This window comes from Microbacterium sp. Leaf159, from assembly GCF_001423615.1.
In the GTDB taxonomy this organism is placed as follows: domain Bacteria; phylum Actinomycetota; class Actinomycetes; order Actinomycetales; family Microbacteriaceae; genus Microbacterium.
Map to the genome: position 1 here is coordinate 527,385 of NZ_LMOU01000001.1, position 45,921 is coordinate 573,305.

47 protein-coding genes and 1 tRNA gene (1 of these 48 cut by a window edge) are annotated in these 45,921 nt (G+C 67.5%); 24 read left to right on the top strand and 24 right to left on the bottom strand.

Going from position 1 to position 45,921, the window contains the following annotated elements; all coding sequences use genetic code 11:
- From polA to ASF80_RS02590, 7 genes are all read left to right on the top strand, one after another.
- A protein-coding gene (gene polA / locus ASF80_RS02560; RefSeq protein ID WP_056307730.1) for a DNA polymerase I crosses the window boundary here: on the top strand, positions 1-986 show its end. The gene continues 1,648 nt to the left of window position 1, outside the view; 986 of the gene's 2,634 nt are visible here — the last part of the coding sequence; its start codon lies off the left edge, out of view; it ends in the stop codon at positions 984-986.
- A gap of 58 nt (positions 987-1,044) precedes the next feature.
- Positions 1,045-2,721 (top strand): DUF885 domain-containing protein, encoded by a 1,677-nt coding sequence (locus ASF80_RS02565; protein WP_056307732.1) that lies wholly within the window; start codon positions 1,045-1,047, stop codon positions 2,719-2,721.
- Between the two features lie 53 nt (positions 2,722-2,774).
- Positions 2,775-3,809, top strand: a complete 1,035-nt coding sequence (locus tag ASF80_RS02570) for an LLM class flavin-dependent oxidoreductase (protein ID WP_056307734.1) — start codon at positions 2,775-2,777, stop codon at positions 3,807-3,809.
- Positions 3,810-3,852: 43 nt separating this feature from the next.
- Positions 3,853-5,205 (top strand): MFS transporter, encoded by a 1,353-nt coding sequence (locus ASF80_RS02575; protein ID WP_056307736.1) that lies wholly within the window; start codon positions 3,853-3,855, stop codon positions 5,203-5,205.
- A gap of 47 nt (positions 5,206-5,252) precedes the next feature.
- Positions 5,253-6,002 (top strand): SGNH/GDSL hydrolase family protein, encoded by a 750-nt coding sequence (locus ASF80_RS02580; protein WP_056311664.1) that lies wholly within the window; start codon positions 5,253-5,255, stop codon positions 6,000-6,002.
- A gap of 11 nt (positions 6,003-6,013) precedes the next feature.
- On the top strand, positions 6,014-6,754 hold the full coding sequence (locus tag ASF80_RS02585; protein WP_056311667.1) for a formylglycine-generating enzyme family protein: 741 nt from the start codon (positions 6,014-6,016) through the stop codon (positions 6,752-6,754).
- Positions 6,755-6,846: 92 nt separating this feature from the next.
- Entirely contained in the window at positions 6,847-7,659 is an 813-nt protein-coding gene (locus ASF80_RS02590; protein WP_056307739.1) for an arginase family protein, read from the top strand.
- Between the two features lie 12 nt (positions 7,660-7,671).
- Here the strand turns inward: ASF80_RS02590 and ASF80_RS02595 are convergent, their stop codons facing one another.
- Positions 7,672-8,097, bottom strand: coding sequence for a GNAT family N-acetyltransferase (locus ASF80_RS02595; protein ID WP_056311669.1), 426 nt, complete (start codon positions 8,095-8,097; stop codon positions 7,672-7,674).
- A 20-nt stretch (positions 8,098-8,117) separates the two neighbouring features.
- A complete protein-coding gene (locus ASF80_RS02600; RefSeq protein WP_056307740.1) occupies positions 8,118-9,443 on the bottom strand; it encodes an MFS transporter in 1,326 nt (441 codons plus the stop codon).
- 95 nt (positions 9,444-9,538) lie between these two features.
- Between ASF80_RS02600 and ASF80_RS02605 the strand changes: the two genes are divergently transcribed.
- The 7 genes from ASF80_RS02605 to ASF80_RS02635 all read left to right on the top strand — a co-directional run bounded on the left by ASF80_RS02605 (position 9,539) and on the right by ASF80_RS02635 (position 14,877).
- Positions 9,539-9,907, top strand: coding sequence for a VOC family protein (locus ASF80_RS02605; RefSeq protein WP_056307742.1), 369 nt, complete (start codon positions 9,539-9,541; stop codon positions 9,905-9,907).
- Positions 9,908-9,922: 15 nt separating this feature from the next.
- Complete coding sequence (locus ASF80_RS02610; RefSeq protein WP_200934734.1) at positions 9,923-10,468, top strand: GNAT family N-acetyltransferase; 546 nt, start codon at positions 9,923-9,925, stop codon at positions 10,466-10,468.
- Positions 10,469-10,495: 27 nt separating this feature from the next.
- The gene (locus ASF80_RS02615) at positions 10,496-10,828 is read left to right on the top strand and encodes an ArsR/SmtB family transcription factor (RefSeq protein ID WP_056307746.1); all 333 of its coding nucleotides are present in this window, start codon (positions 10,496-10,498) and stop codon (positions 10,826-10,828) included.
- Positions 10,825-11,313 (top strand): SRPBCC domain-containing protein, encoded by a 489-nt coding sequence (locus tag ASF80_RS02620; protein WP_056307748.1) that lies wholly within the window; start codon positions 10,825-10,827, stop codon positions 11,311-11,313. The genes ASF80_RS02615 and ASF80_RS02620 overlap by 4 nt, the downstream gene beginning before the upstream one ends.
- On the top strand, positions 11,310-12,443 hold the full coding sequence (locus ASF80_RS18850) for a GNAT family N-acetyltransferase (RefSeq protein ID WP_157520967.1): 1,134 nt from the start codon (positions 11,310-11,312) through the stop codon (positions 12,441-12,443). The genes ASF80_RS02620 and ASF80_RS18850 overlap by 4 nt, the downstream gene beginning before the upstream one ends.
- Positions 12,444-12,563: 120 nt before the next feature.
- On the top strand, positions 12,564-13,409 hold the full coding sequence (locus ASF80_RS02630; RefSeq protein WP_056307750.1) for a class I SAM-dependent methyltransferase: 846 nt from the start codon (positions 12,564-12,566) through the stop codon (positions 13,407-13,409).
- Positions 13,410-13,455: 46 nt separating this feature from the next.
- Positions 13,456-14,877, top strand: a complete 1,422-nt coding sequence (locus ASF80_RS02635) for a serine hydrolase domain-containing protein (RefSeq protein WP_200934735.1) — start codon at positions 13,456-13,458, stop codon at positions 14,875-14,877.
- Between the two features lie 12 nt (positions 14,878-14,889).
- On the opposite strand, the gene ASF80_RS02640 is transcribed toward ASF80_RS02635, so the two are convergent.
- From ASF80_RS02640 to ASF80_RS02650, 3 genes are read right to left on the bottom strand one after another with little or no spacing between them, the layout of a single operon-like run.
- Positions 14,890-17,238 carry an ATP-binding cassette domain-containing protein gene (locus tag ASF80_RS02640; protein WP_056307752.1) on the bottom strand — a complete coding sequence of 783 codons (2,349 nt, stop codon included), beginning with the start codon at positions 17,236-17,238 and terminating at the stop codon, positions 14,890-14,892.
- A gap of 26 nt (positions 17,239-17,264) precedes the next feature.
- Positions 17,265-17,675, bottom strand: coding sequence for a VOC family protein (locus tag ASF80_RS02645; RefSeq protein ID WP_056307754.1), 411 nt, complete (start codon positions 17,673-17,675; stop codon positions 17,265-17,267).
- Positions 17,676-17,679: 4 nt separating this feature from the next.
- Positions 17,680-18,162, bottom strand: a complete 483-nt coding sequence (locus tag ASF80_RS02650) for a helix-turn-helix transcriptional regulator (protein ID WP_082488158.1) — start codon at positions 18,160-18,162, stop codon at positions 17,680-17,682.
- Between the two features lie 97 nt (positions 18,163-18,259).
- Between ASF80_RS02650 and ASF80_RS02655 the strand changes: the two genes are divergently transcribed.
- A complete protein-coding gene (locus tag ASF80_RS02655) occupies positions 18,260-18,859 on the top strand; it encodes an HdeD family acid-resistance protein (protein ID WP_056307756.1) in 600 nt (199 codons plus the stop codon).
- An 84-nt stretch (positions 18,860-18,943) separates the two neighbouring features.
- Here the strand turns inward: ASF80_RS02655 and ASF80_RS02660 are convergent, their stop codons facing one another.
- Positions 18,944-19,708 carry an SDR family oxidoreductase gene (locus tag ASF80_RS02660; RefSeq protein WP_056307758.1) on the bottom strand — a complete coding sequence of 255 codons (765 nt, stop codon included), beginning with the start codon at positions 19,706-19,708 and terminating at the stop codon, positions 18,944-18,946.
- Positions 19,709-19,828: 120 nt separating this feature from the next.
- Between ASF80_RS02660 and ASF80_RS02665 the strand changes: the two genes are divergently transcribed.
- From ASF80_RS02665 to ASF80_RS02680, 4 genes are all read left to right on the top strand, one after another.
- The gene (locus ASF80_RS02665) at positions 19,829-20,302 is read left to right on the top strand and encodes an NfeD family protein (RefSeq protein ID WP_056307760.1); all 474 of its coding nucleotides are present in this window, start codon (positions 19,829-19,831) and stop codon (positions 20,300-20,302) included.
- Between the two features lie 13 nt (positions 20,303-20,315).
- Complete coding sequence (locus ASF80_RS02670; RefSeq protein ID WP_056307762.1) at positions 20,316-21,242, top strand: SPFH domain-containing protein; 927 nt, start codon at positions 20,316-20,318, stop codon at positions 21,240-21,242.
- A complete protein-coding gene (locus ASF80_RS02675) occupies positions 21,239-22,012 on the top strand; it encodes a glycerophosphodiester phosphodiesterase family protein (RefSeq protein WP_056307764.1) in 774 nt (257 codons plus the stop codon). Before ASF80_RS02670 ends, ASF80_RS02675 begins: the two co-directional genes overlap by 4 nt.
- A 125-nt stretch (positions 22,013-22,137) precedes the next feature.
- The gene (locus ASF80_RS02680) at positions 22,138-22,521 is read left to right on the top strand and encodes an RNA polymerase-binding protein RbpA (protein ID WP_056307766.1); all 384 of its coding nucleotides are present in this window, start codon (positions 22,138-22,140) and stop codon (positions 22,519-22,521) included.
- Here the strand turns inward: ASF80_RS02680 and lnt are convergent.
- From lnt to ASF80_RS02725, 9 genes are read right to left on the bottom strand one after another with little or no spacing between them, the layout of a single operon-like run.
- On the bottom strand, positions 22,518-24,041 hold the full coding sequence (gene lnt, locus ASF80_RS02685; protein WP_056307768.1) for an apolipoprotein N-acyltransferase: 1,524 nt from the start codon (positions 24,039-24,041) through the stop codon (positions 22,518-22,520). The genes ASF80_RS02680 and lnt overlap by 4 nt on opposite strands.
- Before the next feature lie 11 nt (positions 24,042-24,052).
- Positions 24,053-26,530: a DEAD/DEAH box helicase gene (locus tag ASF80_RS02690; protein WP_056307770.1), complete on the bottom strand. Its 2,478-nt coding sequence runs from the start codon at positions 26,528-26,530 to the stop codon at positions 24,053-24,055.
- A complete protein-coding gene (gene tatC, locus ASF80_RS02695) occupies positions 26,527-27,285 on the bottom strand; it encodes a twin-arginine translocase subunit TatC (protein ID WP_056307773.1) in 759 nt (252 codons plus the stop codon). Before tatC ends, ASF80_RS02690 begins: the two co-directional genes overlap by 4 nt.
- Positions 27,286-27,339: 54 nt before the next feature.
- A complete protein-coding gene (gene tatA, locus ASF80_RS02700) occupies positions 27,340-27,597 on the bottom strand; it encodes a Sec-independent protein translocase subunit TatA (protein ID WP_056307774.1) in 258 nt (85 codons plus the stop codon).
- Between the two features lie 26 nt (positions 27,598-27,623).
- Positions 27,624-28,613 carry a helix-turn-helix transcriptional regulator gene (locus tag ASF80_RS02705; RefSeq protein ID WP_056307776.1) on the bottom strand — a complete coding sequence of 330 codons (990 nt, stop codon included), beginning with the start codon at positions 28,611-28,613 and terminating at the stop codon, positions 27,624-27,626.
- Positions 28,610-29,605: a helix-turn-helix transcriptional regulator gene (locus ASF80_RS02710; RefSeq protein WP_056307779.1), complete on the bottom strand. Its 996-nt coding sequence runs from the start codon at positions 29,603-29,605 to the stop codon at positions 28,610-28,612. Before ASF80_RS02710 ends, ASF80_RS02705 begins: the two co-directional genes overlap by 4 nt.
- Positions 29,605-30,519: a hypothetical protein gene (locus ASF80_RS02715; protein WP_056307781.1), complete on the bottom strand. Its 915-nt coding sequence runs from the start codon at positions 30,517-30,519 to the stop codon at positions 29,605-29,607. The genes ASF80_RS02710 and ASF80_RS02715 overlap by 1 nt, the downstream gene beginning before the upstream one ends.
- 10 nt (positions 30,520-30,529) lie before the next feature.
- A complete protein-coding gene (locus ASF80_RS02720) occupies positions 30,530-31,549 on the bottom strand; it encodes a tRNA (adenine-N1)-methyltransferase (protein WP_056307784.1) in 1,020 nt (339 codons plus the stop codon).
- Entirely contained in the window at positions 31,546-32,229 is a 684-nt protein-coding gene (locus tag ASF80_RS02725; RefSeq protein WP_268776007.1) for an HAD family hydrolase, read from the bottom strand. Before ASF80_RS02725 ends, ASF80_RS02720 begins: the two co-directional genes overlap by 4 nt.
- 91 nt (positions 32,230-32,320) lie before the next feature.
- On the opposite strand from ASF80_RS02725, the gene ASF80_RS02730 reads away from it, so the two are divergent.
- Positions 32,321-33,169 carry a PAC2 family protein gene (locus tag ASF80_RS02730; protein WP_056311678.1) on the top strand — a complete coding sequence of 283 codons (849 nt, stop codon included), beginning with the start codon at positions 32,321-32,323 and terminating at the stop codon, positions 33,167-33,169.
- Between the two features lie 22 nt (positions 33,170-33,191).
- Here ASF80_RS02730 and ASF80_RS02735 read toward each other — a convergent pair whose 3' ends face one another.
- Complete coding sequence (locus ASF80_RS02735) at positions 33,192-34,016, bottom strand: undecaprenyl-diphosphate phosphatase (RefSeq protein ID WP_056307788.1); 825 nt, start codon at positions 34,014-34,016, stop codon at positions 33,192-33,194.
- Positions 34,017-34,061: 45 nt separating this feature from the next.
- Positions 34,062-35,357, bottom strand: coding sequence for a M20/M25/M40 family metallo-hydrolase (locus ASF80_RS02740; RefSeq protein ID WP_056307790.1), 1,296 nt, complete (start codon positions 35,355-35,357; stop codon positions 34,062-34,064).
- 112 nt (positions 35,358-35,469) lie between these two features.
- Here ASF80_RS02740 and ASF80_RS02745 point away from each other — a divergent pair.
- Positions 35,470-35,552: transfer RNA gene (locus ASF80_RS02745), tRNA-Leu, on the top strand.
- Between the two features lie 134 nt (positions 35,553-35,686).
- Here ASF80_RS02745 and ASF80_RS02750 read toward each other — a convergent pair.
- Positions 35,687-36,799: a VIT1/CCC1 transporter family protein gene (locus ASF80_RS02750; RefSeq protein ID WP_056307792.1), complete on the bottom strand. Its 1,113-nt coding sequence runs from the start codon at positions 36,797-36,799 to the stop codon at positions 35,687-35,689.
- Positions 36,800-37,004: 205 nt separating this feature from the next.
- Positions 37,005-38,747 carry a DEAD/DEAH box helicase gene (locus tag ASF80_RS02755; RefSeq protein WP_082488159.1) on the bottom strand — a complete coding sequence of 581 codons (1,743 nt, stop codon included), beginning with the start codon at positions 38,745-38,747 and terminating at the stop codon, positions 37,005-37,007.
- 148 nt (positions 38,748-38,895) lie between these two features.
- Between ASF80_RS02755 and ASF80_RS02760 the strand changes: the two genes are divergently transcribed.
- The gene (locus ASF80_RS02760; protein ID WP_056311681.1) at positions 38,896-39,723 is read left to right on the top strand and encodes an SGNH/GDSL hydrolase family protein; all 828 of its coding nucleotides are present in this window, start codon (positions 38,896-38,898) and stop codon (positions 39,721-39,723) included.
- A gap of 16 nt (positions 39,724-39,739) precedes the next feature.
- On the opposite strand, the gene ASF80_RS02765 is transcribed toward ASF80_RS02760, so the two are convergent.
- Positions 39,740-40,543, bottom strand: a complete 804-nt coding sequence (locus ASF80_RS02765) for a TrmH family RNA methyltransferase (protein WP_056311684.1) — start codon at positions 40,541-40,543, stop codon at positions 39,740-39,742.
- 95 nt (positions 40,544-40,638) lie between these two features.
- Here ASF80_RS02765 and ASF80_RS02770 point away from each other — a divergent pair, with 95 nt between their 5' ends.
- Together ASF80_RS02770 and ASF80_RS02775 are read left to right on the top strand one after the other, a co-directional pair.
- Complete coding sequence (locus ASF80_RS02770; protein WP_056307797.1) at positions 40,639-41,478, top strand: Sir2 family NAD-dependent protein deacetylase; 840 nt, start codon at positions 40,639-40,641, stop codon at positions 41,476-41,478.
- A complete protein-coding gene (locus tag ASF80_RS02775) occupies positions 41,475-42,062 on the top strand; it encodes a histidine phosphatase family protein (RefSeq protein ID WP_056307800.1) in 588 nt (195 codons plus the stop codon). Before ASF80_RS02770 ends, ASF80_RS02775 begins: the two co-directional genes overlap by 4 nt.
- A gap of 36 nt (positions 42,063-42,098) precedes the next feature.
- On the opposite strand, the gene ASF80_RS02780 is transcribed toward ASF80_RS02775, so the two are convergent.
- The 4 genes from ASF80_RS02780 to ASF80_RS02795 form a co-directional block, all read right to left on the bottom strand.
- Complete coding sequence (locus ASF80_RS02780; RefSeq protein ID WP_056307802.1) at positions 42,099-42,905, bottom strand: HpcH/HpaI aldolase/citrate lyase family protein; 807 nt, start codon at positions 42,903-42,905, stop codon at positions 42,099-42,101.
- The gene (locus ASF80_RS02785) at positions 42,902-43,390 is read right to left on the bottom strand and encodes a MaoC family dehydratase (protein ID WP_056307804.1); all 489 of its coding nucleotides are present in this window, start codon (positions 43,388-43,390) and stop codon (positions 42,902-42,904) included. Before ASF80_RS02785 ends, ASF80_RS02780 begins: the two co-directional genes overlap by 4 nt.
- 41 nt (positions 43,391-43,431) lie before the next feature.
- Complete coding sequence (locus tag ASF80_RS02790; RefSeq protein ID WP_056307805.1) at positions 43,432-44,580, bottom strand: acyl-CoA dehydrogenase family protein; 1,149 nt, start codon at positions 44,578-44,580, stop codon at positions 43,432-43,434.
- Positions 44,580-45,921 (bottom strand): biotin/lipoyl-containing protein (locus ASF80_RS02795; protein WP_235559864.1); only part of this gene is annotated, 1,342 nt, incomplete at its 5' end. The genes ASF80_RS02795 and ASF80_RS02790, both read right to left, overlap by 1 nt.

Sequence of the window (45,921 nt, forward strand, 5' to 3'; positions counted from 1 at the left end):
CGAAGACGGGGTACTCGACGGATGCCGCGGTGCTCGCCGACCTGCAGGAGTCGCACCCGCATCCGTTCCTCGGTCTCCTCCTCCAGCACCGCGAGGCCACGAAACTGCGGCAGATCATCGAGTCGCTCGACACGGCGATCGGCACCGACGACCGAGTGCACACCACCTATGTGCAGACGGGCAGCCAGACCGGCCGGCTTTCGAGCACCGACCCGAACCTGCAGAACATCCCTGTGCGCACCGAGGAATCGCGCCGCATCCGCAGTGCGTTCCAGGTCGGGGAAGGCTACGAGTCGCTGCTCACCGCGGACTACTCGCAGATCGAGATGCGCATCATGGCGCACCTCTCCGGCGACGAGGGCCTGATCGAAGCGTTCAACAGCGGCGAGGACCTGCACCGCTTCGTCGGCGCGCGCGTGTTCGGAGTCGAACCCGGCGATGTGACCGCGGCAATGCGAACCAAAGTCAAGGCAATGTCCTACGGCCTCGTCTACGGTCTCTCGGCGTTCGGTCTGTCGAAGCAGCTCCGCATCGAGCAGTCCGAGGCGAAGCAGTTGATGGTCGAGTACTTCGCCCGATTCGGGGCGGTGCGCGACTATCTCCGTGCGTCCGTGATGAAGGCCAAGGAGGTCGGCTACACCGAGACGATCTTCGGACGCCGCCGTCCGTTCCCTGATCTCGCGAGCCCAAACCGCGTGCTGCGTGAGAACGCGGAACGGGCGGCGCTGAATGCACCGATCCAGGGAAGCGCCGCGGACATCATGAAGATCGCGCTCCTGCACATCCACGAGGATCTGCGCACCGAGGGCCTCACGTCGCGCGCTCTTCTGCAGATCCACGACGAACTCGTCGTCGAGGTGGCCCCGGGGGAGTGGGAGGCGACCGAGCGGATCGTCCGTACCCGTATGGGCGATGCGGCCGATCTCACGGTGCCCCTCGACGTGCAGGTCGGGCGCGGGCACGACTGGAACGAGGCCGCTCACTGACCGCCGTCGCACCCCAGACCGATATCCTGCGCCGATGGTGCGGGGCTACGCTGGAGGGATGACCTCATCTCCTCGCACCCCGTCTGCCATCGACAAAGTCGCCGATGAGTGGGTCGACACCATCGCGGTGCTCGCTCCGACGCTCGGCACCTACATCGGTCGAGACGAGGTCAATGATCGGTTCGGCGACCTCAGCCCCGCCGGTCACGAGGAGATCGCGTCAGCCACCCGCTCGACGCTCGCAAAACTCGCCGCGCTCGAACCGTCGGACGCGATCGACGAGGTGACCAAGACCGACCTCTCGGCGGAGCTCAGCCTCGATCTCGAGCTGCACGACGCGAAGTGGCACCTGCGCGACCTCAATGTGATCGCTTCGGCGGCGCAGGACGTGCGCTCGGCGTTCGACCTCATGCCCACCGCGACCGCAGACGACTGGTCGGTCATCGCCACTCGACTCGCTGCAGTGCCAGATGCGCTCCGCGGCTACACCGAGACGCTGAGGGCGGGTATCGCCTCCGGCGTCACGCCCGCGCGTCGTCAGGTCGTCGAGGTCGCCACCCAGATCGACCGTTACACGGCCGACGACGGATTCTTCGCCGCGTTCGTCGCGGACGCCGCTCCGCAGGAGGGCAACCTCCCGGCATCCCTCGCCCGCACCTTGGCGGACAACTCCGCGGCGGCCCGCGTCGCCTACGACGAGCTGCGGAGCTTCCTCGCTGAGGAGCTGGCTCCCGCCGCGACCGAAGTAGACGCCGTGGGCCGAGAGCTCTACGCCCTGAACTCACGTCGGTTCCTCGGCGCGACGATCGATCTCGACGAGACCTACGAGTGGGGTCGCGAGGAGCTCGCGCGAATGGTCGCCGAGCAGACGGCGATCGCGAACGAGATCCTTCCCGGATCGTCCGTCGAAGAGGCCGTCGCCCACCTCGAGGCAGACCCCGCCCGCAAGCTCGTGGGTACCGAGGCGCTGCAGCGGTGGATGCAGGAGACGAGCGACCGAGCGGTCGCCGAGCTCGGTGCGACGCACTTCGACATCCCCGAGGCCATCCGCACGCTCGAGTGCATGATCGCCCCGACCCAAGAAGGTGGCATCTACTACACGGGGCCGACGGATGACTTCTCGCGCCCCGGCCGCATGTGGTGGTCCGTCCCGGAGGGTGTCACCGAGTTCGACACATGGCGCGAGCTGACGACCGTGTACCACGAGGGCGTTCCGGGACATCACCTGCAGATCGCGCAGGCGGTCTACAACCGGACTGAACTGAACTCGTGGCGGCGCCTGCTCGCCGGTACGTCCGGTCACGCCGAGGGCTGGGCCCTCTACGCCGAGCGTCTCATGCAGCAGCTCGGCTACCTCGACGATCCTGCCGATCGGCTCGGCATGCTCGACGGGCAACGGATGCGCGCGGCACGCGTCGTACTCGACATCGGCGTACACCTCGGCAAGCCTCGTCTCGAGGGTGACGGGATCTGGGACGCCGACTATGCGCTCGATTTCATGCGCAAGAACGTGAACATGTCCGACCAGTTCGTGCAGTTCGAGGTCAACCGCTACCTGGGCTGGCCCGGGCAGGCCCCCTCATACAAGGTCGGTCAGCGCATCTGGGAGCAGGTCCGCGATGCCTACCAGGCCGAGCGCGGCGCGGACTTCGATGTCAAGGAGTTCCACAAGCGGGCTCTCGACATGGGCGGGGTCGGGCTCGACACGCTTCGGACGGCCCTTCTCGCCCGGTGAGGGAATGTGTCCGGCCCGAGCCGTGTTCATTCAGTTGAATAGAAAGGGCTGACATGAGCATCGAGTTCGGGCTGGACACCTTCGGCGACATCACGAGGGGCGCCGACGGCGAGCTCCTCACAGGAGCGCAGACGATCCGCAACATCGTCGAGCAGGCGGAGATGGCTGACAGCGTCGGCGTCGACTTCTTCGGAGTGGGGGAGCACCACCGCACCGAGTTCGCCGTCTCGGCTCCCGAGATGGTTCTGGCCACCATCGCCGGACGCACGAAGGACATCCGTCTCGGCACCGCGGTGACCGTGCTGTCCTCGGACGACCCGGTGCGAGTGTTCGAGCGCTTCTCGACTCTCGACGCGCTCTCGAACGGACGGGCAGAGGTCGTCCTCGGCCGTGGATCCTTCATCGAGTCCTTCCCTCTGTTCGGCTACGACCTGCGCGACTACGACGCGCTGTTCGAGCAGAAGCTCGAGCTGTTCGTCGAGCTGCTCAAGGAGGAGCCGGTGACGTGGTCGGGAACCATGCGCGCGTCGCTCGAGAATGCGAACGTCTTCCCCAAGAGCGAGAACGGCCTGCGCACCTGGGTCGGCGTCGGCGGCAGCCCGGAGTCCGTCGTGCGCGTCGCCAGGCACGGGCTCGGCCTCATGCTCGCGATCATCGGAGGGCCCGCGGGGCGGTTCCGGCAGTTCGTCGACCTCTACCATCGGTCGGTGGCCTCGTTCGGCACGACGTCGCATCCGATCGCCGTGCACTCGCCGGGGCACATCGCCGACACCGATGACGAGGCGTGGGAAGCCGCGTACTCCGGTTTCGAGGCGATGAACAACACCATCGGACGCGAGCGCGGGTGGCCTCCCTACAGCCGTGCACGGTTCCAGAACGACATCGGGCCCGCGGGCGCACTGTACGTCGGCTCGCCCGATCGTGTCGCCGCGAAGATCGCCGACACCGTCACGACACTGGGACTCGGCCGTTTCGACATGAAGTACGCCACGGGCACTCTGTCGCACGAAGCGATGATGCGCAGCGTCGAGCTCTACGGTTCCGAGGTCATCCCGCGCGTGCGCCGGTTGCTCGCAGACCGCGACTGACGTCCGGGCTCGGCAGCCCGGTCCACGCCCCTACGATGTAGGAATGGCCAACACCGAGCTGCCGAGCCGGGCATCGATCGCCGGTCGTCTCGACGACCTTCCGTTCACGCGTCGCCATCTGCGGCTCCTCACCGGCTCGGGCGTCGGCTGGGCGCTCGATGCGATGGATGTCGGCCTCATCTCCTTCATCCTCGCCGCACTGACCCAGCAGTGGGGCCTCACGAAGACGGACGCCGGGTGGATCGCATCCGTCGGATTCATCGGTATGGCGCTCGGCGCGACCCTCGGAGGCCTCCTCGCCGACAGACTGGGACGACGCCAGGTCTTCGCGCTCACGCTCCTGATCTACGGGATCGCCACGGGCGCGAGCGCTCTCGTCGGCGGACTGGCCGCTCTCCTCGTGCTGCGATTCCTCGTCGGGCTCGGGCTCGGCGCCGAGCTTCCCGTGGCCTCGACATATGTGAGTGAATTCGCTCCCGCGCGGATCCGCGGGCGCCTCATCGTGATCCTCGAGGCTTTCTGGGCCCTGGGGTGGACAGCAGCTGCGCTCATCGGCTTCTTCGTCATCCCCGCGTCCGACGACGGATGGCGCTGGGCCTTCGCGCTCGGCGCGATCCCCGCCGTCTACGCGCTGATCGTCCGCTGGGGGCTCCCCGAGTCGCCGCGGTGGCTCGCGTCCCGCGGGCGCATCGCCGAGGCCGACCGAATCGTCTCGACGTTCGAGGCCGATGCCGGCGTCGAACCGGGGCCCGCCATCAGACGAGAGCCGGTCTCGCGTGCGATCGCCATCACCACCAGGGCGCGCCTCACGACGCTCTGGAATGCAGAGTTCCGCGTGCGCACGGTGTGCCTCTGGATCGTCTGGCTGTGCGTGAACTTCGCCTACTACGGCGCGTTCATCTGGATCCCCAGCATCCTCGTCGACGCGGGGTTCGATCTCGTCCGCTCCTTCGGGTTCACGCTGATCATCACGCTCGCGCAACTGCCCGGTTACGCCGTAGCCGCCTGGTTGATCGAAGTCTGGGGTCGCCGCACGACCCTGTCGGTGTTCCTCATCGGCTCCGCCGTCTCTGCCGTCTTCTTCGGCACATCGACCACCGAGGCCGCGATCATCGCCTCCGGCATGGCGCTCTCGTTCTTCAATCTCGGGGCGTGGGGCGCCCTCTACGCCGTCACTCCCGAGATCTACCCGACGTCGCTCCGAGGCACGGGCGCAGGCTGGGCGGCCGGCGTGGGGCGTATCGCTTCGATCGTCGCTCCGCTCGCCGTCCCCGTCATCCTCGTGGCTGGGGGAGCGCCCGTGCTGTTCGTGGTGTTCGGGGCATGTTTCGTCGCCGCGGCGGCCGCCGCGTGGGGCCTGGTCGATCGTGGGGGAGTCGCACTCGACGACCGCTGATGAAGCCGCATGTCCGCGAGCGGGAATAGGCTGTCGTGGTGACAGACGTGCGCTATGTGGCCATCGGCGATTCCTTCACCGAGGGAGTGGGTGATGTGCTGCCGGACGGCCGAGAGCGAGGCTGGGCCGACCTGGTCGCCCAGGGGTGGGCGGATGCTGCGGGGCACTCGATCGGCTACGCGAACCTCGCGATCCGCGGCAAGCTGGCGTGGCCCATCGTCGAGCAGCAGCTCGAACCGGCACTGGCGCTCCGGCCCACGCATCTCTCCTTCAACGGCGGTGGCAACGACATGCTCCGTCCGCGGACCGACCTCGAGCACATCGCCGATGCGTTCAGCCGAGTGCTCCGACGGTGCGATGAAGAGGGCGTGACGCTGATTCTGCTGTCGGGTGCGAACCCGAGCGGTCAGCTGCCGATGGGCTCGCTCGTGCAGCGCCGCGGCGACCAGCTCTCGGACGCCGTGCTGCGCAGGGTCGAGGGGCGTGATGACGTGGTGCGGGCGCTCAACTGGCCCGACCGGGAGCTCGCCGGCGCGAAGTACTGGTCGGAGGACCGGCTGCACATGAACGCGGCCGGCCATCATCGGGTCGCGGCTCGCGTTCTGCACGGCCTGGGCTTCGAGCCGCCGGCGACGTGGTGGTCGCCGACGTCGCTCACCGCGGGCGGACCCGCGGGCATCGCCTACTACCGGGAGTTCGTAGGCCCGTGGGTGAAGCGCCGCGTCACGCGCACGTCGTCCGGTGACGGCCGTGCCGCGAAGTACCCGGAGTGGGTCGAGAGAGCGCCTCAGGCGTGACCGACATCGAGATGCGCCGCATCAGCGGAGGCGCGGTGACGCTGCACGACGCGCGTCGCAAGGTCGAGCGCACGGTGGATGTCGAGGATTTCGAGATCGGCGTGTTCCCGATCACCGAGGAGCAGCTCGCCGAGGTGCTGCCGATCCCCTCGAGGCACCCCCGCCGACCGGCCGCAGATCTGAGCTGGCTCCGCGCGGTGCATTTCTGCAACGCAGCATCGGAGTGGGAAGGGCTCGATCCGGTATATCGGTTCGACGGAGAAGACGTCACCTGGGATGTCACGGGTGACGGCTACCGACTGCCGACCGAGGCCGAATGGGAGTACGCCTGCAGAGCCGGTTCGACCGGGCCGCACTATGCTCCGCTGGCAGACGCCGCGTGGACGAGCGCAGACGGAGTCTCGACCCCTCAGGACGTCGGGGGCAGACTGCCCAACCTCCACGGGCTGTTCGACACGCTCGGCAACGTGTGGGAGTGGTGCTGGGACCTGCTGGATCCCGCCCGGTACGACGACTACCGCGTGTTCCGCGGTGGCGGCTTCGCAGACGACTCATGGAGCGTGCGGGCATCCGTACGACGCGGGGGAGCCCCGCGCATGCACCACGAGGATGTCGGACTCCGCGTGGCCCGCGGCGCCTTCGACACGCCTGGAGAGGCGCAGGGCTGGTCGGACCGCGCAGATCGTGAACGGGCCGCGTTCGACGGCCCTGTGCCGTTCGGCTGGACGCCGCTGCGACGTCCTGGGCGCTGAATCGGCAGCGGAGAGCTGAGCGGGCCACTGCCTCGACGCGCGCGCGTCGACTCGTTTTGCCCGATGCTCGGTGCGAGTGAAAAGCTGAGATCATGATGTCCCGCTTCGCTCTCATCGTCTCCCAGGGCCGCGTGGCCGACCGCACGGACGGCGCCCTCATCGGAGCCCGTCTCGTCGGCTCGGCACTCGGGGATCTCCTCGACGTGGAGCCGAGGATCGTCGGAGCGCCGTCCCCGGCGGTCACAGACGACTGGTCGGTCGCTCTACCCCAGGCCGCGAGCACGCTGCATGGCCTGCGCGACGCCGTGCGGGACGCGATCGACGCGGGATCGATTCCTCTGCTCGCGACCAATACGTGCGCGGCGAGCCTCGGCACGCTCCCGACCGTCGCCGAACGGCATCCGGACGCCGTCTTGCTGTGGATCGATGCGCACGGCGACTTCAACACCCCGGCGACGACCGACTCCGGCTACCTCGGCGGCATGGTGGTCGCCGCGGCATGCGGGCTGTGGGAGAGCGGGCATGGCGCAGGACTCGACCCCGCACAGGTCATCGTCGTCGGAGGACGCGACATCGACACGGCAGAGGGCAAGCTGCTCGCCGACGCCGGCGTCACGGTGCTCGCCCCGGCGGAGAGCACGCCCGAACGGGTGATGGAACTCGTCGCCGGCCGCCCCGTCTGGATCCACGTGGATTGGGACGTTCTCGAGCCCGGTTACATCCCGGCCGCCTACCGCGTCTCCGAGGGACTGCTGCCGCACCGGATCGCGGCGATCTTCGCCGCCCTGCCCGCCGACTCCGTGAGGGGAGTCGAGCTCGCCGAGTTCGAAGCCGGCGATGCCGAGGTCCCGGAGCGCGTGAGCATCGAGCTCATCCTCGAGACCTTCCAGCACCTCGCGCGTTGACGCCGCGCAGCCTCAGTCGCGCGGCATCTGCTTGATCATGTAGCGGTTCGGCCCGGGAGACTCGGCGAACCCGTACTGCGCATACAGGCCGTCTGCGGTGCTCGTGGCGAGCACGATCCGCTTCACCGTCGACGACTCCTGCAGGTCCTGGATGACGCCTTCGACGATCATCCGCCCGATCCCGTTGCCTCGAGCGGATTCGTCGACGAACACGTCGCACAGCCACGCGAACGTCACCCCGTCGGTGACGACGCGGGCGTAAGCCACCTGTCGGTCGTCGGAATCGCGCACCGAGTAGTTCCTCGACGCGTCGATCGCTGCGTCCTGGGTCTCTCTGGGGCGGCCCTGAGCCCAGTAGGACTCGACACTGAGCCAGTGGTGCACGAGGTCGCGGTCGATGAGAGACGGGTCGGCGGAGAACGTGAAAGCTGCGGGCATGCGCTTCATCCTAGGAGCTGTCAGCGTCGCTTCTCGGGATCCAGACCCATCCGGATGCGGGTGCGCTTGCGCTCGATCACGATGAACACGACCCCGAGGATCCAGAGCGGGATCGGCATCAGGAACGCGATGCGGAACGCCTCGAACGAATAGGTCTCGGGCGTTCCGGCGCCCTGGATGTCGAGGGCGAGGCCGATCAGCCAGATCGCGATGAGCGCGGCGATGAAGCCTCCGGCGTTGGTCACCCCGGTCGCCGTGCTCAGACGGTGCGAGGGGTTGTGCGTGCGGGCATGGTCGAAGGCGATCATGCTCGCGGGGCCACCCGTGGCGAGGGCCACCGCGAGCACGTACAGAAGCCAGATCGGCGCAGGTTCCGGCATGGCGATGACGGCGACCCACGCGACCATCTGCACGCCGACCGCCGGGAGCACGAGCGCTACCGAGCGCTGGTTGGGAAGCCGTCTCGAGAGGTCGCCGATGATCGGACCGAGCGCCATGCCCGCGACCACGTAGACCGAGATGATCCCGGCCGCGTGGGCGGTGTCCAGCCCCTGCGCCGCGGTGAGGAACGGCATTCCCCACAGCAGGATGAAGGCGGTGCCGGCGAATGGCGTCGTGAAGTGAGACCAGAAGGCGAGTCGCGTACCGGGGTGGGCCCATGCCGCACGGATGCCGACACCCGTGTCGATCGCCGAGGTGACGACCCTGATCACGCCCGTGTCGGTGTCGACAGAGACGTCAGCGCCGCGCTCGACCGGGTGATTGCGGATGAGGAGCGCGACGAGGATCGTGAAGAGCACGCCGAGTCCTGCGATGCTGCCGAACGTGATCGTCCAGGTGGTCGCGTGGAGGAGAGCGGCCAGCGGAACGAGCGCGATGAGCTGTCCCCCCTGTCCGATGATGCCGGTGAACTGCACCATGATCGGGCCGCGCTGCGCGGGGAACCAGGTGGCGACGAGACGCAGCACCGCGGGGAAGATCGCCGCATCGCCCGCCCCGAGGAGGATGCGCGCGAACACCGCTATCCCGATGCTGGGGGAGAGCGCCATGGTGAGCTGGCCTGCTGCCATGAGCAGCATGCCGACCGTCATGATGGGGCGCGATCCGAACCGGTCGAGGAGGATCCCGATCGGGATCTGCATGCCTCCGTACACCGCGAGCTGCACCACGGCGAACAGCGCGAGCGTGGAGGCATCGGCCTGGAACCGGTCGGCCGCTTCGACTCCGACGGCGCCCAGCGATGTGCGGTTGGTGATCGCGAGAACGTAGGCGGCTACGCCCACGCCCCAGATGAGCCAGGCCCTCCACCCCGGGTCGGTGACGGGGGAGCGGGGAACCTGTTGCACCCTTCCACGCTACTCCTCGTGTGCGACACCGCCGGTCGCGCGCAGCACCGCGGCGCCTCCTTCCGCATGTCGGATGCTGTCGCTACCGTGGCCGCATGACACCTGAACCCGTGCACCACTCCATCAACTACGTCGAGCTCGTCGTGAACGACCTCGAGACCGCGAAGCGCTTCTACGGCGACACCTTCGGATGGGTCTTCGTCGACTACGGTCCCGCCTACGCGGGCATCGCCTCGCCGACCGGCGACGGGTCAGAAGTGGGCGGCCTTCTGCTGTCCGATCAGGCGCGTCCCGCGGGCGGTCCGCTCGTGCTCCTGTACTCCGATGACCTCGATGCCACGCACGCCGCGATAGCGGAAGCCGGTGGCGCGGTGACGCAGGGGCCGTACGACTTCCCGGGCGGTCGACGACTGCATTTCGTGGACCCGAGCGGCAATGAGCTGGGAGTCTGGGCAGCCCAGTGAGGGCAGAATAGCGGTGTGACCTCACTGCATCCGCACTCGTCGCCTGACGAACCCCGGCTGTCGTTCCATGTCCGGGAATCGCGGTGGGACGAAGCCGATACGGCTGCGGTGAGTGCGCTCGTCCGCACCTACCTTCTGCAGACCGAAGCGGAGAAGCACGAGCACGGTCGGGCCGAGTCTCCTGTGTCGATCGCGGCGCTGCCGCCACGATACGAGCGTGAGGTGGCGGACCCGCGCGATTCCTACGCCGACTGCACGACGATGGTCGCCATGATCGAGCGGCAGCCTGTCGGGGTCGTGATCATCCGGATCGACGGGGGAGATGCCGAGATCAAGCGCCTGTGGACGGATCCGGACTTTCGCGGGCGCGGACTCGGATCCGCATTGCTGGATGCGGCGCTGGCGCTGACCTCCGGGCGCGTTCGCCTGTCCGTCTGGGACTGGCGGGCTCCGGCGATCCGGCTGTACGAATCCCGCGGGTTCGAACGGGTCGCATCGTGGGATGACCGCGAGGGACTCGTCTGCATGATGAGACCGGACCATACTGTGCCCTTGCGCTAACTTTCTGCGTACGCAATACTTATCCTCATGGCTAACCATCACGGGGTGAACGAGGTCTTCCTCGCTCTCGCCGACCCGACGCGGCGCGAGGTCATCCGAGCGCTCGGGCGTGGCCCCGCGAGCGTGGGGGAGCTCGCCCAGCCTTTCGCGATCACGCTTCCGTCGTTCATGAAGCACATCCGTGCACTGGAGGGCAGTGGGCTCATCCGCACTTCGAAGAGCGGACGAGTGCGCACCTGCGTGCTCGACCACGACCGCCTCGCCGTCGTCGCGGACTGGCTCGACGAGCAGCGTCGGGTCTGGGATCAGCGGACGGACCGCCTCGAATCCCTGGTGACCGATCCGAAGGAGACCCGATGACCAGCACAGCCCCCGACCCGCGGCTCGACCTGACTCTGGAGAGGACGATCCGGGCGTCACCGTCGGCGGTGTGGCGCGCGTGGACCGACCCGGAGCTTCTCGCCCAGTGGTGGATTCCCGCACCCATGCAGGCGCGCGTCGATCGCCTCGACGTACGGCCCGGCGGTGGTTTCGTGACCAGCATGCGGGAGGGAGCGGGGGAGTACGCCCCGCACACGGATGGCGTCTTCCTCGTCGTGGAGCCCGAGCGGCGACTGGTCTTCACCAACGTCGTCGACAGCTGCTGGCGGCCGGCGACGCCCGAACCCGTCTCGATGACGGCGGAGATCACTCTCGACGAGCACCCCGAGGGCACGACGTATCGCGCGATCGTCCGCCATGGAGATCCCGCTGCGCGGAACCTGCACGAGGATCTCGGCTTCTTCGAGGGCTGGGGATCGGTGACGTCAGCTCTGGCCGACCTCGCCGAATCCGGGGCGATATGAACTCGACCGGTTCGACTCCCGCACGGGGAGCGCTGGGGGAAACGACCCTGCGGACGGATCGGCTGACTCTCCGCCCGCAGGTGGTGGCGGACGCCGAGGTGTTCCACCGGCTGTGGACCGAACGCGACGACCGGGTGCCGCCGGACCGCAGACTCGACACGACTGGCCACCCGACGGTCTCAGACATTGCGGCTCACATCGCCGAGGAGCGAGACCGGCGCTCCGACCTGCTGTCCGTCCAAGACGCGACGACCGGCGAGGTGTATGGATACTGCGGGCTCATCTTCGCAGGCAAAGGATCAGCGGACGAGCCGGAGATCGCCTTCGAGCTTCTGAGCAAGGTCCATAATCACGGCTACGCGACGGAAGCCGCCCGAGCCGTCCTCGCGTGGTCCGACGCGGAGGGATATGACCGCCTCTGGGCGAGCGTATGGGACTGGAATGTCGCCTCGCGCCGTGTTCTCGAGAAGCTCGGTTTTGAGGATTCAGGCGACGATCTTCCGACCGGCGAACATGGACGGACGATCCTGACAGTGAGGGCGCCGAGACCGAAGCCAGCGCCCGTCGCCGAGCATGTCATCACCGTCGAACACGGAGCGCTGTCGGAGTCTCAGACAGCTGCGCTACGCGACCTCTTCGACTCCGAGTACCGAGAGACGCACGGCGAGTGGGACCCTGACCGTCCGTACGGTTATTCTCCTGCGGACGTGCACACGATGATCTTCCACGGGGACGTGGCCGTTGCCCACGTCGGTTTTCAGCGACGCGTCATACGGGTCGGGGAGCTCACGGTCGCAGTCGCCGGAACCGGGGGAGTCCTGGTCCATTCGGACTGGCGCTCCCGCGGGGCCGGACGTCGGGTGATGACCCACGCCCAGCAGGCGATGCGCGACGACGATCGTGTGGAATTCGGCTATCTCGGCTGCCGAGAGGAGGTCGTGTCGTTCTACCAGCGGACAGGCTGGTCACGCGTGAACGCTGTGGAGCGTCATGTGTCGATGATCGATGCGAGGGCCACTGTGACATCTGCCAGCGGGCCTATTCTCGTCTTCGCCGCCGGCGCGAACCCGGATGCTCGAGCAGGGCAGTGGCCGCATGGAGACATCGATCTGAATGGCACCCCCTGGTGATCCTCACGCGCGACCGTCGTGCAGGCGCTTCGGGGCAGTGTTTCCCACTTGAGCTGACATAATGTGCATTATCGGCATTACTACGACGACAGTGATCGGGGCTGTCGATAGGCTCGATCCGTGAACGGAAGCAACGTCGAGATCAACTGGGAAGCTGCACGCACCGCGAATCTGCAGAACTGGGATGACCGCGTGCCACTGCATGAGGCCGCCTACGGACTGGATGCGTTCGATGACCCGAACCATCTCAGCGACGTCGTCAGCGACGATCTGCCGGTGCTCGACCGTTTCGCAACCGGTGGAAGCCTGTCAGGACTCGATCTGTGCCACCTGCAGTGCCACATCGGCACGGACACCATCTCGCTGGCGCGCGCCGGCGCTCGTGTGACAGGCGTGGATTTCTCAGAGCCTGCGCTGCGGGCGGCAGCGGCTCTCGCCGAGCGAACCGGAGTCGCAGCGACGTGGGTGCACACCGATGTCCTCGATGCCAGGAACGCGGTGTCGGGCGACTTCGACGTCGTGTACACGAGCATCGGCACGATCTGCTGGCTGAAGGATCTCGATCGCTGGGCGGCTCAGATCGTTGCCCTGCTGCGTCCTGGCGGGACGTTCTTCATCAGGGACGGTCACCCCGCCCTGCTCGCCCTCGACGAAGACGCCGAGGGATTCGCCACGAGATACTCGTATTTCGGAGATGGTCGTGCACAGCAGTGGGACGACGAATCGACGTACGCCGGAGACGGAACGGTCGCACATTCCCGGACCTACGAGTGGCCGCATCCGCTCTCCGAGATCCTCGGTGCGCTTCTGCGTGCCGGGCTTCGCCTGGTCCATTTCGACGAGGGGCGTACACTCCCCTGGCGGTTCAGCCCTCGAATGGTCGAGGTCCCACGCGGCTATGCCTGGCCCGAGGCCGAGCGCAACCTCATCCCCTGCACCTTCACGATCGTCGCGCGCAAGGACTGACTCAAGCGGGCCTGCCATATCGGTGTCGGGTCCGTACTATTACCGGGTGTCTCTGCCCCGTACCTCCCCCGCATCCCTCGACGTCTCGTCCTCGGCGGTCGACGGGTTCCTGGATCGTCTCGGCCTTGAGGGGATCGAGTGCCATTCACTCATGATCGTTCGGCGCGGCCACGTCATCGCAGAAGGCTGGTGGACTCCCTGCGCCGCTGACGACCCGCACCTGCTGTACTCGCTGACGAAGTCCTTCACCGCGATGGGAGTCGGTCTCGTCGTGGACGACGGACTCTTGAGCCTCGATGATCGAGTCGTCGACGTACTGCCGGATCATGTTCCCGACGATATGCCGGCGGGAGCAGGCCTTCTCACCGTGGAGCATCTGCTGACGATGACCGCCGGCCATGCCGAAGACACCCTTGACGGCGCATGGAAGCTCGAGCCGAGCGATCTCGTGCGCGGCTTCCTTCGGATGCCGCTCGCGGCCGCGCCCGGTACGCAGCACACCTACGACAACGCGACGACCTTCGTGCTGGCCCGCATGATCGAGCGCGTCTCGGGGCAGACGCTACCCCGCCTGCTGGACGAGCGACTGTTCGCACCGATGGGTATCACGGATGTCGAGTGGGATCGCGTCGGCAGCGGCGCCGTGTTCGGGTTCCACGGGCTGCATCTCACCACCGAAGCAGTAGCCGCCTTCGGTGAACTGATGCTGCGTGGCGGCGAATGGCAGGGGCGTCAGCTGCTGTCTCGCGAGTGGATGGCTTCGGCGACGCACAAGCAAATAGACAGCCGTCACTTCTCACCAGGAGCCTCGGCTACGGATTTCCATTCCGGCTACGGATATCAGATCTGGATATCCGCTCACGGCTTTCACGGCAACGGAGCGTACGGCCAGCAGTGCGTCGTCGTGCCTGAACTCGAGCTGGTCGTCGTCCTCACCGCAGCGCACACAGAGATACGTCACGCGCAGGATGCGCTCGACGCGATCTGGGAATCGCTGTTGCCCGGGATCGACGCGCCGGGAGACCTCGACGGCGATGTCGCACTCATGCGCAGGCTCCGACACCTTGCCCTTCCGATGGTCCACGGCAACCAGGGATCCACCTCGACCGACACCCAGGCGATCGTGGATGATTCGTACCCCGACTCCGCGCTCCCGAGCGACACGCCGGTGGTCCTTCATCCTCAACCGGGCGGTTGGCTCCTCAGAATCGGCGCGCGCCTCGAGGTGCCGGTCGGCTTCGGTCGCTGGGAACGGAGCGCTCCGCTCGGACGTGCGATCGCAGCAGCCGGCGCATGGCAGGGACCCGTATTCGTGGCAGAGGTCCACCTCCTGAACACGCCACACCGCGTTCATCTGAACGTCCGAGATGCGACGGCGACGCTGACGTGGGCGACCGTTCCTCTGACCGGCACGGACCTGGTCACGCATGCGACATCCCCGCTGATGACCCGCCCCGACGTCGCCTGAGCAGGCTCCGCGCTACGCTCCGACGTACGCGGCGAGGTGCTCCCCCGTCACCGTCGACTTCGCCGCCACGAGATCGGCAGGGCTTCCTTCGAAGACGACCCGCCCGCCGTCGTGCCCGGCTCCCGGCCCGATGTCGATGATCCAGTCGGCGTGGGCCATCACCGCCTGGTGGTGCTCGATGACGATCACGGTCTTACCCGATTCCACGAGCCGATCGAGCAGCCCCAGGATGTTCTGCACGTCGGCGAGGTGGAGCCCTGTGGTGGGTTCGTCGAGCACGTACGTGTCGCCCTTCTCCCCCATCTGGATGGCGAGCTTGATGCGCTGGCGCTCACCACCGGAGAGTGTCGACAGCGGCTGTCCGAGCGAGAGGTAGCCGAGCCCGACATCTTCCAGGCGCCCAAGAATCGCAGCTGCCGCCGGGAGCTTCGCATCACCCTCGGAGAAGAAGACTCGCGCCTCGGAGACCGGTAGATCCAGCACCTGGGTGATGTCCTTGCCTGCGAGCTTGTACTCGAGCACAGCCGCCTGGAAGCGCTTGCCGCCGCAGTCCTCGCAGGGCGTCTCGATGGTGTCCATGAATCCGAGCTCGGTGATGATGACGCCCGCACCCTTGCATGTCGGGCAGGCGCCTTCGGAGTTCGCGCTGAACAGTGCCGGCTTGACCCCGTTGGCCTTCGCGAACGCCTTGCGGATGGGCTCGAGCAGACCGGTGTAGGTGGCCGGGTTGCTACGGCGCGATCCCTTGATCGCGCCCTGGTCGATCGCGACGACGCCCTCCCGCTTCGACACCGAACCATGGATGAGCGAGCTCTTGCCCGAACCCGCGACTCCCGTGACGACCGTGAGCACGCCGGTGGGGATGTCGACATCGACATCCTGCAGATTGTTCGCCGTGGCGCCGCGCACCTCGATCGCCCCGTCGCTCGTGCGCACAGACGGCTTGAGCGTCGCTCGGTCGTCGAGGTGCGTGCCCGTGCGCGTACCACTGGCCTTGAGTCCTTCGACGGTGCCCTCGAAGCAGATCTCGCCGCCGGCGCTTCCTGCGCCGGGTCCCAGGTCGACCACGTGGTCGCCGATCGCGATCGTCTCGGGTTTGTGTTCGACCACGAGCACGGTGTTCCCCTTGTCGCGCAGCCGCAGCAGCAGCGTGTTCATGCGCTGGATGTCGTGCGGGTGGAGCCCGATCGTGGGCTCGTCGAACACATAGGTCACATCCGTCAGGGACGATCCGAGGTGGCGAAGCATTTTGATGCGCTGCGCCTCTCCCCCGGACAGCGTGCCCGACGGACGTTCGAGACTCAGGTATCCGAGTCCGAGCGTGACGAAAGCGTCGAGGTTGGCACTCAGTGCCTCGAGGAGCGGCGCGGCACCGGGAAGCTCGAGACCGCGCACCCATACCGCGAGGTCGGTCACCTGCATCCGGCATGCGTCAGCGATGCTTATCCCGTCGATCTTCGACGAGCGAGCGCCCTCGGTGAGTCGAGTGCCGTCGCATTCGGGGCAGGTCGCGAAGGTCGCGACGCGCTCGACGAAGGCACGGATGTGGGGCTGCAGCGCGTCGAGATCCTTCGAGAGCATCGACTTCGTGATCTTCGGGATCAGTCCCTCGTAGGTCATGTTGATGCCCGAGATCTTGACCTTCGTGACCTCGCCGTACAGGAACAGCTGCCGCTGCTTCTCGGTGAACTCGGCGACCGGCTTGTCGGCCGGGTAGAAGCCGGACGCGGAGAAGCCCTTCACCATCCAACCGTCCGCCGTGTATCCGGGAACCATGATCGCGCCCTCGTCGAGCGACTTCGACTCGTCGACGATCTGGGCGAGGTCGAGGTCCGAGACCGTTCCCCTGCCCTCGCACCGGGGGCACATGCCGCCGAGGTAGATCGCGTCCTTGACGATCTTCTTCTCACCGCCCGGACCCGTCATCACGCCGCTGGCCTTCTGGGTGGGGATGTTGAACGAGAACGCCGTCGGCCCGCCGATGTACGGCTGACCCAGCTTGCTGAACAGGATGCGCAGCATCGCGTTCGCGTCGGTCACCGTACCGACGGTCGAGCGAGGGTTCGCCCCGAGGCGCTCCTGATCGACGATGATCGAGGTCGTGAGTCCCTCGAGGACGTCGACGTCCGGCCGGGGCACTGACGGCATGAATCCCTGCACGAAGGCGCTGTAGGTCTCGTCGATCAGCCGCCTCGACTCGGCGGCGATCGTGTCGAAGACGAGAGAGCTCTTGCCGGATCCCGAGACGCCCGTGAACACCGTCAGTCGACGCTTCGGGATGTCGACGCTGACCTCTTTGAGGTTGTTCTCGCGGGCACCCTGAACGCGGATCAGCTCGTGGCCGTCTGCAGCGTGTGTCATGGTCGTCCTCGGGTTTCTCGGCCTGCTCAGCCGGCCTGGTTGATACGGAGAAGATTGCCCGCGGGATCGCGGAAGGCGCAGTCGCGAACACCGTACGGCTGGTCCATGGGTTCCTGCACGACATCGGCCCCCTGCGCGACCAGTCGCTCGAACAGGCCGTCGAGATCGTCGCTCGCGAGAGTCAGCGCGGTGTAGCTGCCCTTCGCGATGAGTTCGAGGATGGTCTGCCGCTCGGCGTCCGTGATCCCCGGGTCCGTCGCCGGCGGGTGCAGCACGATCGAGGTTCCCGGCTGGCCCTCTGGGCCGACCGTGAGCCATCGGAGACCGTCGTAGCCGACGTCGTTGCGCACCTCGAATCCGAGGGCGTCACGATAGAAGCCGAGGGCTGCCTCGGCGTCCGTGTGCGGAAGGAATGCGTAGTGGATGCTGATGTTCATGGGTTCAGGTTAGGTGCGCGTCCGTGCGCGGTGCTTCTTGATTCCTGATCGGTCTGATGACGTGCTTCGCGTGGATGGTCGGAATGCCTTCGGCGTTGGTCGCGCGTTCACGGTACACGCTGGGTGAGACACCGACGAGCTCGGTGAACCTCGTGCTGAAGGTGCCGAGCGACGAGCTCCCGACCTCGAAGCACACCTCGGTCACCGAGAGGTCGCCTCGTCGCAGCAACGCCATCGCCCGTTCGATGCGACGGGTCATCAGGTACGAATACGGGGATTCGCCGTATGCGTCCCGGAACCGCCTGCTCAGATGACCGGCGCTCATGTGCACGCCCTTCGCGAGGGCTTCGACGTCGAGCGGCTTCGCGTACTCGCGATCGATCCTGTCGCGCACCTTGCGCATGACGACGAGCTCACGCAGCCGGGCGTCATCGTCAGGGGTCACGACTAGATTTTGCCATGACGCCCGGGGTCGCACTGTGAACATGTGCGACATATCGATACTGCCCTCCCCCACTTCCGGCTCGGACAGCGCTACTCTGGCAGCATCCCTCACAGGGATTTCTCAGAAAGGGTCCCCAACCATGTCTGATCCACTCGCTACCGAAGCGAAGTCACTGTTCAAGTCCATCCGCATCGTGCTCGCGGTCTCCGGCGTCATCGCTCTGATCGCGGGCATCATCCTGCTCGTTTGGCCGGCCAAGTCCGCTGTCATCGTCACAGGGATCTTCGCGTCCTACCTCGTGGTCGCCGGCCTCGTCTACATCGGCCTCGGCATCTTCTCCCGGGCGAAGGGCGGCTGGGCCCGTGTGGGGCACATCGTCCTCGGTCTGGTCTACATCGTCGCCGGTGTCATCGCGTTCGCGAACCTGGGTGTCGCCGCGGCGACCCTCGCCCTCGTCGTCGTGATCTTCATCGGCATCAGCTGGATCGTCGACGGCGTGGTCGCCCTGTCGCTGCTCGGCCAGGACGGCTCGCGCGTCTGGACGCTCCTCTACGCGCTGCTCAGCATCGTCGCCGGAATCGTGGTGCTCTTCTCGCCGCTGTACGCGGCCGCCGTGCTGTGGCTGGTTCTCGGCATCTCGCTCGTCGTTCTCGGCATCGTGCAGATCGTTCGTGCGATCACGCTCGGCAAGGACGCGAAGGGCTTCGTCGCCTCGGTCGAGTCCGACGCCGTGCGCTGACGCCTGCGCACACGAGAAGAGGGCCCCGTCCACTCGGACGGGGCCCTCTTGTCGTTCTCTCCGATCACTCGGAGCCGACGCAGATCACTCGGCGGAGAATGCGCTCACATCGCCCACGAGACGGGTGTTGTCGGCCGGCACGGCGTCGACCGCGGCACGAGCGACCTCGGCGGCGAACTCGGATACGTTGTAGAGCTTGCCTGCCGACTCGCGGCGTTCCGCGATGGCACCGGGGTTCGCGCGCTCGAGCAGCGTCGCGGTGATTGTTCCCTCGATCATGTCGCCGGAGACGACGGTGAAGCCGATCCCCTTCTCGGCGAGGCCGGGGATGCGCTCACGGAGGGCATCCTCGCCCGCGCGCTTCGACAGCGCCACCGGCTCGTACTCGGGCATCGTGGGCGTCGTGCGGATGAAGTGCGCCTGGTGGCTGGTGACGAAGACCACGCGCGCATCGTCGCTGAGCAGAGGCGTGGCTGCGTCGAGCACGCTGAGCTGCGCGTCGCGGTTCAGAAGGAGTGCGTAGTCCTCGGCCATCCCCGACTCCATGCCGCCGGAGGCGTTGAGCACCAGCACGTCCAGACGACCGAACTCGGCCTTCACGGCGTCGAACATCTCGCCGACCGACGCCGGGTCGGTCAGATCCGCACCGACGACGAGCACGCGGCGTCCGAGCTCGCGCAGCTGCGTGGCGAGCTTCTCGGCACGAGGCGCCTTGTTCCGGAAGTTGATGACGACGTCAGCGCCGGCCTCAGCGAGGTAGCGGACCGTGTCGGCGCCGATGCCCCGGGACGAGCCGGTGACAAGGGCGACCTTGCCGTCGAGGGAACCTGCGGGAAGAACGTCGGTCACGGTGACTCCTTGAATGCGCGGAACGCCGTGATCGCACGGCCGCTCCAGACTACCAAGCGGGCGCTGCGGCGCCCGAAGCGCGGCGAGACCGCGTGATAGGTTGACCGCAAAGGAGGCCGCATGGACAACTTCCCCGTTTTCATCGAACTGGTCGAGAACTGGGCGTGGATCGGCTGGCTGGTCCTCATCGCGCTGTTCCTCGTGATCGAGATGCTCACCCTCGATTTCACGTTCCTGATGCTCAGTTTCGGCAGCACAGTGGGACTCGTGACGGATCTCGTCGGCCTCCCGGTCTGGGCGCAGGTCATCATCGCGGCGGTGGCCGCGGCTGCCTTCATCCTCTTCCTCCGTCCTCCTCTGCTCCGGCGCCTGCGGCGCGGCGAAGACCCCACCAAGTCGAACGTCGACGCTCTGCTCGATCTCCGGGGCATCGCCCTGCAGGACGTCACTCAGGTCTCCGGCCAGGTGAAGCTCAGCAACGGCGACACCTGGACCGCACGATCGGGCTCGGTCGTCGCCATCCCCCAGGGCTCCCCCGTCGCGATCACCGCGATCAACGGAGCCACCGCCATCGTCCGTCCCGTCAACGACTAGGTAGGAGAGTTCCGTGAACGATTCCTCGTTCATCCCGACCGCGATCCTGTGGATCCTCGTGATCGCGATCATCATCTTCGTGGTGGTCACACTGGCGCGAGCCATCCGCATCATTCCGCAGGCGACAGCCGGCGTGGTCGAGCGGCTCGGCCGCTATCACAAGACCCTCATGCCCGGTCTCAACATCCTGGTGCCGTTCATCGACCGGCTCCGTCCGCTCATCGACATGCGCGAGCAGGTCGTCTCGTTCCCGCCGCAGCCCGTCATCACCGAGGACAACCTCGTCGTCTCGATCGACACGGTGGTGTACTTCCAGGTGACGGATGCCCGCGCCGCGACGTACGAGATCGCGAACTACCTCGGTGCCGTCGAGCAGCTCACCACAACCACGCTCCGTAACGTCGTCGGTGGCCTGAACCTCGAAGAGGCGCTGACCAGCCGCGACAACATCAACGGGCAGCTCCGTGTCGTGCTCGACGAGGCGACCGGCAAGTGGGGCATCCGCGTGGGCCGTGTAGAGCTGAAGGCGATCGACCCGCCCATCTCCATTCAGGACTCGATGGAGAAGCAGATGCGCGCAGAGCGTGACCGTCGTGCCGCCATCCTCACGGCAGAGGGCACGAAGCAGTCCGCGATCCTCGAGGCCGAGGGCGCGCGTCAGGCCGAGATCCTTCGCGCCGAGGGTGACAAGCAGGCCGCGGTGCTTCGCGCGCAGGGTGAGGCCGAGGCGATCCAGAACGTCTTCACCGCCATCCATCAGGGTGAGCCGGACGACAAGCTGCTCGCCTACCAGTACCTCCAGATGCTGCCGAAGATCAGCGAAGGACAGTCGAACAAGCTCTGGATCATCCCGAGCGAGTTGACCGAGGCGCTCAAGGGAATCGGCAGTGCCTTCACGCCGAAGCCCGGGCAGCCTCCGACGAACTATCCGGGCGCGTGACGCACCCGTACTTCGAGAAGGCGCGACACCCCCGAGTCCTCGCTCACCGCGGTCTGGTCACCGCGGCGGGCGGGGACTCCGGTGTGTGGGAGAACTCCGCAGCCGCCTTCGCCGCCGCGCATGCGGCCGGTGCCGAGTACATCGAGACGGACTGCCAGGTCACGGCCGACGGCGACGTCGTGCTCTTCCACGACGAGACCCTCGAGCGACTCACCGGCGACCCTCGGGCGATCCGCGAGGTGCGCACTCGCGATCTCGCGCGCATCTTCGCCGACCACGGCGGGCTGCTCACGGTCGCGGAAGCGCTGTCGTCCTTTCCGACCTCTCGCTTCAACATCGACGTCAAGACCGCGCAGGCGCCGGACCTCATCGGTCCGCTTCTCGTCGAACACACGCACCGCGTCCTCGTGACCAGCTTTTCCGACGCCAACCGTCGCGCCGCGATCGCCTCGACGCTGCGCGCCGGTGCGGCCCTGCGCCCGGCAACATCCGGCGGCAGCCGCACGATCGCCGCGCTCCGCTCGCTCTCCGCGCTCCGGCTCTCCCCCACCCGGGTGCTGCGGGACATCGACGCGCTGCAGATCCCGGAGCGGCATTCGAGGCTCAGGATCCTCACGCCAGCCCTGCTCCGGGCTGCGCACCGGCATGGGGTCGAGGTCCACGTCTGGACGGTCAACGATGCCGATGACATGCGTCGGCTGGTCGCCTGCGGTGTGGACGGGATCGTTTCGGACCGCGCGGACCTCGCTCTGGCCGTTCTCGCGCGCTGAGCGCGCCACGCCGCCATTACGCTCTCGCGCTGGGATTCCGCTGTGAAAAGCACCGAGAATCCGGCTGCGTGGATGAAGCGCACAGGCTGGAGCGTTATACCTGACAGCGACGAGAGGACCACACAATGGCAGATCGCAGCCTACGCGGCATCCGACTCGGCGCCCAGAGCCTACAGAGCGAAGAGGGCGTCGTTTTCATGGAGCGCCGTGAAACCACCTACACCTGTGACGCCTGCGGCCATGTCACGAACCTGATGTTCGCGGCGGACGCCGAACCGCCTCAGACCTGGGAATGCCGCGCCTGTGGCGCTGACGCCCGTCTGAACGTCGACGGCCAGGCCGTCACGCTCGACGCGAGCGACGAGAAGGCCGCACGCACGCACTGGGACATGCTGATGGAGCGCCGCACACGCGCCGAGCTCGAGGAGCTCCTCGAAGAGCGTCTCGCGTTCATCCGTGCACGCCGCGGAGCCGGCGAAGACCCGACCCGCGAGAAGATCGGCGCCTAGCGCCTCCTGGCGCGCAGCCACCCGAAGGCCAGCGCGCCCAGCCCGCCCCACAGCAGAATCTGCTGGATCCAGGGGCCGAGAACCACTCCCGCTGTGAGGCCGGAGCGCAGCTCGACATCCTCGAGCAGCGCTCCGGCCTTTCCCGCATCCAGGCTCGCGACGGTGGAACCGTCGGGGCGGATGATCTGGCTGGTGCCCACGGTCGAGATGTTGACCACGCTGCGGCCCGTCTCGATGGCGCGCATGCGAGCGAAAGACAGCTGCTGAAGGTTCTCGTCGGTGCCGCGGAAGTCGGCGTTGTTCGTCTGGAGCACGAGCACCTCGGCACCGGCACCGAGCCCCTCATTGATCACGTCGTCGTAGATCACGTCGAAGCAGATGGCGAGTCCCACCTTCACGCCGTCGACATCGACCACCGGAGGGTTCGATCCCGGGGTGTACTCGCGCTGGATGAGGCCGATCAGATCAGGGGCGAGAGCGTTGAAGAAGGCTCGGTCCGGCACGTACTCACCGAAGGGGACGGGGTGCCGCTTGTCGTGGATCTGCTCGGCGGTCCCCTCTTCTGTCCAGAGCAGGGACGTGTTGTAGTAAAGCCCGTCGCGCTCCGTCGCGGCGTTCGCGAGCAGAGGCGCACCCATGCGCGTCGCGACCAGAGTCATGCGCCGAGCGAGTGCGTCGGACTGGAACGGGTCGTAGTCGAGTGACCCTTCCGGCCACACCACGAGATCCGCGTCCTCTCCGTACAGCGGCGCTGTCGCATCGGTCTGCGCCTGCACGATGGAGTACTGCTCGCGCTCGTCGAAGTAGCCGCTCGGGCCGTTGCCCTGCACGGCGGCGATGCGCATCGACCCGCTGGCGGTCGTCGGGAAGAGTGGAGTGACGAGGAGCACGATCGTCACGAGCACCGGGGTGATCAGTGCGGTCGGGCGTCTCCACTCCCGCATGCGCACGATCTCGATCATCGAAGCGACGAGGAACACCATCAGGAAGCTGAGCCCGCTCACGCCGATCCAGGAGGTGACCGGCGCTAGCGGACTCTCCGCCTGGGTCATGCCGAGGCGAGCCCAGGGGAAGCCGCCGTAGGGCCAGGACCCCACGAAGAGTTCGCGCCCCACCCAGAGGGCCGCGACCACCGCGGGGAGCAGCAGAAGCCGCGCCCAGCGACCGGAGAACGCCTTCGGGATCCACCGGTACGCGAGGGTGATGAGGATGAGCGCCAGCGCCGTGAGCGCTCCTTCGAGGATGCTCAGCGCGGCCCACGGCACGGGGCCGAGGTAGCGGGAGGTCCACGACACGAGAAGAGCGAAGAAGAGGATGCCGTAGACAGCGCCCACCAGCAGCGCTCCCCCGGCCCGGCGGCCGATCAGTGCGATGAGCAGCAGCGCTGTCGAGGGGAACGCGAGAGCCCATACCGCGGCGTCCGGATACGAGAGGTCCATCAGGAGCGCGGCCATCGCCGCTGCGGGAAGAGCGAGCGAGAGCGGCAGAAGAGGGCGCTGTCGCGCGCGAGGTTCAGACATCCGTCCTATTCTCACATCGACGAATAGGCGACGATGCCACGGCGCACGCCGTCGAGCGCCACTCGCGCGTTGCGAGCGAGTGCGCCGTCTTCTGCGACGATCGACAGTTGGTCGAGCAGATCGATGGTCTGCTTCGCCCAGCGGACGAAGTCCCCCGCCGCCATGTCGGCATCGATCAGGACGCGATCGAGCATGCCGCCGCGCGCCCACGAGTGCATTGCGCCCGCAAGGCCGGCCGCGAGCGGCTCGCTGCCGGGCAGATGATGATCCTTCTCGAGGTCGTCGAGCTCCGCCCACAGCGTCGTGGTCTTCTCGTACGCGGCTCGGAACGCACCGCGAGGCAGGTCCCTCTCCCCCGAGTTCGCCTCGTCCCTGCGCGGTTCGTACACGAGGCAGCAGGCCATGGCGGCGAGTGAGGGCGCGTCGAGACCGTTCCAGAGTCCCTGTCGCAGCGACTCGGCGACCAGCAGGTCGCGTTCGCCGTAGATCCTGCGCATCGTGCGCCCGGCATCCGTGAGCGTAGTCACGTCATCGCCGTCGCGGTGCAGATAGTCGAGCGTCTCGAGCACCTCGACCACACGGTCGAAGACTCGCGCGACCGTTCCTGTCCTGGTCTCGATCTGGCGGCGGATGCGGTCGTTCTGACGCTTGAGCTTCCAGTACCGTTCCGCCCAGCGCGCATGCGCCTCGCGATCGGGGCACCGATGGCATCCGTGCCGCTGCATGCGGGTGCGCAGACTCTGGATCTGCTTCATCCGCTTGTCCCGCGAGACTCGGGGAGCATTAGAATCCTGACGGTTCTTCTTCTCGAGGTCGCTGAGCTCCCGTCGGATCGCCGCATAGTCGAGGAAATCGCCGTGATCGCAGACCATGGCCGCCTTGTAGCCCTCGAGAGACTCCTCGGCCTCTCGCACCTGGCGTGCGAGTCCCACGACGGCGCGGTCTGCCTGGAACTGCGCGAAAGACGACTCGAGCACCTCACGGGCGCGCGCCTTGCCGAACAGATCGATCAGGTTCACGGCCATGTTGTATGTCGGCCGGAAGCTGGAGTTCAGCGGATAGGTGCGTCGCGAGGCGAGTGCGGCGACAGCCTGCGGATCCATCCCCTCGGTCCACTGGACGACCGCGTGCCCCTCGACGTCGATGCCGCGGCGGCCCGCGCGGCCGGTGAGCTGCGTGTACTCGCCGGAGGTGATCGCGACTCGCGCCTCGCCGTTGAACTTCTCCATCTTCTCGAGCACGACCGTGCGCGCGGGCATGTTGATGCCGAGCGCCAAGGTCTCGGTCGCGAAGACGACCTTGACGAGCTTGCGCTTGTAGAGCTCCTCGACGACCTCCTTGAAGGCCGGCAGGAGGCCCGCGTGGTGGGCGGCGACGCCCCGTTCGAGGTTCTCCAGCCAGTCCCAGTATCCGAGCACGCCGAGGTCCTCGTCCTGCAGCGAGCGGGTGCGATCCTCGACGATCGCGCGGATCTCGGCCTTCTCCTCGGTCGTCGTGAGCCGTACCCCCGACCGCCGCACCTGCTGGACAGCCGCATCGCAGCCGACGCGACTGAAGATGAAGAAGATCGCCGGAAGAAGGTTGGAGCGTTCGAGCAACCGGATGACGTCCGGTCGATCCATGCGTTCGATCCGCCGCACGTTCGAGGCGCGCACAGGGCGCCGCCCGCCCCGCGGCGGGCGCTGAGCCTGCCGTCCGGCATGGCGATTGCTGCGGTACGACTGCGCCTCACGATTGTTCTCGTAGTTCGAGCCCGTGAACGAGCGGATGCGCATCAGCTCCTGGTTGACCTGCGCTGTGGCGATGCCCGCGCGGTCGTCGAACAGCGGCAGCAGGTCGTCGCGCACCAGCACATGCTGTTCCAGCGGAACAGGGCGGATCTCCGAGACGATCACTTCGGTGTCACCTCGCACGGTGTCGAGCCAGTCGCCGAACTCCTCGGCGTTCGACACGGTGGCGCTCAGCGACACCAGACGCACATGTTGCGGGAGGTGGATGATCACCTCTTCCCACACCGCGCCGCGGAAGCGATCAGCGAGGTAGTGGACCTCGTCCATCACGACGTATCGGAGATCTCGCAGCGCGGCCGAGTCCGCGTAGATCATGTTGCGCAGCACTTCGGTCGTCATGACGACGATCCGTGCGTTGCCGTTGATGTTCGTGTCGCCGGTGAGCAGGCCCACCTCGTCCGGGCCGTACACGTCGACCAGCTCGCGGAACTTCTGGTTCGACAGCGCCTTCATCGGCGTCGTGTAGAACGCCTTGTCGCTGGGGGTCTGCATAGCGAGGTTGATCGCGAACTCTCCGACGATCGTCTTCCCCGCACCGGTGGGAGCGGCGACGAGCACGCTGCTTCCGTCTTCGAGCGCGTGACAGCCCTCGATCTGGAAGGGGTCGAGCGCGAACTTCTGTCTTGCGGCGAAGGCGACCGTCGCCGGGTGTCCTGCCGCCTCGCGCGCCGCGGCGTATCGCTCGGAGGGCGAGGTCATGCGGTCACGGGCTCGATGCCCGCTGCCTTGTCGCGCTTGCGCTTACGTCGATCGAAGAGCATCGAGATGAAGGTCGCGGCGAAGTACAGCACGATCATGGATCCCATCAGCAGCAGCATCGAGAAGACATCAGCGGGCGGTGTGGTGACCGCCGCGAAGATCGTGCAGACCAGGATCGCGACCCGCCACCCCTTGAGGATGTCGCGCCCGGAGACGATCCCCGCGACGTTCAACGCGACGAGGAAGACCGGGAGCACGAAGGCGATTCCGAGCACCAGCAGGAACTTGAACACGAAGTCGTAGTACGTCGAATAGTCGAAGAACTGCGCCATCCCCTTCGGCACGAAGCCCGCCATGATCTCGATGACATGCGGGAGCACGAAGAACGCGACCGTGCAGCCACCGAAGAACAGCGGAATGGCCGCCCCGAGGAATCCCCACGTGTATTGGGTCTCCTTCTTCGTGAGGCCGGGCATCACGAAGGCCCACACCTGCCAGAGCCATACAGGCGCTGAGAGCAGCAGGCCGATGGCGAAAGCGATCCGCATGCGCAGATCGAATCCGCTCGTGACGGTAGTGAAGTTGAGACCCGTGTACTCACGCCCGGCTTCGGCGGCGATCGTGCGGATCGGCACCGAGAGGAGCTCGATGATCGGCTCCGTCACGATGAACGCGATGATCATCCCGACCACGAGTGCGCCCGCAGCGATGAAGAGCCGCTTGCGCAGCTCGACCAGGTGGGCGCCGAGCGACATCCTCCTGTCGCGGCCGGGGGCCTCCTGGTCGGCGGATTCGAGAGCCGACACGGACTATGCGGATCGAGGAGGCTGACCCGGATCCGTGTCGCGGGCTGTCACCGAGGTGTCCGCGACAGAAGCCGTGGGCGTCGGAGCGCCCGGCTCTGCGGCGTCACTCGCGTCTTCGTTCTTCATCGCCTTCATCTCGCCCTTGAACACCCGGGCAGACTGACCGAGGCTCTTCGCCAATGCCGGCAGCTTCGCCGCACCGAAAAGCAGCAGGATGACGGCGAGGATGATCAGCAGATGTGGCCAACCGAAAGCGCCCATGATTCTCCTTCGTCGTTTGTAGAAGTCTAACCGGGGTTGGAGCTGTCCGGGTGGCGATACAGGGCGAGTCCGGCCTCGGCCCATTCACGGGTCGCCGTTCGCGCGATGCCGGGGTCGACGACCTCGAGCGCTCCGCCGAAGCGGGCGGCCAGCCTCTTGATGCCGCGAGGATCGGCCAGATGCAGACGCGCGCTGACGATTCCACCCTCGACCTCGACGTTGTCGGCGGTCAGGAAGTCACCCAGAAGCGGCGCCACCCGCTCGGGAAGGCGCACCTGCACCTCGCCCTCGTCGTCGACGGCGGAGAAGGCCTCCGGCACCTGATCGCTCGCATGCGTGATCGGGATGTCGGTCAGGCGGGCGTCGCTCACCCTGTCGAGGTGGAACGTGCGCATGGCCTGACGTGTGTGGCACCAGCCCTGCAGATACCACTGCGCGTTGGTGATGATCACCTGGACGGGGTCGACGGTGCGTGTCGTCGGAGCCGCATCCGGTGCCTGGTACGTGAATGCCACGGCCACGCCGTCCTGCACCCCGCGCGACACCACCTGGCGGACCTCGTCGACGGCGCTCGGCGCCACCACGACCTCTGCGGGCGCATCGGCCGCTCCACGTGAGAGCTTGGAGATGAGACCGCTGACCAGTCCGGAATCCGAGACCGCCGGCACTGCGGCGACCATCTGCAGGCCGGCCAGCAGGGCCGCAGCTTCGCGTGCAGTGAAGCGCGGCACTCGTCGGAGGGCGACGTCGTTCGTGATCTCGATGACGTCTTCATCGTCGAGCAGATCCCAGTTGATGTCGAACATCTCCTGCGGCTGCTGCCAGAATCCCGAGTCACCGGGAAGACCGATCACCGTGAGCTTCTCCACCATCTGACGCATCTCGGCCAGAGTGACTCCGAACTCCTCGGACGCCTCGGCGAGAGACACCTGTCCATGCTCGAGCAGGTACGGCACCAGGGTGAGATAGACGCGCACGCGGTCAGCGGCGAGCAATGGCTTCGGCTGAGCGCTCACGATGACTCCTCCACATCCGAGTTGGTCGCCACGACGGCCGTCAGCCGATCGACCACGGCATCCCGGAGCGCGGCGGGCTCGACCACTCGCACCTCCGGCCCGTAGGAAGCGAGCTCGTCGGCGAGGATGTGCAGATCGACGAACGGCACGAGGATCCCCTGGGTGGCAGCGGGCGTCGCGCGTCGACCGAGGCGCAGCGACGCCTCAGTGCCCGGCGTGACCTCGAGGAGGGCCGAGTTCTGCGCAGCGACGTTCTCCAGACCCGCCAGTGCACGCTCCCCCGCTCCGTCACGGAGTTCCGGAGCGAAGCTCTTGGGCGAGATCTTCACGTCGCCGACGATCCGGCTCAGCAGGAACATCCGGTCGGCCTCGATGTCGACGTCCACGCCGAACACATGCCAGCGCGCCTCGTAGTCGACGAGCGCCAGGGGGCGGATGCTGCGGCGGCGCGGCGAGTCCTCTCCCGGCTTGAGGTAGTCGAACAGCACCACGCGGCTCTTCTCGATGGCCTCCTGCAGCTGCGGGAACGCCGCATCGCGGGCCGTGATGCGCGGCGCGAAGCCGATGATCGGCTCGTCGCCGTCGATCCCGAGCGCGCGGATCTTGCGCACCCCGGCCTTGGCGTCGCCCGACGCGGACTCCGCGCTCCACACGCTGCCGGCCAGCTGAAGCACGGCGAGCTCGGCAGCAGTGAACTCGATGTCGCTGGGCAGGTCGTATTCCGCCTGCGGAATGCGATACCGCGCCTCGCGGAGATCATTGGGATCGGCTTGATCACCGATCGTCTCGACAGGAACTCCGAGCGTGCGCAGCTCGTCCTTGTCGCGCTCGAACATCTTCTCGAGAGCATCCGAGCGCACACCGGCATCCGCTCGCTGACGGTACCCCGACACATTGTCGAGGATCTGCTGCTTCGTGAGCCCGATCTCCGTCGCCATGAGCGCCACGACGAGGTTCGTCAGACGCTCTTCCGCCGGAATACGGGCTGCCATCACTGCTCCGGGACGGGAACGATGCCCAGGATGTCGACGACGATCACGGTCGCCGGGTTGCCGTCTGCCGCGGGTACGACGACCAGCAGCTGAGACCCGACGGTCGCACCCACGAGCTCCTTCGCGGCGGGGCCGATGTTCGGCTCGGCGCCCCATGTGCTCGAGGTGACGGTCTTGTCATCCCAGCCGAGCGCCATGATGTTCGTCACGATGGTCGATTCCTTCTCGACCTTCGCGCCGTCACCCTTGATGAGGGTCTGGGTCACTGCGGATTCGGGCGCTGCACTGTCGGGGATGATGACACCCGGCGTGCCGTCGGGTGCGCGCACGACGGTCGGAAGGCCCCGTGCGTCGTTGAACTGCGACGCGCCTTCGGCGTGTGCGAGGTAGACATCGAGCACGTCGACGACGGCGACGATATTCTCGTCCTTCGCGAGACCGAAGGCCTCGACGTTCGCCTCACCGAAGTCCTCGGGGGTGAGCACCGCCACGACACGGCTGCCGCCGGTGGCGCACTCGAGCACCGACTCGAGGCCCGGAGAGCGCTGGGCCCAGTACGAGATGTTGTGCACCCGGCTCGTGTCGCCGTTGTACTCGGATTCGTAGAGCTTCTCGCCGCTCTCGCCGCCGTAGAAGGCGATGTCGAGCACCATGGGCTGCACCGTCGAGGTCAGCGTCTCGCCCTCGCCCGTGATGATGTCCGCGAACGCGGTCTCATCGGTCTTGACCGGTGTGTACACGGTGACATCCGGTGCTTCGCCGAGGTCACCCTCGACGGTCACGGAGTCCTCGACGGAGCCTGCGTGGGAGGTCCGATCGCAGACCTCGCCCGCGAACGTCGGACCCGCGGCGCATCCGGTCAGAGTGAGGACGGCGAGGCTGAGAGTGGCCAGAACGGCGGACGTTTTACGCACGCGCTCCAGTCTATTCCGTAGACGGCTCGGATTCGCGCGAACCGGATGCAAGACGCGCGCCCTCCGCCGCCTTGGCAGCCTCACGAGCGCGCTTTCGGAGGTTCTTGTCGTTGATCTCGCGATCGCCGACGGCTCCGGGGGTCCACTGCTCGACATCGGCGTCGCCGTAGCTGCTCTTCGACGCCCGGCGCTTGACCTGGGGTGCGACAGCACCGGGAGCGAGTCGGCGCGCGGTGAGCAGGAAGCCCGTGTGCGCCACCATGCGGTGGTCCGGCCGCACGGCCAGACCTTCGACGTGCCAGCCGCGCACCATCGTCTCGGAGGCCTCAGGGTCAGTGAACAGCCCCGTGCTGCGGATGTACTCCGCCACACGCGACAGCTGCGTGGCGGTGGCGACGTAGCAGAGCACGACTCCGCCGGGCGTCAGGGCGTCGGCGACGACGTCCATGCACTCCCACGGAGCCAGCATGTCGAGCACGACCCGATCGACAGAGCCTGCGGGGAACTCACCGGGCAGTGCCTCGGCCAGATCTCCGACGACGACGTCCCAGGTGCCGGGAGTCGCACCGAAGAACGTCTCGACATTGCCGCGCGCGACCTGCGCGAAGTCCTCGCGACGCTCGAACGAGACCAGACGGCCGGCGGGGCCGATCGCGCGGAGCAGCGACAGCGACAGCGCTCCAGACCCCACCCCCGCCTCCACGACGACGGCGCCGGGGAAGATGTCTGCCTGCATCACGATCTGCGCCGCATCCTTCGGATACACGATCGCCGCACCACGGGGCATGGACATCGCGAAGTCGCGCAGCAGCGGACGCAGCGCGAGGTAGTCATGCCCCGAGCTGTTCGCCACGACGGAGCCGTCGGGGAGGCCGATCAGGTCGCGGTGCCGCAGAACGCCCTGGTGGGTGTGGAGTTCGCCGTCCTCGCGGAGGGTCACGGTGTGCAGGCGCCCCTTGGGGCCGGTCAGCTGTACCCGGTCGCCCTCTCGGAACGGCCCGCTCGGCCGCTGTGAGCTGGTGGAGGTCATCGGGTGGCTCCCGTCATGGAGTTCTTGCGATCGAACAGGTCGATCAGGTCTGCGGCGGTGCGGCCGTCGAGCGTCGGCCAGAGCTCGTGCGCTCCGACATGGTCGAGCGGCACGATGTGCGGGACGCCGAGCGCCACGGCGCCGGAGGCGATTCCGGCGCGGAGCCCGGTCGGCGAGTCCTCGATGACCACGGCGTCGGCGATGTCGATCTCGAGCAGCCCTGCTGCGTGCAGGTACGGCTCCGGATGCGGTTTGGGGTTGGTCACGTCGTCGCCGGCGACGACGATGTCGAACGCGTCGAACTCGATCAGGTCGACGACGCTGAGGGCCATCCGGCGGAGGGACATGGTCACGAGTCCGGTCGGGATCCCCGCCGATCGCAGGTCCTGCAGCAGCTCGCGCGCCCCCGGACGGAACGGCACGCCCTGAGTGCGCAGCGCCTCCTGCACCCCGTCGGTGAGAAGCGCGACGATGGCCTCGGCGTCCATGTCGACGCCGGCGTTCTGAAGGATGATCGCGCTGTCGATCAGACCGTTGCCGACGAGCTGGAGTGCGTCATCGTGGCTCCACGAGCCCCCGAAGGACTCGACCAGCGCCGTCTCTGCAGCCATCCAATACGGTTCGGTGTCGACGAGTGTTCCGTCCATGTCCCAGAGGATCGCGCGGGGCTGTCTGCTCACTGAACCATGTTAGCCGTGGCTCCGCCCCCCTCCCCGCGCGGTCGGACTAGCCTGGAGGGATACCGATCCGATATCGCGAAGGGAGCCCATGATGGATGTCCTCGGTTCACGCATCGTCATCGTCGCCTTCGACGGGTGGAACGACGCGGGTGAGGCTGCGAGCGGAGCGATCACGGCACTGCGCGAGACCACCGACTACGACCTCGTGCACTCGATCGATCCCGAGCTGTACTTCGACTACCAGTACACGCGCCCGGCGACGAAGATGGATGCCGAGGGGCGTCGTCAGCTCACCTGGCCGGAGGCCGGACTGTGGCGTCCACGCGACCCGGGTCCGGGTCCGGAGTTCTGGGTGCTGACCGGTGTCGAGCCCGCACGCACCTGGCAGTCCTTCGCCTCGGAGTTCATCGACATCGCGCTCCGCGACGACATCACCGGTTTCGTGACGCTCGGCGCGATGCTGTCGGACGTCCCGCACACCCGGCCGATCTCGATCTTCGCCTCGAGCCAGAACGAGCAGGTCCGCGAGGCCCACGGGCTCGAGCGCTCCCTCTACGAGGGCCCGGTCGGAATCCTGAGCGTCATCGAGCACTTCGCCGAGAGCGCGGGCATCCCGACCGCGAGCCTCTGGGCGAGCGTGCCGCACTACGTCGCCTCGGCCACGCCGTCGCCCAAGGTGACCCTCGCGCTCCTCGATCGGCTCGAGGAGCTGACCGGTGTCGACGTGCCGCGCGATCACCTGCGCACCGAGGCCGCGGCGTGGGAGGCCTCGATCGATGCCGCAGCCGCGGACGACGAGGACATGACGGAGTACATCCAGCAGCTCGAGCGCACGAGAGACACGTGGGACTCCCCCGATGCCTCAGGCGATGCGATCGCCCAGGCCTTCGAGCGCTACCTCAAGCGCCGCGGCGACGGCCCAGGAGACCATAAGCGCTAGCCCCCTGGCCGCCCGTCCGCACTCAGGCGGCGATGACGCCGGTGCCGAGCAGGACCAGCAGGACGGTTCCGAGTAGGATCCGGTAGATCACGAACGGCAGGAAGCTGCGCTTCGAGATGTAGTTCATGAAGAATGCGATGACTCCGAGCGCCACGACGAACGCGATGCCGGTCGCCGCCAGCGTGTCGCCGAACGAGAAGAACGAGGGCTCGTCCCAGCTCTTGAACACCTGGTAGAACCCGCTTCCGAAGACCGCAGGGATCGCGAGCAGGAACGCGTAACGGGCGGCAGCGGCGCGCTCGTAGCCGAGGAACAGTCCCATCGTGATCGTTCCGCCCGAGCGGGAGACGCCGGGGATCAGCGCGAGCGCCTGCGCGAACCCGTAGGCGATGCCGTGGGGGTACGTCAGCTGGTCGAGCTTTCGTCGTTTGGCGCCGACGTGGTCGGCGATCCCGAGCAGGATGCCGAAGACGATCAGCATGATCGCGACGATCCACAGCGACCGGAAGACGGTCTCGATCTGGTCTTGGAAGAGCAGTCCGAGCACCACGATCGGGATGCTGCCGATGATGATCATCCACCCCATGCGGGCATCGGGATCGCTGCGCGGAACCCGTCCGGTCAGTGAGCGGAACCACTGCGCGATGATGCGCACGATGTCACGCCAGAAGAACACCACGACCGCTGCCTCGGTGCCGATCTGGGTGATCGCGGTGAACGCCGCACCCGGGTCCTCACCCGAGGGCAGGAACGTGCCCAAGATGCGCAGATGCGCGCTGGAGGAGATCGGGAGGAACTCGGTGAGTCCCTGGACGATGCCGAGGATGAGCGCTTCGAGCAGGTGCATGGAGGAGCTTTCTGAATCGTGGTGCGCGGACGACGAGCCGAAGGCTCAGTACGTGCGCAGCAGATCGGCCAGCACCCGCTGACCGAAGACAAGCGATTCTACGGGTACGCGCTCATCGACTCCGTGGAACATGCCCGTGAAGTCGAGGTCTGCAGGAAGCCGCAGCGGAGCGAAACCGTATCCGGTGATGTCCAGATACGCGAGCGCTTTGTTGTCCGTGCCCGCTCCCAGCAGATACGGGATCACCGGCACCCCCGGGTCATGGCGACCGAGGCTCGCGACCATCGCGTCGACCAGTTCTCCCGCGAACGGCGTCTCCATGCCGATGTCGCGCACGACGATCTCGATCTCGATGTCGTCGCCGACGATCTGCTGCAGCTCTGCGAGCACATCGTCCTCGGTCCCGGGGATCACGCGAACGTCGATCAGCGCCTCGGCGCGCTCGGGAATGACGTTGTGCTTGTATCCGGCGGTCAGAGCCGTCGGGTTGGTGGTGGTGCGGAACGACGAACGCAGGAACGCCTCCGCGGGTCCTGCGGCGGCTGCCAGAGCATCCGGGTCGTCCACCGAGCGTCCGGTGAGGTCGCTGAGTCCCTGCAGCAGGGCCTCAGTGGTCGAGGTCAGCCGCAACGGCCACCGGGTTCGTCCGATGGCCGCGACGGCCTCCGCGAGCTTCGTGACGGCGTTGTCGTCGTGCAGGCGGCTGCCGTGACCGGCGCGCCCCTTCGCGACGAGGCGGATCCAGATCAGCGCCTTCTCGCCCACCTGCAGCAGATAGGCGCGGCGGTCGTCGACGGTGATCGAGTACCCGCCGACCTCGCTGATCGCCTCGGTGGCGCCGGCGAACCACTCGGGCTTGTTCTGCACGACGAGAGCCGAGCCCTCGACCCCGCCGTTCTCCTCGTCGGCGAAGAACGCCAGAACGAGGTCCCGCTCCGGCTGCTCCCCCGCTCGGAGGATGTCGGCGACGGCAGTGAGGATCATCGCGTTCATGTTCTTCATGTCGACGGCACCGCGACCCCACAGCATCCCGTCCTTGACGATCCCGGCGAACGGATCGACGGTCCAGTCCTCGGCCATCGCCGGAACGACGTCGAGGTGACCGTGGACGACCAGCGCCGGTCTGCTCGAATCCCGGCCGGGGACGCGCGCCATCACATTCGTGCGGCGCGGGATCGGTTCGTAGTACTCGACCTCGAGCCCCAGCTCCTGCAGGTACGCGCCCACGTACTCGGCGGCTTCGCGCTCGCCCTTCGCATTGCCGCCGCCGAAGTTGGAGGTGTCGAAGCGGATCAGGTCGCTCGCGATGCGAACGACCTCGGGAACGGACGGATCGGTCATGTGCCCAGGCTATCGAAACGCCGTGGCGCGCCCGGGCGTCGCCGTCGGTTTCAGGGAGCCTCGAAGCTCGTGCTAATGTAAATCTTCGTTCGGCAACGAACATCCAACACCTGCGCGGGTGGCGGAATGGTAGACGCGCTACGTTGAGGTCGTAGTGCCCGTAAGGGCGTGGGGGTTCAAGTCCCCCTCCGCGCACAGACAGGCCCCGGATATCGTCACGATATCCGGGGCCTTCTTCGTTCCCGGAGAACGATTCGCGTCCGGGCCGCTCGGGGCGGAATTCCTCCCGGACCCCGCCCCGCACCCTCATATGCCGGATGCTGCTCGATTCAGGCCGCTCCCACTCCGAACACCAGGCCGAGCACGTACGTGATCGCCGCGGCTCCGAAGCCGATCGCGAGCTGCCGCAGGGCCCGACGCAAGGGCGGTCCGCCCGACAGGATCCCGACCATGGCGCCGGTGGTCAGCAGCGCGACCCCGACGAGAACCAGCGCGACGATGACGGCTGTAGCGCCGTCAAGACCGAAGATCCAGGGCAGCACAGGGATGATCGCACCGGAGGCGAACAGCAGGAAGCTCGAGATCGCCGCCGTCCAATCGCTGCCGACGATCTCATGGTCATCGCCCGCGTGGATGCTGACGGGACCCGTCGTGGTGCGTTCGACGCCCGCTCGGGCCGCAGCGACGATGCGTCCCGCGCGGGCCAGGGCCTCTTCCTGGCCTATCCCCCGAGCGCGATACACGAGTGCCAGCTCGTTCTCGTCGATGTCGAGGTCAGCCGCGGATGCAGCGGCATCCTCGTTGGCTTCGGTGGCCGCGAGGAGCTCTCGCTGCGACCGCACGGAGACGAACTCTCCCGCTCCCATCGACAGTGCGCCCGCGAGAAGCCCGGCGATCCCGCTGAAGAGCACGAATCCGGAGCTCACCCCGGTGGCCCCGATCCCGAGCACGAGGGCCAGGTTGCTGACCAGACCGTCGTTCGCGCCGAACACGGCCGCGCGGAACGACCCGGACAGCCGCCGCCTTCCTCGTGCGGCGAGGCCGCGCACGACCTCGTAGTGGACCTTCTCGTCGGCGCGCATCGCGGGGGTCGCATACTGCTCCGAGTCGTACGGAGAGCGCGCCTCGGCATTCTGCGCGAGAGCCAGCACGAAGATCGATCCGAACCGACCGGCCATCCAGCCGAGGAGTCGGGAGCGGATGCCGGCTCGGGGCAGCCTCGAGGGCTCAGCGCCCAGCAGGTCGAGCCAGTGCTGCTCGTGGCGGCGCTCGGCGTCGGCGAGGCTGAGGAGGATCTCGCGCTCCTCACCGGTGCGTCGATGCGCGAGCCTCTGATAGACCGTGCCCTCGGCACGCTCCTCGACGAGATAGCGCGCCCAACGGCGGCGGTCTGCGGCGGTGGGTTCTGCAGCGGCGGGCTCGGCGGCAGCGGGGGCTGTCATGACGTCTCCTGATCGACGGAGCCCCAAGCGGGGGCAACCGTTCAACGCTAGCTTCGGGTGACCTCGCCTACGGCACCGAGGCCGGGATTGCCAGCTTTTCGGGGTTCCGAACCGGGCATTTTCCCGGTGTCGGACTGGTCGGTGCCGAGCCGGTCGGTGCCGAGCCGGTCGGTGTCGAACCGGTAGGCGCCGAACAGGGCCGGCGTCAGGTGCGGACGCGCTTGCGCAGCACTTCGATGCGCGACTGCAGCTGTGTGACCGTGGCCTGCGCGACGGCGGGGCCGCCGCAGATGCGTCGCAGCTCGGCGTGGACAGACCCGTGCGGCTCGCCCTTCTGCCGGGCGTACAGTCCCACGAGACTGTTCAACAGCTGTCGCTGTTCGCGCAGCGTGCGGTGCAGGGGTGCGGGCAGCGTCGTGGTCTCGGTGGGTCCTGCCTCGGCCTCGCGGACCTCTCGCAGGCGCGACTGCCGCGCCTGGCGTTGCATGAGCAGCTCGTGCACGTGCTCGGGCTCGAGGAGTCCGGGGAATCCGATGAACTCCTCCTCCTCGGGCGTTCCCGGTTCGGCGAGCTGACCGAACTCCTGTCCCTCGAACACGACGCGGTCGAAATGCGCCACCGACGACAGTGCCTGATAGCTGAACTCCTGGGTCAGCGCGTCTGAGGTCTCCTCTTCGCGGTTCGCGGCATCGAGCAGCGAGTCCTCGAGGCCGTCGTCATCCTTCGACTGCCGGTCGAGCGCATGCTCGCGCTGCTTGTCCATCTCGTTCGCGAGCCCCATGAGCACCGGGACCTGGGGCAGGAACACACTCGCGGCCTCGCCGCGGCGCCGGGCACGTACGAAGCGCCCGATCGCCTGGGCGAAGAAGAGCGGAGTCGAGGATGAGGTCGCGTAGACACCGACCGCGAGGCGAGGGACGTCGACGCCCTCGGACACCATGCGCACCGCGACCATCCAGCGATCCTCGCTGGCGCTGAACTTCTCGATGCGCTCCGATGCGGTGGCATCGTCCGACAGCACCACGGTGGGGCGCTGGCCGGTGATGCTGTGCAGGATCTTGGCGTACGCGCGGGCGACGGTCTGATCCGTGGCGAGGACCAGGCCCCCGGCATCCGGCACATGGTTGCGGATCTCGGTGAGGCGGCGGTCGGCGGCGGACAGCACGGCAGGCATCCACTCACCCTCGGGGTCGAGCGCCGTGCGCCAGGCCTGCGACGTGACGTCTTTGGTGTTGTCCTGCCCGAGATGGGTCTCGAGCTCATCGCCGGTGCTCGTGCGCCAGCGCATCTTGCCCGCGTACATGTGGAAGAGCACGGGTCGGACGACACCGTCGGCGAGGGCGCGGCCGTAGCCGTAGTTGTAGTCGGTGCGGGAGATCCGCGCCCCGGATTCGTCAGGGTGGTACTCGACGAACGGGATGGGTGCGGTGTCGCTGCGGAACGGGGTGCCCGAGAGGAGCAGACGCCGTTTCGCCGGCCCGTAGGCATCGCGGATCGCGTCGCCCCAGCTGAGCGCGTCGCCGCCGTGGTGCACCTCGTCGAGGACCACGAGCGTCTTGGCATCCTCGGTGAGATGTCGGTGAACCGACGACTTCGCGGCGACCTGGGCGTACGTGACGACGGCGCCGTGATAGTGCCGGGCCGGCGCCCAGTCGCTGTTGCGGAACCGGGGGTCGAGTCGGATGTGCACGCGTGCCGCGGCATCGGCCCATTGCGTCTTGAGGTGCTCTGTGGGCGCGACCACGATGATGCGGTCGACCTCGCCCATGCGCATGAGCTCGACCGCGAGGGTGAGGGCGAACGTCGTCTTTCCGGCGCCGGGTGTCGCGGCCACGAGGAAGTCGCGCTGGTCTGCCTGGAAGTACTGCTCGAGCGCCTCCTGCTGCCACGCGCGCAGCTTGTTGGCGGTGCCCCAGGGGGCGCGCTGTGGGAAGGACGGAGAGAGCATCGAGACAACGATAATCGCTGCCGCCGACACTCGGCACGCTCGCGGCCTCCCCCGCGCGCGTCCTCGCCGCGGATGCTCGCACCCGAGTAGGCTCGGTCACTGCGCAGCCGCCATCGATGTGCTGCGTCCGTTCGCGAAGGAGAGCTGGATGACAGACCAGGATTCGACCCGGACCCCGCATCTCGACAACGAGAGCGCGCACCCGTGGCGACGTTTCGTCGCGATCGGCGATTCGTTCACCGAGGGCATCGGGGACCCCGACCCCTCGCACCCCGGGAATCATCGCGGCTGGGCTGATCGGGTCGCCGAGGTTCTGTCGCGGCAGGTCGACGACTTCGCGTACGCGAACCTCGCGGTGCGCGGCAAGCTCATCGCCCAGATCGTTCGCGACCAGATCGAACGGGCGATCGATCTGCACCCTGATCTCATCTCGATCTGCGCCGGCGGGAACGACGTGATACGCCCCGGCACTGATCCGGATGCCATCGCCGTGCAGCTCGAGGATGCCGTCGCGCGGCTCTCCTCCACCGGTGCGGCCGTGCTGCTCTTCACCGGCGTCGATACGGCGTTCACCCCCGTCTTCCGCGCCTTCCGCGGCAAGGTCGCGATCTACAACGAGAACATCCGAGCGATCGCCGAGCGCCACGACTGCATCGTCGCGGACCAGTGGGCGCTCAAGGTCGTGCAGGACATGCGCTTCTTCGACGATGACCGACTGCATTACAACCCGCTCGGGCATCACGAGATCGCGAGGATGGCACTCCGCGCCCTCAACGTCCCCAACGATCTCGAATCGATGCAGCCGGAGGCGCTGCCTATCCGCACCTGGCGCGAGGCACGCTCCGAGGATCTGGGTTGGGCGCGCGAGCACCTCGTTCCCTGGGTCCTGCGACGTCTGCGCCACGAGTCCTCGGGCGATCACATCATGGCGAAGCGTCCGGAGCCGTCGCCGGTCGTGTTCCCCGGCCTCGACTGACGGCCCCGCTCGGGAGTCAGCCCGACGTGAGCGCCCACAGAGCCACCGCCGCGGCCGACGCGACGTTCAGAGAGTCCACGCCGCCGGACATGGGGATGGTCACGACCGTGTCTGCGATCTCGAGGGCAGTGCGGGAGAGCCCGTCGCCTTCCGCTCCCATCACGACCGCGACCCGTTCAGGGCGATCGGCGACATAGGCATCGAGCGTCACGGCATCATCGCGCAGAGCGAGAGCTGCGACATCGAACTTCGCCGCGTGCAGGTCCGAGACCGCCGACTCCCAGTCCGTGATGCGGGTCCACGGCACCTGGAACACGGTTCCCATGCTGACGCGCACGCTGCGTCGGTACAGCGGGTCCGCTCCCCCGGGCGACACCAGCACCGCGTCCGCGCCGAGCCCGGCCGCCGCCCGGAATGCCGCGCCGACGTTGGTGTGATCTCCGACGTTCTCGAGGATCAGCACGAGCGTCGCGCCGTCGATCACCTCACGAACGGTCGGCAACTCAGGCCGATGCATCGATGCGATCGTGCCGCGATGCACGGCGAAACCGGTGACCGCTTCGGCCACCGCGTCGGGGACCACGTACACCGGCACGTCGAGATCGCCGACGATCGCTCTGATGTCGTCCACGCGGCGTTCCTGCACGAGGACGGATCGCGGACGGTGACCTGCGGCGACGGCGCGTGCGATCACCTTGGTCGATTCGGCGATGTACAGCCCGCCGGCGGGGTCGCTCACGGTGCGGAGCGCCGTGTCGGTGAGCGCTCGGTAGTCGTCGAGTCGTCGATCGTCCGGATTCGTCACGCGCAGCAGTTCCACGCGCCCCAGTCTGCCATCGCTCCGCCCGGCCGCCTCGCGGTCGGCGGCGAAGCCTCGGTCGCGCCGCACGCCGTAGACTCGCAGGAGGAGGTCCTGTGAGCGCATCGAGTCCGGTCGAGCTGTCGGCCACCGTCGCTCGCACCGCCGAACTCCTTCGCGGACGGAAGATCGCACTGCTCACCGGAGCGGGAATCTCGACGGATTCCGGGATCCCCGCCTATCGCGGCGAAGGCTCGCGCAACCGGTCCGACCCGATGACCATCCAACGGTATCTCGCTGACGAAGCCGCTCGGCGTCGCTACTGGGTCGGTGGGCACCTCGGATGGCGCGCGTTCGCCAGGGCGGAGCCGAATCCCGGTCATCTCTCGCTCGCCGCGATGGAGTCGTCGGGCCTGGTCAGCGGGGTCATCACGCAGAACGTCGACGGCCTGCATCTGCGCGCAGGCAGCTCGCACGTCATCGAGGTGCACGGCACGATGCGCAGGGTGCTCTGCCTGAAGTGCGGCCAGGTGTTCGACCGTCGCGACATCGCTGTGCAGATCGAAGAGCGCAATCCGTGGATCTCGGTGCCCGAGAACGTCGCGCTGGCGCCGGACGGCGACGTGCTGCCCGAGAGCACCGACGGCTTCATCGTCCCGGTCTGCACAGTGTGCGCGGGGATGCTGAAACCGGATGTCGTGTTCTTCGGCGAGTACGTCCCTCAGGATCGCTTCAAGGCCGCGGAATCGCTGCTCCGTGCGAGTGACGCGATGATCGTCGCCGGTTCCTCTCTCGTCGTGAACTCCGGGGTGCGGCTGGTCGAGCGCGCGCGCCGCCGCAGCATCCCCCTCATCATCATCAACCGCGAGCCGACGCGCGCGGATGTCTGGGCCGATGTCACCATCGCCGCGGGCACCAGCGACGTGCTCCCCGCCATCCAGGAGCTTCTCGAATGACCCTGCTCACCCTCGTACGCCACGGCCAGACCGACTGGAACCTCGCTCGACGCATCCAGGGTGCAACCGACATCCCGCTGAACGAGACAGGTCGCGCCGATGCGCGGACAGCCGCGGACCGTCTCGAGGGGAGCACGCACCACGCGATCTACAGCAGTCCGCTTCTGCGGGCGCGGGAGACCGCCGAGATCATCGCGGCCCGGCTCGGACTCGGCGCGCCCGTGCTCGTGCCGGACATCCGGGAGCGCGAGTTCGGAGAAGGCGAGGGCATGCTCGTCTCCGAGTACATGAAGACCTACGGGGACTGGCTGGCGCCGGTGCCGGGCGCAGAGACGCTCGACGAGGTGGCCGTACGGGCGATGGATGCTCTGGACGAGATCGCCCGTGATTCTCGTCGACGCTCGACACCTGTCGCCGAATCCGTGATCGTCGTGGCTCACGGCGGCGTGATCCGGTCGCTCATCTCGCATGTGTCCGGTGGCACCTTGCCCCACGCCGGCGACCCGATCGTCAACGGATCCGCGCACCGCTTCGAGGTGTCGCCCGGGGTGTTGCGCCTGCTGGATCAGTCCGTCCTCATCTGACTCGCTGGCCGAGGGCGACTTCAGGCTCCGAGCCGCTCAGCGCGCTCGAGAGATCAGCGAACGAGCATGCCGGAGGACCGGTTCATCGATCATCCGTCCTTGGAAGCGGAAGACGCCGCGCTCGGACTCTGCCGCGAGGAGCACGGCTCGCGCCCAATCGAGAGCATCCGCTGCGGGTGCGTAGGCGTCTCGGATCACCGCCACCTGGCTCGGGTGGATGCAGGCGGTCGCCGCGAAGCCCGACGCCGACGCGTCGATGGCCTCCGTCTTCTGCCCGGCGATGTCATCGATGTCGATGTGCACCGCATCGATCGCACCCTTGCCGTGCGCGCCGGCTTCCAGAAGCACCCGAGACCGTGCATAGCGAGCGAGGTCGCGATAGCCGCCGGTCGGCAGACGGCTGGACGTCCCGCCGAGAGACGCCACCAGATCCTCGGCGCCCCACATCATCGCGACGATCTGCGGATGCGCCGCGATCCGGTCGGCTGCCTGCACGCCTCTTGCCGTCTCGCACAGCGCGATCAGCGAGAACCTCTCGTCGAAGGCGCTGAGGCTCTCGGGGCTCTCGGTCTTGGCGACCATGACGGTGCGGAAGTCCGTCTGGGAGAGCGTGGACAGATCCGAGCCGAACCCTTCGGACCCTGGCGGGTTGACCCGCACGATCACCCGATCGGGATCGAGGTCTGCCTCGATGAGATGGCCCCGAGCGGCCGCCTTCGCGTCGGGGAGCACGGCGTCCTCGAGGTCGAGGATGACGGCATCCGCCTTATCGAGCGCCCCGCGGAAGCGCTCAGGGCGATCAGCCGGACAGAACAGCAGTGCCGGTCCTAGTTCGAAGGTCATCGGTCTCCCCCATCGGGCAGGCAGTACACGAGCACCGAACGCGTGGCCGTGGCGACGACCGTCTCGTCCTGGTTGCGTCCGGTGTGGGCGATGGTCACGATCCCCTGTCCGGGACGCGAGGCCGAGAGACGCTTCTCGGTGATCACGCTCTCTGTGTAGAGAGTGTCGCCTGCGAACATCGGGTGCGGGAATGCGACGTCGCCGAAGCCGAGCTGCGCGACGAGCGTTCCCTGCGTCAGCTGGGCCACGGATGCACCGACCATCGTCGACAGCGTCCACATCGAGTTGATCAGGCGAGCGCCGAAGGGCTGCTGCGCGTCAGCGAACGCCGCATCGAGATGCAGCGCCTGCGTGTTCATCGTGAGCGTCGTGAAGAGCACGTTGTCGGCTTCGGTGGCGGTCCTCCCGGGTCGATGGAGATACCGGGCATCCACGTCGAACTCCTCGAAGTAGAGCCCCCGCTGGACGATGTCGTGTGCGCTCACTTCGGCTCCCTCGGTCGATCGGAACGTCGCATGCTGCCACGCTACCCGGCGAGTCCGAGCGCCCGCGCGATCACCAGGAGCTGGACCTCGGTCGTACCCTCGCCGATCTCGAGGATCTTGGAGTCGCGGTAGTGACGAGCCACCGGGAACTCGTTCATGAACCCGTTGCCTCCGAAGATCTGGGTCGCATCCCTGGCGTTGTCCATGGCTGCCTCCCCCGCGACGAGCTTGGCGATCGCCGCCTGCTCGGCGAACGGCCGTCCCTCGTCGCGCAGCCTCGCCGCGTGATGCCAGGCGAGCCGGGCCGTGTGCACCCGAGCGCGCATCCGGGCCAGAGTGAACTGGGCGTTCTGACGGGTGCTGAGCGCACTTCCGAAGATCGTGCGGCTCTTCGCATAGTCCACGGAAGCCTCGAGGCAACCCTCTGCAGCGCCGGTCGACAGCGCCGCGATCGCGATGCGCCCCTCGTCCAGGATGCTCAGGAAGTTGCGGAAGCCGCTCCCCCGCCCTCCGAGGAGGTTCGCCGCCGGTACGCGCACACCGTCGAAGGTCAGCGGATGCGTGTCGGAGGCGTTCCATCCGACCTTGTCGTACGGCGCCTCCACCGTGAAACCCTGGGTGCCGTTCGGGACGATGATCGTGGAGATCTCCTTGCGCCCGCCCTCGCTCCCCGTGACGGCGGTGACTGTGACGAATCGGGTGATGGGGGTCCCGGAGTTCGTGATGAACTGCTTCGACCCGTCGATCACCCACTCGTCACCGTCGAGGCGGGCCGTCGTGCGGGTCGCCCCCGCATCGCTGCCGGCCTCGGGCTCGGTCAGCCCGAATCCCGCGAGAGCGCGACCGGCGAGCAGATCCGGGAGCAGCTCCTGTTTCTGCTCCTCGGTTCCGAATCGGAACACCGGCATCGCCCCGAGACTCACTCCCGCCTCGAGAGTGATCGCGATCGACTGATCGACGCGACCGAGAGCCTCGATCGCGATGCCCAGGGCCATGTAGTCGCCGCCCTGTCCGCCGTGCTCCTCGGGGAAGGGCAAGCCGAACATCCCGAGATCGCCCATCTGTCCCACGACGTCCATCGAGAGCGTGTGCGTGCGGTCGGCCTCGTACGACTGCGGCGCGACGACGCTGTCAGCGAAGTCGCGCACCATCGCGGCGAGCTCGCGCTCCTCGTCGTTCAGATCTTCCATCATCGGTTCTCCTCCGTCGTCACGCGGGCGACCGGCTGGTCGCGCCGCACCTGATCGCCCACGGCGACCAGCAGGCTCACGACCCCGTCATGCGGGGCGAGCACCGGGTGCTCCATCTTCATCGCCTCGATCGAGACGATCGGCGTGCCCGCCGTCACCGGGTCACCGTCGGCCACGTGCACGGCGACGATGCTCCCCGGCATCGGGGCACGGGCATCTGGGCCGGTCGCCACGGCGCGCTCATCCCGTGCCTGCAGGCGTCGCTGCATGCGCTGGCGGCGGTCGATCGGACGGAGTCGTGCGCTACGCCCGTCCGCGCTCACCCAGACGGCGCCGTCGCCGTCGGTGGCGACGGCGACCTCCTGGCGGTGACCGGCTGGCGCTTCGGATGCGAAGAGGAGCTCGTCCTGATCGGTGAGGAACGCGATCTCACGGGGCGCGACACCACTGCGCGCAGCCCAAACGGCGCCGGCACGGCGGGAGTTCCTGTCGTCTGAACCTGAGACGCTGTCGCGCAGAACACCGGCCCTCGCGGCGGCCAGCATCGACGTCGTCGGGTGCTCGATCCGCAGCGGCAGCAGAGTGTCGATCAGGCCGGTGTCGAGATCCCCTGCCATCACCCGTGAATCGCGACACAGCGTGCGCAGGAAGGCGATGTTCGTGTCCACACCGAGGACGACCGTGCGCGCCAGCGCCTCATCCAGACGCCGAAGGGCCGTCTGCCTGTCGGAGGCGACGGCGATGACCTTCGCGATCATCGGGTCGTAGAAGCCCGTGACCTCTGAGCCCGTCTCCACCGCGGCATCCACCCGCACGCCCTGAGGCGGATCGAACAGCAGCACCCGGCCGGTGGACGGCAGGAATCCGCGCTCCGGCGACTCGGCGTAGACGCGAGCCTCGACCGCGTGCCCGCGCACGGGAGGAGGCTGGTCGAGTCGCCCTCCTTCGGCGACCCGGATCTGGAGCGCCACGAGGTCGAGACCGGTCACCTCCTCGGTGACGGGGTGCTCGACCTGCAGACGCGTGTTCATCTCGATGAAGAAGACCTGCTCCGGAGCATCCGCATCGATGAGGAACTCCACCGTGCCGGCCCCGACGTACGACACGCTCTCCGCCGCCTGGATCGCCGCGGTCAGGAGTCGATTCCTGGTCTCCCCCGGGATGCCCGCCGACGGCGCCTCCTCGATGACCTTCTGATGACGACGCTGGAGGGTGCACTCGCGCTCGCCGAGGGCGATGACCGTCCCGTGGACATCTCCGAAGACCTGGACCTCGATATGCCGAGGACGCCGGATGAGTCGCTCGAGGATCAGCGCGTCATCACCGAACGCCGACGCTGCG

Excerpts from the sequence above, each read along its gene's own strand:
- ASF80_RS02565 (WP_056307732.1), top strand. The coding sequence starts at position 1,045 with ATGACCTCATCTCCTCGCACCCCGTCTGCCATCGACAAAGTCGCCGAT.
- ASF80_RS02570 (WP_056307734.1), top strand. The coding sequence starts at position 2,775 with ATGAGCATCGAGTTCGGGCTGGACACCTTCGGCGACATCACGAGGGGC.
- ASF80_RS02575 (WP_056307736.1), top strand. The coding sequence starts at position 3,853 with ATGGCCAACACCGAGCTGCCGAGCCGGGCATCGATCGCCGGTCGTCTC.
- ASF80_RS02585 (WP_056311667.1), top strand. The coding sequence starts at position 6,014 with ATGCGCCGCATCAGCGGAGGCGCGGTGACGCTGCACGACGCGCGTCGC.
- ASF80_RS02590 (WP_056307739.1), top strand. The coding sequence starts at position 6,847 with ATGATGTCCCGCTTCGCTCTCATCGTCTCCCAGGGCCGCGTGGCCGAC.
- ASF80_RS02595 (WP_056311669.1), bottom strand. The coding sequence starts at position 8,097 with ATGCCCGCAGCTTTCACGTTCTCCGCCGACCCGTCTCTCATCGACCGC.
- ASF80_RS02605 (WP_056307742.1), top strand. The coding sequence starts at position 9,539 with ATGACACCTGAACCCGTGCACCACTCCATCAACTACGTCGAGCTCGTC.
- ASF80_RS02615 (WP_056307746.1), top strand. The coding sequence starts at position 10,496 with ATGGCTAACCATCACGGGGTGAACGAGGTCTTCCTCGCTCTCGCCGAC.
- ASF80_RS02620 (WP_056307748.1), top strand. The coding sequence starts at position 10,825 with ATGACCAGCACAGCCCCCGACCCGCGGCTCGACCTGACTCTGGAGAGG.
- ASF80_RS18850 (WP_157520967.1), top strand. The coding sequence starts at position 11,310 with ATGAACTCGACCGGTTCGACTCCCGCACGGGGAGCGCTGGGGGAAACG.
- ASF80_RS02640 (WP_056307752.1), bottom strand. The coding sequence starts at position 17,238 with ATGACACACGCTGCAGACGGCCACGAGCTGATCCGCGTTCAGGGTGCC.
- ASF80_RS02645 (WP_056307754.1), bottom strand. The coding sequence starts at position 17,675 with ATGAACATCAGCATCCACTACGCATTCCTTCCGCACACGGACGCCGAG.
- ASF80_RS02650 (WP_082488158.1), bottom strand. The coding sequence starts at position 18,162 with ATGTTCACAGTGCGACCCCGGGCGTCATGGCAAAATCTAGTCGTGACC.
- ASF80_RS02655 (WP_056307756.1), top strand. The coding sequence starts at position 18,260 with ATGTCTGATCCACTCGCTACCGAAGCGAAGTCACTGTTCAAGTCCATC.
- ASF80_RS02665 (WP_056307760.1), top strand. The coding sequence starts at position 19,829 with ATGGACAACTTCCCCGTTTTCATCGAACTGGTCGAGAACTGGGCGTGG.
- ASF80_RS02680 (WP_056307766.1), top strand. The coding sequence starts at position 22,138 with ATGGCAGATCGCAGCCTACGCGGCATCCGACTCGGCGCCCAGAGCCTA.
- lnt (WP_056307768.1), bottom strand. The coding sequence starts at position 24,041 with ATGTCTGAACCTCGCGCGCGACAGCGCCCTCTTCTGCCGCTCTCGCTC.
- ASF80_RS02690 (WP_056307770.1), bottom strand. The coding sequence starts at position 26,530 with ATGACCTCGCCCTCCGAGCGATACGCCGCGGCGCGCGAGGCGGCAGGA.
- tatC (WP_056307773.1), bottom strand. The coding sequence starts at position 27,285 with ATGTCGCTCGGCGCCCACCTGGTCGAGCTGCGCAAGCGGCTCTTCATC.
- tatA (WP_056307774.1), bottom strand. The coding sequence starts at position 27,597 with ATGGGCGCTTTCGGTTGGCCACATCTGCTGATCATCCTCGCCGTCATC.
- ASF80_RS02710 (WP_056307779.1), bottom strand. The coding sequence starts at position 29,605 with ATGGCAGCCCGTATTCCGGCGGAAGAGCGTCTGACGAACCTCGTCGTG.
- ASF80_RS02720 (WP_056307784.1), bottom strand. The coding sequence starts at position 31,549 with ATGACCTCCACCAGCTCACAGCGGCCGAGCGGGCCGTTCCGAGAGGGC.
- ASF80_RS02730 (WP_056311678.1), top strand. The coding sequence starts at position 32,321 with ATGGATGTCCTCGGTTCACGCATCGTCATCGTCGCCTTCGACGGGTGG.
- ASF80_RS02735 (WP_056307788.1), bottom strand. The coding sequence starts at position 34,016 with ATGCACCTGCTCGAAGCGCTCATCCTCGGCATCGTCCAGGGACTCACC.
- ASF80_RS02740 (WP_056307790.1), bottom strand. The coding sequence starts at position 35,357 with ATGACCGATCCGTCCGTTCCCGAGGTCGTTCGCATCGCGAGCGACCTG.
- ASF80_RS02750 (WP_056307792.1), bottom strand. The coding sequence starts at position 36,799 with ATGACAGCCCCCGCTGCCGCCGAGCCCGCCGCTGCAGAACCCACCGCC.
- ASF80_RS02755 (WP_082488159.1), bottom strand. The coding sequence starts at position 38,747 with ATGCTCTCTCCGTCCTTCCCACAGCGCGCCCCCTGGGGCACCGCCAAC.
- ASF80_RS02760 (WP_056311681.1), top strand. The coding sequence starts at position 38,896 with ATGACAGACCAGGATTCGACCCGGACCCCGCATCTCGACAACGAGAGC.
- ASF80_RS02775 (WP_056307800.1), top strand. The coding sequence starts at position 41,475 with ATGACCCTGCTCACCCTCGTACGCCACGGCCAGACCGACTGGAACCTC.
- ASF80_RS02780 (WP_056307802.1), bottom strand. The coding sequence starts at position 42,905 with ATGACCTTCGAACTAGGACCGGCACTGCTGTTCTGTCCGGCTGATCGC.
- ASF80_RS02790 (WP_056307805.1), bottom strand. The coding sequence starts at position 44,580 with ATGGAAGATCTGAACGACGAGGAGCGCGAGCTCGCCGCGATGGTGCGC.